52 protein-coding genes and 2 tRNA genes (1 of these 54 running past the window's edge) are annotated in these 57,671 nt (G+C 38.2%); 23 read left to right on the top strand and 31 right to left on the bottom strand.

Annotated features, from left to right (window positions below):
* Positions 1-321 precede the first annotated feature (321 nt).
* From HMPREF1321_RS01725 to HMPREF1321_RS01780, 12 genes are all read left to right on the top strand, one after another.
* Positions 322-2,736 (top strand): efflux RND transporter permease subunit, encoded by a 2,415-nt coding sequence (locus HMPREF1321_RS01725; protein WP_009421129.1) that lies wholly within the window; start codon positions 322-324, stop codon positions 2,734-2,736.
* Positions 2,737-2,796: 60 nt separating this feature from the next.
* Positions 2,797-4,071 carry an NAD(P)/FAD-dependent oxidoreductase gene (locus HMPREF1321_RS01730; RefSeq protein WP_009421134.1) on the top strand — a complete coding sequence of 425 codons (1,275 nt, stop codon included), beginning with the start codon at positions 2,797-2,799 and terminating at the stop codon, positions 4,069-4,071.
* Positions 4,072-4,223: 152 nt separating this feature from the next.
* Positions 4,224-5,324: a methylmalonyl-CoA mutase family protein gene (locus HMPREF1321_RS01735; RefSeq protein WP_009421119.1), complete on the top strand. Its 1,101-nt coding sequence runs from the start codon at positions 4,224-4,226 to the stop codon at positions 5,322-5,324.
* A complete protein-coding gene (locus HMPREF1321_RS01740; RefSeq protein WP_009421138.1) occupies positions 5,308-5,889 on the top strand; it encodes a hypothetical protein in 582 nt (193 codons plus the stop codon). Before HMPREF1321_RS01735 ends, HMPREF1321_RS01740 begins: the two co-directional genes overlap by 17 nt.
* Before the next feature lie 487 nt (positions 5,890-6,376).
* Positions 6,377-7,237: a glycoside hydrolase family 25 protein gene (locus tag HMPREF1321_RS01745; protein ID WP_015782843.1), complete on the top strand. Its 861-nt coding sequence runs from the start codon at positions 6,377-6,379 to the stop codon at positions 7,235-7,237.
* Between the two features lies 1 nt (position 7,238).
* Positions 7,239-7,826, top strand: coding sequence for a 5-formyltetrahydrofolate cyclo-ligase (locus HMPREF1321_RS01750; RefSeq protein WP_009421095.1), 588 nt, complete (start codon positions 7,239-7,241; stop codon positions 7,824-7,826).
* A 122-nt stretch (positions 7,827-7,948) separates the two neighbouring features.
* A complete protein-coding gene (locus HMPREF1321_RS01755; protein ID WP_009421114.1) occupies positions 7,949-9,148 on the top strand; it encodes an HmuY family protein in 1,200 nt (399 codons plus the stop codon).
* Positions 9,149-9,156: 8 nt separating this feature from the next.
* Positions 9,157-9,786 (top strand): HmuY family protein, encoded by a 630-nt coding sequence (locus HMPREF1321_RS01760; RefSeq protein WP_009421107.1) that lies wholly within the window; start codon positions 9,157-9,159, stop codon positions 9,784-9,786.
* A gap of 70 nt (positions 9,787-9,856) precedes the next feature.
* Positions 9,857-11,800, top strand: coding sequence for a TonB-dependent receptor plug domain-containing protein (locus HMPREF1321_RS01765; RefSeq protein ID WP_009421090.1), 1,944 nt, complete (start codon positions 9,857-9,859; stop codon positions 11,798-11,800).
* 484 nt (positions 11,801-12,284) lie between these two features.
* On the top strand, positions 12,285-12,593 hold the full coding sequence (locus HMPREF1321_RS01770) for a DUF4834 family protein (RefSeq protein WP_034556230.1): 309 nt from the start codon (positions 12,285-12,287) through the stop codon (positions 12,591-12,593).
* A gap of 34 nt (positions 12,594-12,627) precedes the next feature.
* A complete protein-coding gene (locus tag HMPREF1321_RS01775; protein WP_009421126.1) occupies positions 12,628-15,015 on the top strand; it encodes a YfhO family protein in 2,388 nt (795 codons plus the stop codon).
* On the top strand, positions 15,012-15,770 hold the full coding sequence (locus tag HMPREF1321_RS01780; protein WP_009421115.1) for a hypothetical protein: 759 nt from the start codon (positions 15,012-15,014) through the stop codon (positions 15,768-15,770). The genes HMPREF1321_RS01775 and HMPREF1321_RS01780 overlap by 4 nt, the downstream gene beginning before the upstream one ends.
* A 139-nt stretch (positions 15,771-15,909) precedes the next feature.
* On the opposite strand, the gene HMPREF1321_RS01785 is transcribed toward HMPREF1321_RS01780, so the two are convergent.
* The 3 genes from HMPREF1321_RS01785 to HMPREF1321_RS01795 form a co-directional block, all read right to left on the bottom strand.
* Positions 15,910-15,989, bottom strand: a tRNA-Leu gene (locus HMPREF1321_RS01785).
* Positions 15,990-16,077: 88 nt separating this feature from the next.
* Positions 16,078-16,986 (bottom strand): bifunctional metallophosphatase/5'-nucleotidase, encoded by a 909-nt coding sequence (locus HMPREF1321_RS01790; protein WP_009421113.1) that lies wholly within the window; start codon positions 16,984-16,986, stop codon positions 16,078-16,080.
* 7 nt (positions 16,987-16,993) lie between these two features.
* On the bottom strand, positions 16,994-17,779 hold the full coding sequence (locus tag HMPREF1321_RS01795; protein ID WP_009421106.1) for a 5'-nucleotidase C-terminal domain-containing protein: 786 nt from the start codon (positions 17,777-17,779) through the stop codon (positions 16,994-16,996).
* A gap of 64 nt (positions 17,780-17,843) precedes the next feature.
* On the opposite strand from HMPREF1321_RS01795, the gene HMPREF1321_RS01800 reads away from it, so the two are divergent.
* The gene (locus HMPREF1321_RS01800) at positions 17,844-18,362 is read left to right on the top strand and encodes a DUF6913 domain-containing protein (RefSeq protein WP_002675764.1); all 519 of its coding nucleotides are present in this window, start codon (positions 17,844-17,846) and stop codon (positions 18,360-18,362) included.
* Between the two features lie 7 nt (positions 18,363-18,369).
* The gene (dapA, locus tag HMPREF1321_RS01805) at positions 18,370-19,242 is read left to right on the top strand and encodes a 4-hydroxy-tetrahydrodipicolinate synthase (protein WP_009421139.1); all 873 of its coding nucleotides are present in this window, start codon (positions 18,370-18,372) and stop codon (positions 19,240-19,242) included.
* A 43-nt stretch (positions 19,243-19,285) separates the two neighbouring features.
* On the opposite strand, the gene HMPREF1321_RS01810 is transcribed toward dapA, so the two are convergent.
* A complete protein-coding gene (locus tag HMPREF1321_RS01810) occupies positions 19,286-21,001 on the bottom strand; it encodes a murein L,D-transpeptidase (protein ID WP_009421093.1) in 1,716 nt (571 codons plus the stop codon).
* A gap of 629 nt (positions 21,002-21,630) precedes the next feature.
* Here HMPREF1321_RS01810 and ffh point away from each other — a divergent pair.
* From ffh to HMPREF1321_RS01835, 5 genes are read left to right on the top strand one after another with little or no spacing between them, the layout of a single operon-like run.
* Complete coding sequence (gene ffh, locus HMPREF1321_RS01815; protein WP_009411396.1) at positions 21,631-22,962, top strand: signal recognition particle protein; 1,332 nt, start codon at positions 21,631-21,633, stop codon at positions 22,960-22,962.
* Between the two features lie 29 nt (positions 22,963-22,991).
* Complete coding sequence (locus tag HMPREF1321_RS01820; protein WP_009421105.1) at positions 22,992-23,447, top strand: DUF2750 domain-containing protein; 456 nt, start codon at positions 22,992-22,994, stop codon at positions 23,445-23,447.
* Between the two features lie 21 nt (positions 23,448-23,468).
* On the top strand, positions 23,469-24,344 hold the full coding sequence (gene folD, locus HMPREF1321_RS01825; protein ID WP_009421102.1) for a bifunctional methylenetetrahydrofolate dehydrogenase/methenyltetrahydrofolate cyclohydrolase FolD: 876 nt from the start codon (positions 23,469-23,471) through the stop codon (positions 24,342-24,344).
* Positions 24,341-25,480: an AAA family ATPase gene (locus HMPREF1321_RS01830; RefSeq protein WP_009421096.1), complete on the top strand. Its 1,140-nt coding sequence runs from the start codon at positions 24,341-24,343 to the stop codon at positions 25,478-25,480. Before folD ends, HMPREF1321_RS01830 begins: the two co-directional genes overlap by 4 nt.
* Positions 25,481-26,569, top strand: coding sequence for a CapA family protein (locus HMPREF1321_RS01835; RefSeq protein ID WP_009421117.1), 1,089 nt, complete (start codon positions 25,481-25,483; stop codon positions 26,567-26,569). It abuts the gene before it with no gap.
* Positions 26,570-26,670: 101 nt separating this feature from the next.
* Here HMPREF1321_RS01835 and prmC read toward each other — a convergent pair whose 3' ends face one another.
* The 7 genes from prmC to rho form a co-directional block, all read right to left on the bottom strand.
* Positions 26,671-27,516: a peptide chain release factor N(5)-glutamine methyltransferase gene (gene prmC, locus HMPREF1321_RS01840; RefSeq protein WP_009421094.1), complete on the bottom strand. Its 846-nt coding sequence runs from the start codon at positions 27,514-27,516 to the stop codon at positions 26,671-26,673.
* Positions 27,516-28,550 (bottom strand): glucosaminidase domain-containing protein, encoded by a 1,035-nt coding sequence (locus tag HMPREF1321_RS01845; RefSeq protein WP_034575485.1) that lies wholly within the window; start codon positions 28,548-28,550, stop codon positions 27,516-27,518. Before HMPREF1321_RS01845 ends, prmC begins: the two co-directional genes overlap by 1 nt.
* Positions 28,534-29,472: a 1-aminocyclopropane-1-carboxylate deaminase/D-cysteine desulfhydrase gene (locus HMPREF1321_RS01850; RefSeq protein ID WP_009421091.1), complete on the bottom strand. Its 939-nt coding sequence runs from the start codon at positions 29,470-29,472 to the stop codon at positions 28,534-28,536. Before HMPREF1321_RS01850 ends, HMPREF1321_RS01845 begins: the two co-directional genes overlap by 17 nt.
* Before the next feature lie 2 nt (positions 29,473-29,474).
* Complete coding sequence (locus HMPREF1321_RS01855) at positions 29,475-30,716, bottom strand: ABC transporter permease (RefSeq protein WP_009421130.1); 1,242 nt, start codon at positions 30,714-30,716, stop codon at positions 29,475-29,477.
* Between the two features lie 3 nt (positions 30,717-30,719).
* Complete coding sequence (gene lipA / locus HMPREF1321_RS01860) at positions 30,720-31,619, bottom strand: lipoyl synthase (RefSeq protein WP_002671622.1); 900 nt, start codon at positions 31,617-31,619, stop codon at positions 30,720-30,722.
* A 253-nt stretch (positions 31,620-31,872) separates the two neighbouring features.
* Positions 31,873-31,960 (bottom strand) — tRNA-Ser (locus HMPREF1321_RS01865).
* A gap of 157 nt (positions 31,961-32,117) precedes the next feature.
* On the bottom strand, positions 32,118-33,767 hold the full coding sequence (gene rho / locus HMPREF1321_RS01870; RefSeq protein WP_009421103.1) for a transcription termination factor Rho: 1,650 nt from the start codon (positions 33,765-33,767) through the stop codon (positions 32,118-32,120).
* Between the two features lie 673 nt (positions 33,768-34,440).
* Between rho and HMPREF1321_RS01875 the strand changes: the two genes are divergently transcribed.
* A complete protein-coding gene (locus HMPREF1321_RS01875) occupies positions 34,441-35,397 on the top strand; it encodes an acyltransferase family protein (protein ID WP_034575487.1) in 957 nt (318 codons plus the stop codon).
* Between the two features lie 23 nt (positions 35,398-35,420).
* On the opposite strand, the gene HMPREF1321_RS01880 is transcribed toward HMPREF1321_RS01875, so the two are convergent.
* The 9 genes from HMPREF1321_RS01880 to HMPREF1321_RS11810 all read right to left on the bottom strand — a co-directional run bounded on the left by HMPREF1321_RS01880 (position 35,421) and on the right by HMPREF1321_RS11810 (position 42,656).
* On the bottom strand, positions 35,421-36,149 hold the full coding sequence (locus tag HMPREF1321_RS01880; RefSeq protein ID WP_009419351.1) for a DUF4369 domain-containing protein: 729 nt from the start codon (positions 36,147-36,149) through the stop codon (positions 35,421-35,423).
* Between the two features lie 48 nt (positions 36,150-36,197).
* The gene (locus HMPREF1321_RS01885; RefSeq protein WP_009421120.1) at positions 36,198-37,265 is read right to left on the bottom strand and encodes an isochorismate synthase; all 1,068 of its coding nucleotides are present in this window, start codon (positions 37,263-37,265) and stop codon (positions 36,198-36,200) included.
* A gap of 20 nt (positions 37,266-37,285) precedes the next feature.
* On the bottom strand, positions 37,286-39,031 hold the full coding sequence (locus HMPREF1321_RS01890) for an ABC transporter ATP-binding protein (RefSeq protein WP_083832708.1): 1,746 nt from the start codon (positions 39,029-39,031) through the stop codon (positions 37,286-37,288).
* A gap of 68 nt (positions 39,032-39,099) precedes the next feature.
* Positions 39,100-39,729, bottom strand: coding sequence for a trimeric intracellular cation channel family protein (locus HMPREF1321_RS01895; protein WP_002675733.1), 630 nt, complete (start codon positions 39,727-39,729; stop codon positions 39,100-39,102).
* Between the two features lie 47 nt (positions 39,730-39,776).
* On the bottom strand, positions 39,777-40,430 hold the full coding sequence (locus HMPREF1321_RS01900) for a hypothetical protein (protein ID WP_009421101.1): 654 nt from the start codon (positions 40,428-40,430) through the stop codon (positions 39,777-39,779).
* 53 nt (positions 40,431-40,483) lie between these two features.
* Positions 40,484-41,791 carry a tRNA (N(6)-L-threonylcarbamoyladenosine(37)-C(2))-methylthiotransferase MtaB gene (gene mtaB, locus HMPREF1321_RS01905; protein ID WP_009421121.1) on the bottom strand — a complete coding sequence of 436 codons (1,308 nt, stop codon included), beginning with the start codon at positions 41,789-41,791 and terminating at the stop codon, positions 40,484-40,486.
* Positions 41,792-41,821: 30 nt separating this feature from the next.
* Positions 41,822-42,181, bottom strand: coding sequence for a hypothetical protein (locus HMPREF1321_RS01910; protein WP_009421122.1), 360 nt, complete (start codon positions 42,179-42,181; stop codon positions 41,822-41,824).
* An 88-nt stretch (positions 42,182-42,269) separates the two neighbouring features.
* On the bottom strand, positions 42,270-42,404 hold the full coding sequence (locus HMPREF1321_RS12310; RefSeq protein WP_255346875.1) for a hypothetical protein: 135 nt from the start codon (positions 42,402-42,404) through the stop codon (positions 42,270-42,272).
* 84 nt (positions 42,405-42,488) lie between these two features.
* Positions 42,489-42,656, bottom strand: a complete 168-nt coding sequence (locus HMPREF1321_RS11810; protein ID WP_157461762.1) for a hypothetical protein — start codon at positions 42,654-42,656, stop codon at positions 42,489-42,491.
* A 60-nt stretch (positions 42,657-42,716) separates the two neighbouring features.
* On the opposite strand from HMPREF1321_RS11810, the gene HMPREF1321_RS01915 reads away from it, so the two are divergent.
* Together HMPREF1321_RS01915 and HMPREF1321_RS01920 are read left to right on the top strand one after the other, a co-directional pair.
* Positions 42,717-44,852, top strand: coding sequence for a S46 family peptidase (locus tag HMPREF1321_RS01915; protein WP_034575489.1), 2,136 nt, complete (start codon positions 42,717-42,719; stop codon positions 44,850-44,852).
* A gap of 52 nt (positions 44,853-44,904) precedes the next feature.
* On the top strand, positions 44,905-46,293 hold the full coding sequence (locus tag HMPREF1321_RS01920) for an MATE family efflux transporter (RefSeq protein WP_009421108.1): 1,389 nt from the start codon (positions 44,905-44,907) through the stop codon (positions 46,291-46,293).
* 89 nt (positions 46,294-46,382) lie between these two features.
* Here the strand turns inward: HMPREF1321_RS01920 and HMPREF1321_RS01925 are convergent, their stop codons facing one another.
* The 5 genes from HMPREF1321_RS01925 to HMPREF1321_RS01945 form a co-directional block, all read right to left on the bottom strand.
* A complete protein-coding gene (locus HMPREF1321_RS01925) occupies positions 46,383-46,991 on the bottom strand; it encodes a hypothetical protein (protein WP_009421116.1) in 609 nt (202 codons plus the stop codon).
* A gap of 140 nt (positions 46,992-47,131) precedes the next feature.
* The gene (locus tag HMPREF1321_RS01930; protein ID WP_009421112.1) at positions 47,132-47,500 is read right to left on the bottom strand and encodes a 3-hydroxyacyl-ACP dehydratase; all 369 of its coding nucleotides are present in this window, start codon (positions 47,498-47,500) and stop codon (positions 47,132-47,134) included.
* Between the two features lie 16 nt (positions 47,501-47,516).
* Positions 47,517-48,128 (bottom strand): hypothetical protein, encoded by a 612-nt coding sequence (locus HMPREF1321_RS01935; protein WP_009421127.1) that lies wholly within the window; start codon positions 48,126-48,128, stop codon positions 47,517-47,519.
* Positions 48,106-48,720: a LolA family protein gene (locus HMPREF1321_RS01940; protein ID WP_009421097.1), complete on the bottom strand. Its 615-nt coding sequence runs from the start codon at positions 48,718-48,720 to the stop codon at positions 48,106-48,108. Before HMPREF1321_RS01940 ends, HMPREF1321_RS01935 begins: the two co-directional genes overlap by 23 nt.
* The gene (locus tag HMPREF1321_RS01945; RefSeq protein WP_034575490.1) at positions 48,717-49,448 is read right to left on the bottom strand and encodes a polysaccharide deacetylase family protein; all 732 of its coding nucleotides are present in this window, start codon (positions 49,446-49,448) and stop codon (positions 48,717-48,719) included. Before HMPREF1321_RS01945 ends, HMPREF1321_RS01940 begins: the two co-directional genes overlap by 4 nt.
* A 665-nt stretch (positions 49,449-50,113) precedes the next feature.
* On the opposite strand from HMPREF1321_RS01945, the gene HMPREF1321_RS01950 reads away from it, so the two are divergent.
* Complete coding sequence (locus HMPREF1321_RS01950; RefSeq protein ID WP_034575492.1) at positions 50,114-51,076, top strand: leucine-rich repeat domain-containing protein; 963 nt, start codon at positions 50,114-50,116, stop codon at positions 51,074-51,076.
* Between the two features lie 64 nt (positions 51,077-51,140).
* Here the strand turns inward: HMPREF1321_RS01950 and HMPREF1321_RS01955 are convergent, their stop codons facing one another.
* The 6 genes from HMPREF1321_RS01955 to HMPREF1321_RS01980 form a co-directional block, all read right to left on the bottom strand.
* On the bottom strand, positions 51,141-52,103 hold the full coding sequence (locus tag HMPREF1321_RS01955; protein ID WP_009421099.1) for a beta-ketoacyl synthase chain length factor: 963 nt from the start codon (positions 52,101-52,103) through the stop codon (positions 51,141-51,143).
* A 54-nt stretch (positions 52,104-52,157) separates the two neighbouring features.
* Positions 52,158-54,902 carry a cytochrome c biogenesis protein CcsA gene (ccsA, locus tag HMPREF1321_RS01960; protein WP_009421092.1) on the bottom strand — a complete coding sequence of 915 codons (2,745 nt, stop codon included), beginning with the start codon at positions 54,900-54,902 and terminating at the stop codon, positions 52,158-52,160.
* 337 nt (positions 54,903-55,239) lie between these two features.
* A complete protein-coding gene (locus HMPREF1321_RS01965; protein WP_009421124.1) occupies positions 55,240-56,157 on the bottom strand; it encodes a UDP-3-O-(3-hydroxymyristoyl)glucosamine N-acyltransferase in 918 nt (305 codons plus the stop codon).
* A gap of 2 nt (positions 56,158-56,159) precedes the next feature.
* Positions 56,160-56,726 carry an elongation factor P gene (gene efp, locus HMPREF1321_RS01970; protein WP_002671577.1) on the bottom strand — a complete coding sequence of 189 codons (567 nt, stop codon included), beginning with the start codon at positions 56,724-56,726 and terminating at the stop codon, positions 56,160-56,162.
* A gap of 39 nt (positions 56,727-56,765) precedes the next feature.
* The gene (lpxA, locus tag HMPREF1321_RS01975; RefSeq protein ID WP_002671575.1) at positions 56,766-57,560 is read right to left on the bottom strand and encodes an acyl-ACP--UDP-N-acetylglucosamine O-acyltransferase; all 795 of its coding nucleotides are present in this window, start codon (positions 57,558-57,560) and stop codon (positions 56,766-56,768) included.
* 6 nt (positions 57,561-57,566) lie between these two features.
* A protein-coding gene (locus tag HMPREF1321_RS01980; RefSeq protein ID WP_009421141.1) for a bifunctional UDP-3-O-[3-hydroxymyristoyl] N-acetylglucosamine deacetylase/3-hydroxyacyl-ACP dehydratase crosses the window boundary here: on the bottom strand, positions 57,567-57,671 show its 3' portion. The gene runs 1,284 nt beyond the window's last position; 105 of the gene's 1,389 nt are visible here — the last part of the coding sequence; its start codon lies off the right edge, out of view; its stop codon occupies positions 57,567-57,569.

Raw genomic sequence — 57,671 nt, forward strand, 5'->3', positions numbered from 1 at the left:
ATAAGCTCTCTATAAGCTAACCCCACCCTCCTAATAACCTTTTTTCGCTAAAATCCCTCTCAGTCCACTTCTGATATTTTTCGTTTTTCTCCGAAGTCCAAGCCCCTCCCGATATTCTCCAACTAATTCCCACATTTTCTCATTTCCTCATTTCCTCATTTGCTAATTAAGTTACGCTATCTATCTCTTACGTCAAACTCCCTATCAATTCATAAAATCATTATTAATCATTAACCACTAACCATTAATCATTGATATTTATTTTTGTAATTGTATATTATTTTGTACTTTTGCGCCCTCAGAAAATAAAGAGATATCAAGATGTTTAGATGGATAAAAGCCAGCTTCTGGGGTACCATTGCGGGCTTAATATTGCGCAACCGAATTGCTTTTTTACTACTCATAGCTGCTATCACTGGGGGCTTAGCTACACAGTGGAAGAACGTGCGCTTTACTTTTACCGAAGCAAATATGCTCCCCGATGATCACCCTGTGAATATGGAGTACAAGCACTTCCTCGATAAGTTCGGCGAAGAAGGTAACTTGATATTAATGGCGTTAGACGACAAAAAAATCTATACACCTGAGGTACTCAACAAATGGATTGCCCTTAGTAACGAACTAAAAAAGTTCAAACAGATAGACGCTGTTATCTCTATCGACAATTTGCCTATCTTAGTGAAAGACACTGCACAGCAACGCTTTGTTACCCATAAGTTTATCGAAGGAAAAGTAAAAAACCAAACTGAAGCTGATAGTCTCAAGAAAGTACTTTCCGAGAAACTACCTTTCTACGAAGGTCTCATCTACAACAAGAAAACAAATACCTTGCAAACAGCCGTGTATATGAACAAAAAGATTGTCAATACACAAGCCCGCAAGGATTTTATCCTCAACGATTTTATTCCCATAGTCGAGAAGTTCGAAGCGCAAACCGGACTCAAAGTGCACACTTCGGGTATGCCTTATATTCGTACCCTCAGCGCTCAAAATATAATGGACGAGATAGGGTTATTCATCTTGGCTGCCCTACTCTCTACTTCAGCCATCTTCTTTTTCTTTTTCCGTTCATTCAGAGCGATGTTTATCTCTATGGGTGTAGTATCGATTGCAGTAATGTGGGTATTTGGTTTTCTAGGGCTTTTCGGCTACGAAATCACCATTCTCACAGGACTTATTCCGCCTTTGGTCATTGTAATTGGTATCCCGAACTGTGTATTCCTCATCAATAAATACCAACAAGAAATTAGTAAGCACGGCAATCAAGCTAAGTCGCTTATTAGGGTAATCCGCAATGTAGGCAATGTAACCCTGCTCACCAACCTCACTACGGCTATCGGTTTTGCTACCTTTATTTTTACCGAAAGTTCTTTGCTCAAACAGTTTGGGGTCATTGCTTCTATCAATGTAGTATCTATCTTCTTCATTTCTCTATTGCTAATCCCTATTATTTACAGTTATATGCACATACCTCAGGAAAAACACCTAAGGCATTTGCATCGCAACTGGATAGGTGGACTTATCAAGTTCATTGAGAATACAGTAAAGCATCACCGTATTGCAGTATTCACTACGGCTATCGCTCTGCTTATCCTCAGTATTATTGGTATTTACAAAATAAAGATTTCGGGTAGTCTCATCGAAGATATGCCTAAGTCAGCTGATTTTTTTGACGATATCACTTTCTTCGAGAAGAATTATGGCGGAATTATGCCTTTGGAAATCACTATTAATACGAAGCAGAAGAACGGTGTTACTCGGTTAGTGAATCTCAAACGCATTGACGAACTCTGCACTCATATCGAGGAAATCCCCGAAATATCCAAACCGCTTTCGTTGGTAAACTTAGTGAAATATGCCAAACAAGCCTATTACAATGGCAACCCTAAATATTATAGCCTGCCCACTACCCAAGAGCAAAACTTTATCCTTTCATACGTCAAAAACTCTAAAGGTAATGCTAATATGCTCTCCGCTTATGTAGATTCATTGGGGCAAACGGCACGCATCACTACTTTTATGAAGGATATTGGTACTGAGAAGATGCAACAAATCGAGGACAATATTTACACCAAAGCACAAAAGCTTTTCCCAAGTAATAGGTATGAAGTGAAGATTACCGGTAAAGCCTATTTGTTTACCAAAGGTACTAATTATTTAGCTACCAACCTCATTTGGTCATTAGCCTTAGCTATTTTGCTCATTGCGCTCATTATGGCGTATATGTTCCGTTCGTTCAAGATGATAGTTGTCTCACTCATTCCTAACCTCTTACCGCTACTCATCACCGCAGGACTGATGGGCTATTTTGGCATTCCGCTCAAGCCTTCCACTATACTTGTGTTCAGTATTGCCTTTGGTATTTCGGTAGACGATACCATTCACTTCTTGGCTAAATATCGCTTAGAGTTAGTAGCGCGTAATTGGAAGATAAGCAAATCGGTATATGCAGCTTTACGCGAAACAGGAGTAAGTATGTTCTATACTTCTATCGTACTACTCTGTGGTTTCTCAGTGTTCTTGCTCTCCAGTTTCGGAGGTACCAAAGCACTCGGCGGACTCATATCAGCTACTTTGCTTTTCGCAATGATGACGAACTTACTGCTCTTGCCAAGTCTATTGCTTTTCTTAGAACGCAGTCTGTCCAACAAAGAAACTATCAAAGAACCTAAGATTGAGATATTCCCTAAGGACGAAGAAGAAGAAAACACTGAAAAAGAAAATAAAACACTATAATTACACTCTATTATCAGCTGATTGACAAATTTGTTAATTGGCTAATTAAAAATAATCATTATGGAAAACAAAAAGCATATCGTAATTGTGGGCGGTGGCTTTGCTGGCTTAGAGCTAGTAAAAGTGTTGAACCGCTCTGGTAAATATAAAATTACCTTGGTGGATATGAATAACTACAATTTCTTTCCACCTCTGCTATATCAGTTGGCTGCGGGCTTTATGGAGCCTTCATCTATCTCCTACCCTTTCCGCCGTCTATTTCGCAAGTATAAAAATGCACGTTTCAGAATGGCTACCTTGCGAGAAGTCGTTCCATCGGAAAACAAACTCATCTTAAGCAATGGAGAACTGCATTATGATGTATTGGTAATGGCTACGGGAGCTGAATCAAACTTCTTTGGTAACAAAGATGTAGAAGAAAAAGCAATGCCTATGAAAACCGTAGGCGACGCCCTTATGCTTCGCAACTTAGTATACACCCGTTTGGAGCGCGCTACCCGTACTGAGGACAAAGAATTGCGCCGTAAGTTACTCTCTTTTGCTATTGCAGGAGCAGGTCCTACTGGGGTAGAGCTATCAGGTATCTTTGCTGAAATGAAACAGAACATTATGCGCAAGGATTACCCTGAGCTTACTTATGACGATTTAGGTGATATTTATCTCATCGACGGACAAAACACCGTACTTGCTCCTATGAGTAAAAAAGCCCAAGCATATACCGAAAAAATCTTGCTTAAAAAAGGTGTAAAACTCAAATTAGGAGTACAGGTAACCGATTTTCTGAATGACGAAGTATACCTTTCGGACGGTACGATACTTGATGCTCGTAACCTAATATGGGCAGCGGGGATTTCGGCTAAAACCTTCAAAGGTATTGACGACAAGCAACACTTGGGTCGTGGACGACGTATGAAAACCGATGCTTATAACAAAATGGAAGGCTTCGAGAACATCTATGCAATCGGCGATTCGTCTATTATGACCGCCGACCCTCACTTCCCTCAAGGGCACCCTCAGCTCGCACAAGTAGCCATACAACAAGCCAATAACTTAGGAAAAAACTTCAATAAAGATTTCGTAAACCCTACTCCTTTCAGTTATGTCGATAAAGGCTCTATGGCAATCATTGGTCGTAACCAAGCCGTCGCCGATTTGCCTAAACACATTTTCCTTAAAGGCTTCGTAGCGTGGGCTATTTGGGCATTTATACACATAATGTCACTGGTAAACTTCCGCAACAAACTAAAAGCTTTGTACAACTGGATAGGTTATTATATCAGCAAAGACCAGTCGTATCGTATGGTGTTGCGCCCTACCGAAAAAGCTAAAGGATAAAATCTGGTTATCCTATATACTTTGCCAATGTTTGAAACATTGGCAAAGTTAAACCTACATAATTACAAAAACATTATTTTGTTTTAATTTTTAAAGAATTTTTATTCAATTTCTCTCCCGTAACGGAGACTTCTTTCACTAAAAAGCGAAGAATGGAGAACACTGCTAAACAATGGAAGCAACAACTGCAATACCTGCTGAAAGGAAGAGACTACGAGTCGCTTATATACACTTCAGCAGAGGACGTTCCTATCTTACCTTTTTACACTTCCGAGAACGTAAAAAGCCCTTATGCAGTTGATATCCAAACACAAGTAGCTGTTCCTCTTTTTGTATCCGATAAAGAACAGACCCTCAAACGCATTGCTTTTTGGCAAAGCCAATCAGTTCACTTTTTTTTGCTCAACCTGCACACTGAGCTTATTCAAGACGAAGTACAACAATGGTTACCTACTGATTTACACTACTTGTTCACCAATGCCCTCACTGTAGATACCTCAACCTACCAAAACACAGGAGCTTCAATGGTGCAACAAATCGCTTTCGGAGTAGCCCAAATGCAGGAAATACTGACTACTTCAAAAGTAACCACTGCTTTTGTGAAAATAGCGGTTGGAGGTAGCTTTCTGTTAGAAATTGCAAAACTGCGTGCTTTTCGTCGCTTATTTAGCGAGCTCTACCCTACCCTACCCTTCCATTTGATAGCCGAAGTATCTCATAGAGGTTTATCTCTTCTGAAATCGTCGCATAACCAAAACTATGTACAGTTAGCTTACGAGGCTGCTGTATTAGGAGGTGCTGATTATTTATTGCCTAAAAATTCCCTTTTCTTTAAGAAGAACAGCGTAAATACTGAAAAAGCAAATGTAGCTACCATTCAGCAACTCACTGCTACCCGCAACGCAACACGGCTCAACGGAATGTATGCAATTGAGGCTATCAGCTACGAAATGTACAAGAAAGCTCTTGTGCTATACCAGCAAGTTCATAAACAAGGAGGATTGTCGGGTATGCTAAAAAGCCACAGCCTGCAAAAACAAATAAGAGTGAAGGCATCGCAAGAACAACAGTTTTTTAATACACAGTGCTCTACTTTCTTTCCTGAAAATAATACCGTTGAAGTTTATCCACGTAAAGAATGGGATTTCTATCCTTTTACCAGAAATCACACCGCTGACTCATTAACACCCAGACGCCTCTGGGAACCCTTTGAAAAAAGAATAAAACAAGAAATGTATGAGCAAAAACAATGAAACTATGGCTGGTTTGCCGCCTTATGAACGCGGGTATCGCGCAATGGGGTATTTAGAAGGAATGCCCTCTTTGCGCATCGTGGCTATGGAAGAAGAAAGCATTCCGCCTAACGAACCCACTGAAATACTTTATCAGAACATCGAGAATTTTACACAAAGCAAAGCATCTTGCAAATCATTGGTGATAACTGCTATTGATACTTTGCCCCAAGCCTTATCGGTAAAAGAAGCTCAATACCTCTATATACCTGCATCTCTTCTTTTAGAAAACACCATTAAGGAAACTTTTATCCACATTCTTACTCCTAACGACAAACTACGTATTTTAGTAGATAGTGCTCACAATGGTTTTGAAATCATTGCAATGCTCCGTAGCTTGCGCGCTCTTGCCCAACTGCCTATCACCTGCTTAGTCCATTCTATCACCGATTATCTATACGCCCTCATCGCCCAATCCGACGATTTGATATGTGATATTAAAAACAAAGAATTGGCTTCACCTGAAAACCAATTCCTAATAGAAAATAGTTTAGTTACCAAAACTATCGACCCATTCTTCCCCTAAGCCTCACTTTTATTAGGCAAAACGTTCAAAATAGTATTTCATTAGCTCCACTTTACCTTCACTTTGAGAGCACTATTTCTTCGTTCATTGTTCGTCTTTTGTTCGTCTTTTGTTCGTCTTTCGTTCGTTGTAGACCCACTGTAGACCCACTGTAGACCCACTCATTGTTCGTTTATCTTATAAGCTTCCTATAAGTTCTGCATAAGCCCCACCTAATTAACCATTAATCATTAATCATTAACCATTAATCATTAACCATTAATCATTAACCATTAATCATTAACCATTAATCATTAACCATTAATCATTAACCATTAATCATTAACCATTAATCATTAAACAAGGCTTTCTCCCTCCGACCAATCAAATAACTATTTTAATCCCTCCCTTTCATTTGCTAATCCTCACATCTGCTAATCGGCCAATTCGCTAATTAATATTTTTAAAGATTTATACGTAATTCAGATTTTTAATGTATATTTGCAAAATGAAAAAGAAAAAGCTACAAAGAAGTAAGTCTCGTATATCTGCAAAAAAGAAATCTCTATTTGGGAACTTTTTTACTGTAAGCCTCCTATGCATTTTGTTGTTGGGAGTAGGTAGCGTTTTCTATATCAGAACCTATTATCCTGCCATTTACCAAAAAATACTAAACAAAATTACAGCCCGTAAAATAAACTCTACCTACGAAAGCAATCGTATTGAACATATCGTAAGCCTCTACTACGATAAAGTCTTCGGCATCGACCTTTCGCACTATCAAGAACGCGAAGAAATAGAATGGGATAGCCTCTACATCCGAAATAAAACGGCAAAATACCCTATCCAATTTGCCATTTTTAGAGCAACAATGGGGAACGATGGAACCGATAAGAACTTTGCACACTTTTTTTCAGAAGCTAAAAAACACCAACTTATCAGAGGAGCTTACCATTACTATCGCCCAGACGAAGACCCTAAGCTACAAGCAAACTCCTACCTGAAGAATGCTCGGTTGGAAAAAGGAGATTTCTTACCTATTTTAGATATAGAACAATTGCCTAAAAAGAAATCCAAAGAACAGTTTATTAAAGATGTACAAACGTGGTTAGATATTGTTGAAAAACACTATAAACGCAAACCTATTATCTATACTTACATCAGTTTTTACGAAGATTATTTGTATCCCACATTCAAGCAATACCCATTATGGATAGCCAATTATAATAATGTGTCAGTTCCCACCTCTGTTTTTTCTTGGCAGTTATGGCAATTCACTGAAAATGGTATTACTGCGGGAGCAAAAGTCAAAATAGATTTTAATATTTTCAATGGTGATAGTAGCGAACTGAACAAACTCTTATTGTAGTATGACAAAAAAAGAACTCAGGACACTCTATAAGCAAAAACGCAATGCCCTATCAGCTGAGGAGCGAGACCTCCTCAGCCGACAAATAGCTGAAAGGTTACTTCTTTTTCCTAATTCTTTATGGGAGCATCACACTTACCATATATTCCTCCCCATAGAACGATTAGCCGAAATAAACACAAATTATATATTGAACATACTACGCGATAAGAATAAGCAAATAGTAGTCCCTAAAATGGATAGCAATACTCGCACGCTGTCCTCTATTCTTCTCACCAAAGATACTCAGCTCATTAATAACGCTTGGGGTATTCCCGAACCTAAACAAGGTGTTATTATAACTCCCAAAACCATAGATGTAGTATTCGTTCCTCTTCTTGCCTATGACAAATATGGCAATCGGATAGGCTATGGTGGTGGCTATTACGACCGTTTTTTGAGTGAATGCAAAGATGAAACACTCAAAATAGGACTCTCCTACTTCCCTCCTGAAAATAACTTTTATGCTTTGAGAAATGCTACTGATGTTTTTTTAGATTATGCTATCACTCCTTCTGCAAATTACACACTTACAAAAAGAAAATATTGATAAGTTTTTATTGAGGAAAACTTTGCTTATATTGAATTTTTCAAAATAAAATACCATATTGTTTTGTATAATTCTAAATAAGTAGTATCTTTGCGCCGTCAAATCAAAATACAAACAATATTATGAGATTAAAATTTTTAGCTCCTGCGCTTATCGCAGGAATGATGGTGCTTACTACTTCTTGTAGTAAAGACGACAATCCGACCCCTATACCTTCTACTGCTAAAGAAGTTAAAGAATTAAATGTTTCTTCACAAACAGAGTGGGTGTATTTTTCTTTTTCAGAAGGGAAACAAGTAGAGGTAACCAATCCTCGCACAAGTGATAATTGGGATATCGCTTTCAATCGTTATAACGTAAAAACTAATGGTGGTACTTCAGGTATTGGAGGCGTGGAAGTAGCCAATACAGGAAGTAAAGATTTTGCTACTGTTACTCAATACCCTGGCATAGGATATGAGAAAGACATATTAGTAACTTCTTATGGGCGTCCACAACCAGGACAAACAACTCCTACTACTACAACTATCTCAGTTAATCCTGCCATTACAGGTACAGTACAAAGCCCTGACCCTAAAGGTTTCTATAACTATAATCCTCCTACACCAGGAAGCAATACTCCTCATATTACACTTACCAAATATGTATATGTAGTAAAAACAGTAAAAGGAAAGTATGTAAAATTACAAATTACTGAGTATACTAACGCTAAGGGTGAATTAGGTTATCTTACTTTTAAATATGATACTCTTACCTCACAAGCTCCAGTAGAAAAAGTAAGCCTTACTTTTACCAAAGCAGTTGCAGAAGTACAATTAGATGCTACTGGCGATTGGCAATACTTTTCATTGGCAACAGGAGCTGTAGTAAGCACCACTACCCCTGAAAATGACACTAATTGGGATATAGCTTTCAAAGGTTATTATGTAAAGCTCAATGGTGGTGTGAATGGTAAAGGAAAAGGAGAAGCTCTTAAAACAGAATCAAAAGATTTTGATGCTGTAAAAGAAACTGTAGTAGTAGGTTTTGAAAAAGACAAAGAAGTAACTTTTACTGGTAGAAACAGCTCTACTAAAGTAAACGTTTCACCAGTACTTACAGGAGGCTTTGGTTCTACAACAGGTACTATAAACATCAGTCCTAGCAATATAAAGAAATGGGGAGATGTTTACGCTCCTAATGAATGGGTATACATTATCAAAACAGCTGATGGTAAATACGCTAAAGTGCAAGTAACTGATTTTTATAAGGAAGTAAACGGCAAAAAAGCACCTAATTACCCGAAACTAAAATATCAATTGAGTGATAATCAAAGCAAATAATAAAGATTATGAAAGTTAGATTATTAGTATCAGTTTTAGCTATAGCTCTTACTTTTGCTTCTTGCAGTAAGGACAATGATAGCAAAGAAGAGAAAAAAATCTCAAAAGGAACACAAGTGAAGAACTTGTACACTTTCAACAAAGATAATTGGGTATACTTTTCTTTTAAAAAAGGAGTTATAACTATTCAAGATCCTGAAAATAGCTTAGATTGGGATATAGCTTTTTTTGCTCATTATCTCAAAACTAATGGTGGTGTATCAGGTAAAGGAGAAGGAGGAGCTATAAAAACTGACTCTAACGACTTTGACGCTGTTACTTCTGCTCCTACTGAAGGTTATACACAAGATGTAAAAGGTACAATGTCTTATGGATCTTATCCTAATCTAACAGAAAAAAAAGGTACTTTTTCTCCAATTGTATCTGGAGATTTTGAAACAAAAACAGGTTATGTTTCTCTTTCACCCAACAATATAGGAAAATGGCCAAGTGTGTATGCTCCTACAAAGTATGTTTACATAATTAAAACTGCAAAAGGAGAATATGCTAAATTTCAAGTTACCGATTTTTATAACGATGGGGCTAAACCTAACTACGTTACTTTTAGCTATCTAATTAGCAAAGATGGTAAGTTTTAAGCCTAAACAATAATCACACTGAGGCTGTCTTGATATAGGCAGCCTCTTTTGTCTAAATTAAATTATCAATATGCGAAAGATTTTTATCACTGCTTTTATTTCATTATTCTACTCGCTATCTACTCTTGCTCAAAACGACAAGAAGGAAGATGAACCTATAAAACTCAATGAGATAATTGTAACGGCTACACGCGCTCAAAAGAACTTAAAAAACGTACCTATCACCGTACAAGTAGTTACCGCGGAAGATATTCGCAAATCGCAAGCTACCGACTTTCAATCGTTTTTAGAAACGGAATTTGCAGGTATCAACTTTACTTACGATGGAGGTATGCCTAACATTAATATGATGGGATTTGGAGGTAAATATGTGCTCTTTTTAATGGACGGCGAGCGTATGGCAGGAGAAACTTTTGACAATATTGACTATAATCGCATTGACTTGGATAATATTGAACGTATTGAAATCATCAAAGGGGCTTCTTCTTCTCTTTATGGCTCGAATGCGCTAGGAGGGGTGATTAATATTATTACCAAAAATGCTAAGAAATCTTTTGAAGGTAGCGCGAGTTATCAGTACGAGAGCATCAAAAGTCATAAAGCGAATGTAGGCGTGGGGAGCAAGCAAAAATGGGGTAGTATCCGCCTGACATCTTTTTACAATTTCCGCGAACCTTATGTTTTGGAAGACAGCGAACCATTAACAGTTTATAAGAATGGTACAGCTGTTACCTCTGAAAAAGGAGAACTCAATATTGCGGGGTTTACTACTTATGGGGTTACCCCTAAACTTACTTTCAACTTATCACCTAAAATAGACCTTGCCCTTACACCTAACTACTACTTCAGCGAACGCAATCAAGGGACAGAATCTTCAAGGAAACTACGTGATAGATATTATAACTACACTTTATCGGCTAAATCTAACATTGCACTCACTGAGAGCAAAAAAATAAGCCTATCGGGGGCTTTTGACCGTTACGACAAGTTTAACTACTTCCCGTTATTAAAAGAAAAAGAAAAGAACTATGAAAACACCATATGGCGTGCAGGAATGCAATACAACCAATCGCTATGGGAAAAACATTCGTTAGTAGCAGGAGCAGAAATATTTTCAGATGAACTACTCAGTTTCCGTTTTGATAATACAGGTACTGAAGCCAAAGAAAACGCACAAAACTACACCGCTTTCACCCAACAAGAATGGGCACTCTCACCTGCTTTCACCTTGGTAACTGGGGCACGTATAGATTATCATTCACTCTTTAAAGAACACTTTACCTATCGCTTGTCAGGAATGTTTAAGGTAGAGCAGTTTACTTTTAGAGGAGGTTTTTCCACAGGTTTCCGGTCGCCTACCTTGAAAGAACTCTACACTAATTGGTTTCACCCTTGGGGGGGTGGCTTCCAAATAATGGGTAACAAAGACCTTAAACCCGAAACCAGTAATAACCTTAACCTTTCAGTAGATTTCGACAGCAAGAAGCTGAATATTACCGCGATGACGCAACTCTCGTCGGTAAGAGATAAAATAGCCTTCCGCTGGACGGCTGCCAGCGATACTATTCGTTATGTAAATTTTAATGGCAATACTGAAATTGTAAGCTCTGAGATATCGGCGACTTATCACCCTACAAAAGCTTTCCGCTTTAAAGGTTCGTATGCTTACTACTACATTAGCAATAGTACAGGTGAAAACCGCCCGCATACCTTCACTGTAAAAGCTGAATACATTCCTAAACGTGATGCCCTCTATATTCCTAACGTTGTGTTGAGTGGCAAATACGTAAGTGCTACCCGCATTCACGATACCGATAGTAATAACAATGAGCTCTATACCTATTATGAACCTTATAGTATATGGCATTTGCAACTATTCTCTAAACTTCCCTACCACCTCACCTTCACAGCAGGTATTGACAATCTTTTCAATTATGTAACTAAAACCACGAGTTTCTACTCCAGCATTTCTCCGGGGAGAACTTATCTGATAGGATTGAAGTGGACCTATTGATTTTCAAAAATAAGTTAGGTTAGAGGTAAGAATTTATATAAATTTTCATTGTGCTTTGTTTTTTCACTCAAAATAACTCCATCTTTTTTTCGAAATATATCAGAAGGATTCGGAAGGAGAAAATTAGGTGAAGAGTATAAGATAAGAGGTAAATTGGGTATGGTTAGCTTATAGGAAGCTTATAGGAAGCTTATACGAATCTTGGACGATTGGTATAGAAAGGGTATATAAGTAGTTGATTCATACTATAATACAACAATGCCAAAAATGTTAAAAACAGGGTTACGAGGCGAAAGTAAGAGAAAGATAAAATCCTCTTAACACGCACTTACTCGGTAGTTGTTGAGAAACTCTCCTAAGGAGAGGGAGCTTAGCAATGCAAAGGTAAAGACAAAAATAAGGTAAAAGTGGAGTAGATTAGTAAATTTTACAAATTTGTTAGTTCATAATTATTTTATACCTTTGCACCAAAACTAAAAATAAAATGATGTCAGAAGCTTCTTTTTCAGGATTTATACAGACTATCCTTATTATTATATTAGTGTTTTGGGGGCTGAGAATCCTCCTGAGAATATTGGCTCCTTATATGATGCGTTTTTTCATAAACAAGGTAAGTGAAAGAATGCAAAAAGAATTCGAGCGTACCCAAAATCAGTACCAACAAAATGCTTATGGGCGAAATCGCTCAGAAGAGAAGGAAGGCAAACAAACTATTATAAATAAGAATTCTCATTCTAAAAACCCTGAAGCTACTAAGCAAGTGGGTGAATACATAGATTATGAGGAAGTTTGATTTAAGTAAGAGATAAAAGGTAAAAAATAACCAAATGAAAAAAATAGTCCCTCACGTTGTAGTAATAGCGCTATTTGCTGTAATAGCACTTGCTTTCTTTTATCCTGTATTACAGGGAAAAGGTATCTTCCAAAGCGATATTGTTCAGTATACCGGTATGGCGAAGGAGCGGAATGATTACCGTCAAACAGAAAACAAAGAGACATATTGGACAAACAGCGCTTTTGGTGGTATGCCTACCTATCAGTTAGGGGCACAATATCCTAATGATTTTGTAAAGCAGCTAGACAGAACGTTGCGCTTTTTACCTCGTCCTGCCGATTATCTCTTCTTGTACTTTATAGGCTTTTACGTCCTACTTTTGGTGTTAAAAGTGGATTACAAGAATGCTTTCTTGGGGGCTATTGCCTTTGGTCTTTCTACTTACTTAATTATTATTTTAGGGGCAGGGCATAATGCCAAAGCACACGCCATTGCTTATTTTGCTCCTTTATTAGCGGGTATCTTATTGGTATTTCAGCGGAAATACCTTTGGGGAGGATTACTCACAGCAGTAGCGTTGGCGTTAGAAATCTGCGCTAATCACTTCCAAATGACGTATTACCTGCTTTTATTGGTATTGCTCTTAGGCGTAGGCTTCCTTTATAAAGCTATCAAAGAGAAACAACTCAAAGATTTTGCAAAAGCTATGGCGGTACTACTTGGGGCTGTAGTAGTGAGTGTACTGGCAAATGCTACTTTACTGCTCACGACTCGCGAATACGCCGATTGGAGCACCCGTAGTAAATCGACACTTACTATTACTCCTGATGGAACTCCGAAAGAGCAGAACAGCGGTCTACCAAAAGAATATATCACCGAATATAGTTATGGCATCAGTGAATCACTAAACCTTATCGTGCCTCGTCTTTTTGGAGGTTCTAACCACGAAAACTTAGGAGAAAACTCTAAGACGTATCAGTATTTGGTACAATTGGGGGTACCCCCTATGCAGGCATTACAAGAAACACAACGTTTACCCACTTACTGGGGCGACCAGCCTATCGTGGCTGCCCCTGCCTATATAGGAGCTGTGGTGTTCTTCCTATTTGTCTTAGCACTTTTTGTAGTAAAAGGAAGAATTAAATGGTGGCTTTTAACGGGCTCAGTAATGGCACTCGTACTTTCGTGGGGCAAGAACTTCGGACTGCTCACTGATTTTATGATAGACTACTTTCCGTTATACAATAAGTTTAGAGCGGTATCGTCTATACAAGTAATTTTAGAACTCTGCGTGCCTATATTGGCGATAGTAGGGTTACAACAGTTCTTAAAAACACCTGAAGAGGAGCGCAAAAAATACTTGCTTTACAGTCTTTATATTTGTTTGGGGATAATGTTATTGCTTTTCTTAGGAAAAGGATTCTTTGATTTCCAAAGTGCAAACGATGTGTATTACGGCAACAGAGAGATTGTGCAAATGATAGTGGAAGACCGCAAAAGTATTTACACTGCTGATTTGCTGAGAAGCACCGTACTTATACTGCTCACAGCTTTGGCTTTGGTGCTTTATCAGTACAACAAAATTCCTCTTAGGGGAATGCAAATAGCACTCTTAGCATTGCTTTTCTTTGATTTGGGAGGAGTAGCCAAACGCTATGTAAACAAAGACAATTTTGTAGATAAATACCTAATAGAAAATCCTTTTGAGGCAACTCCTGCTGATATGGCGATTCTTCAAGACAAGAGCTATTATCGCGTATACGAACCTCAAGTGGGTATCAACGGTGCACGTACTTCGTTTTTTCACCATTCGATTGGAGGCTATCACGCAGCGAAACCCAAGCGCTTGCAAGAGCTCTTCGATTACCAAATAGCCAAAGGAAATATGGAAGTGCTCAATATGCTGAATGTGAAATATATACTTTTGCGCAACCAAGAGGGAGAAATACAACCAATGCACAACGAAGATGCCTTAGGTAATGCGTGGTTTGTAAAGCAACTTAGCTTAAAAAACAGTGATGATGAGGTGATGAAAGCTTTAAAAGAGTTTCACCCTTCCGAAGAGGCTTTAGCAACGCTCAAAGATTTGAAAACAAACCTTCCACCACAATACATTGTGGATAGCACGGCTACGATTGCACTAAAACATATGCGCCCTGATGAATTAACTTACGAAAGTAACAATTCTCACGAGGGCTTTGCGGTTTTCTCGGAGATGTACTACCCTCACGGCTGGAAAGCGACTATCGATGGCAAAGAGACGCCTATCTACCGTGTAGATTACACTTTACGAGGAATGTCTGTACCCGCAGGAAAACACGAGATACGCTTTGCTTTTGAACCCGAAGTAGTGAAAACAGGTAGTAGGTTAAGTCTTGTAGGGTGTATTTTATTGCTTTTATGGCTTGCAGGAGGTATTTTTGTACAATTTAAAAAATGAAAACACTTTTTACTACTATTGGACTACTGCTAATCAGTGTTATTCACGCTCAAGATTTTATAGGCAAAGAATGGCGCATTGATAATTTTTTAGGGGAGTTCCCTGACGTGACCGATGTCTATTTCCTAAAAACGCCTGAGAGTAAATATACTTTTGGCGACCGTATTCTCTTCAATTCAGATGGTACTTTCTCCTCCTGGTTAGTAACCGAATGTGGTAATACCTGCTCTTCTCCTACCATAGGGACTTATCAAGCGGTAGGTAAGTATTTATCTATTCAGGTAGAGAAAATGGAAAAACGAGGGGTGGAATGTGATAGTATTCCTATAGAGCTCAATCTTAATCTCGGTAGTTATTATCTCCACAAAATCTCCAACGATGAATACTACCTCATTAAAAGTACTGGTAATTTTGCTGCCGACAAACAGAAACTAAATGACGTAGCCACTTTACTGCGCTTTATTAAAATTTATGATATACGGGGCAAATCGCCTAATCCTTCTTTCCAACTGAAAAGTGATATTCCTAAAGACGAGCGCATTGGCAAATTCGTACGCAAACTCTTTCATCTCACTACTTATGAAATCCTCAAAGGCTTCCCTGATAACCATAGTACTCATTACCTTGTAAAAGACCTTAAAACTAACACCTATTACTACCTACGAGAGGAATATTTTAGCAATAAAGTTACTGTTTACTACTTTACTGAAAAAGACTTAAAACAACGTGCTAAAGAATTGAAAAAACAACGGTAAATAGGGAAGGAGAAAAGACAAAAGAGGTACCTAACAGAAGAAGCGAGAACCGAAGTAAAACCTAAAAAATAAATAGTTCTCAAAACTACTTTATATAAAAAAACAAAAAGGAGCCACAATAATGTAGCTCCTTTTATTGTACCTGAGGAGGGAATCGAACCCTCACTCCGAAGAACACGAGTTTGAGTCGTGCGCGTCTACCAATTCCGCCACTCAGGCTCCTTTTTAATTCGGTTGCAAAAGTACATAAGTTTTTTAAATATACAAAAAAAAACGAGTACTTTTTTACAAAATAATTTATAACAACCTATACTTCAATAGTCACTGCTTTGTTTTTTACAAGACTATCTTCTTCAAAAAAGAAGTCTACTCTTCCCAAATTAATACCATAACAACCTACTTGATTTACCAAAGTAGTATTTCCTCTTTTATTTGTAACCAAAGTAGGGCGAGGTAAAAAAGTATGTGTATGACCTCCTATAATTAAATCGATATAATAGGTTTGAGCAGCTACTTTTAAATCGGAGACCTTAGGGCTATTTTTGTAATCATATCCTAAGTGAGACAGACAGAGTATTAAGTCACAATGTTCTTCATTATAAAGTTTGCGTTCCATATCTTGTGCTATCTCTATAGGGTTCAGATAAACTGTTTCGCCGTATTGTTTTTTATTTACCAAACCTTCCAATTCAACGCCCAGACCAAAAACTCCTATTTTAATACCATCTACCATATAAATTTTATAGGGTTTTGTATACCCATTGAGAAGCGTTTTACTTACATCGTAATTAGAAATGATAAAATCAAACTTGGCGTGAGGAAGCTGTGCAAAAAGCCCCTCTACTCCATTGTCAAAATCGTGATTCCCTAAGGTAGCAGCATCGTATTTAAGCATTGACATTAGCTTAAACTCTAACTCACCTCCATAGAAATTAAAATAAGGAGTGCCTTGAAAAATATCCCCTGCATCGAAAAGCAAGGTATGAGGATTTTCTTTACGTACTTGGTCGATGAGATATGCCCTACGTGCTATTCCTCCTTTATTAGGGTTATGAGGGTCAGTAATAGGGAAAGGGTCGATGTGACTGTGTACGTCGTTCGTATGCAAAATAGTAATTTGTTTTGCATTGCTTGGCTTCATTGATAGCGATAGACCTCCTACCCCCATTAGCAAAGATGAAGCTCCTATGTTTTTAATAAAAGTACGTCTTTTCATAATCGTATTATAGTTTATATTCAAATCGGTTATCTTTTTTAGCGTCTAATACGTCTATTTTTTTGAAATAGTCAATCAGTACATTGCGAAGTTTATAATCTGTTTCATCTACTTTTAAAGAATTTTCAAAGAAGTACATCGCATCTCCTCCATTCATTAAATAATCGGAAGTAGCGACTATATAAGTAGCTTTAGAATCGAAAGGTTTCCCTTTGATATTGAAATGAACCACCTTACCATCTTTGGTGATTTGCAAATCTATTTGCTTTGACAGAGGGTGAGGTTTTCGCTCTTTAATCAAATAGTTAAGAAGTTCTTGTACTTTCTCTCCTGACATTGTAAGTACTACTACTTTATTCTCAAAAGGCATTATATCATAAACTGAACCTACTGTAACATCACCTTTGGGCAAATCGGAGCGAATACCTCCCCAGTTGAGCATTACAAAGTCGATATCCTTACCTGTACGTTTTTTGTAAAGAGGATTTACAATTTCGAAGGTAGCATCAGCCATAAAATTACCAATAGCGGTATTTAATGCTTTTTCGTTTCTATCTTTCACCAAATCGGCTGGGTTTTGAGCTAAGACGGTAGACATCTCAGTGGATATATGTTCGCGATATGGTGTGATAAAGTTTTCTATTTCAGCTTTTTGTGAAATAGTATCGGTAATAGGAATGTTTATAGCTTTTACTCTTGTAAGCTGCGTTTTAGACGAAGAGCAAGAGGCTAAAAATCCTATTGTTACAAGCAATACAAAAAAATAATGCTTCATTACATCAAACTTTTTCATAAATATATTTCTATTTTAAAAATTATTTTTACCTTTGCAATCACACGCAAAATTACAATATATTTTGGACATCGTAAAAAATTATAACATAAAAAATAAAATTCGGAAGAATTTTAAAGCCTTAGAAAGTTATAACAAAAGGTTAGACAACAACTTAGCCAAAGTTGGTTGTATTGTGGATATGGACGTAGTGAAGAATGTAGACCCCTTATTGGAGCTTATAAAATACTATTCCATTCGCCCTGAGAACTATATTGTCTTAGGATATAAGCGTGAATCAGAAGAAACTCACGCTAATGGAACTCCTTTTCTGATTGATAAGGAAATTAATTGGCAAGGAAAGATTAGGAATTACCACGCCGATAGATTAGCTGAACAAGAGTATGACTTGCTCATTAATTATTTTAGTGAGCCTAAGTTGCCATTGTTGCTATTATCTTCGTCTATCAAGGCTAAATTAAGAGCTGGTTTTGAAGGAATAGGACTACAGTACAACGATATTGTGATAGCTTGTTCTCCTGCTGATGAAAAGGTTTTTGCTAATGAATTAAAAAAAATATTAGAAACCATTATTCGCAAATAAAAAAATTATGACAAAACAACTAAGAGGAACTGGTGTGGCTCTTATCACACCCTTCACAGCTGAGAAGCGGGTGGATACTAAGGCTCTTACCCGTATAGTAGAATATGTAACTGATGGTGGAGTAGATTTCATTGTAGTTTTGGGAACTACCAGCGAAGCTCCTACTCTCAGTAAGGAAGAAAAGGCTCTTGTACGAGAGACTATTATCAAGGCTAATAAAAAGCATTTACCCTTAGTATTAGGTATTGGGGGCAATAATACCCAAAGTGTTATTGAGGAAATCAAGAGTACGGATTTAACCCCTTTTGATGCGATTCTATCTGTAACGCCTTATTACAATAAACCTTCGCAAAATGGTTTATATGCACACTTTGCAGCAATAGCCAAAGAGAGTCCTTTACCTATTATTTTATATAATGTACCTGGGCGCACAGGGGTATGTATGACCGCTGAAACCATATTGCGATTGGCTAATGACTTTAAGAATATTATAGCTGTAAAAGAAGCTTCGGGTAATTTAGTGTTAGATATGAATATCTTAAAAGATATGCCTAAACATTTCACTTTCTTATCAGGAGATGATACTACAACCCTTCCTTCAGTATATATGGGTGGTAGTGGAGCAATTTCGGTGATTGGGATTGCTTTCCCTAAGGAATTTTCTGAGATGGTACGATTAGGGTTAAACGGGAATACTTCTAAAGCCAATGCTTTGCAATACGAATTGTTACCTATGATGGCTTTAGCTTTTAAAGAAGGGAACCCCACGGGAATTAAAGCTATTTTAGCTGCTCAAGGCTTATGTGAGCCCTATGTGCGTTTGCCTTTGGTAGAGGCTTCGGATAGTTTAAAAGAAGAAATAAGAAAAGCTTTAAAATAAAGGGCATTAAAATAAGTGACAAATAAAAAAAGCGGTTTGAAAGTTAGCTTTCAAACCGCTTTATGTCTTTCAACTGTTCGTTATCAAGATCGTAGATATCATTCTTTATAGTTGCTTCGCCTTTCTTATCTACCGATATGGTGTAGTACAGAATATTAATCATATATTTTGTATTGAGTTTTACACGATACTGATTGCGCTTATTATTGTTCATAAAGTCTTTGACTTTCTCTTCTGTCCAAGACTTTCCATCACCTTCATTCTTCAGTAGATAATAGGCTAATTGCGAAGGATTTTGCACGCGTACACAGCCGTGACTGAGTGCACGTTGCTCACGTTCGAACAAATACTTCGATGGTGTATCGTGCAAATATATACTCATATTATTATTGAGCAGGAACTTCACTAAGCCCAATGAGTTGCGCTCGGAGGGAGCTTCTACAAAATAAAAAGCACGTTTATGTACTAATGGATTCGTCCAATCTACCTCTAAGGGGTCTATCACCTTGCCATTTTCATACATAGTATAACCTCTATTTTTGTATCTTTCGGGGTCTTCTTGCAATAGCATTTGAGGAATCATTTCTTTTCTGATAATACTCTGAGGCACAGACCACGTAGGGCGAAATTCTATTGAACGAATAGAATCGGTGAAAATGGGAGTTGAGCTTTGAGCTCGCCCTACCACTACTTTGGTTTGATATATTAATGAGTCCTTATGATATAAAAAAAGTTTATAATCAGGAATATTCACTATTATATAATCATCACCTAAATCATTATTGAAAACACGCATACGCTCCATATTGAGCCTAAGTAAATCGCGCTGGCGTGCTTTATTCATATTCAGACGATTGAGTGTTTGGATACCTAAGGAACCATCGGGAATAAGCCCATTACTGCGCTGAAATCTTTTCAATGCCCATATAAGGGTACTATCTACTTCCTGAGGGTCGATTTTGGGAACTGACCCAAAGCCTTTTTTAGCTAAGGCATTGCGCAAGCTCTCAACCTCAGGATCGGTATACCCGTAAACAAAGTTTTTAGGGTCTGAAAATTTAATGACACGGATAGTGTCAAGAGGCTGATTTTTGAGTTGTATATACTTATATTTCATTCGTCTATACTGTTCTCCTTTGGGATAAAGACTTGCTAATTTTGCTTCTAAATCATCGTTATCTCCCAAATGTAAGAGCATATCAATATTCCGATATTTATATTTTGGTTTTATCCACGTATGTTTTCCATAGGCTCTTTTAGAAAAGCGACCAGAGGTAAGGTGCTTGGCAAAAAGCAAAAAAGAGGCGGTAATTTGTTTATCTAAATAAGCCTTATAATCATTAGGGAGTTTATATTTATAGGCACTATCTACCACTTTTTTCAAAGCAGAACGCCTATAAGTTTCGGGGTTTAGACCATCTTCTTCAATACATTTTAAAGCTTCTATATATTGCGAAAAGATGCGAGAAGGGATATCTTCGAAGAGCCAACGAGTTTTTCCTCCATTTTCTGTATAATAACTATGGGTTTCGGACTGTATTCCTTTTCTATAAGTAGCATCAAGAACTGTAAGATTTTCAAATGAAGTTACAGAGGTATCTACTGCAATAGTAAGAGCCTCAGTATAAACCTCTTTACCAGCCTCATTTAATGAAGAATTGGGGTGAGAAGTAGTGGGAGTAGTTTTTCTACAGCTTTGTAAGGTGATAAAAATAGCTATTAAAACTGCAATTTTTATCTTTAAATCAATATGAATCATATTAAAAACATATTTTGGGTGCAAAGATAAGGATAATTAGGGAATTAGCAAATGTGAAAATTAGGAAATTAGGGAATTAGCAAATGTGAAAATTAGCAGATTAGCAAATGTGGAAATTAGCAAATGATGGGGAGAGATTAAAAATAGTTATTTAATTGGTCGGAGGAAGGTGGAAATTTCGGAAGGAAACGAAAAATATCAGAAGTACACTGAGAGTAATTTTGAAGAGAAAAGGCTATTAGGAGGGTATGCTTAGCTTATAGGAAGCTTATACGAATCTTGGACGATTGGTATAGAAAGGGTATGTAAGTGATTGATTAATAATATGATACACCAACGCAAAAAATGTTAAAAATGAGGTTACGAGGCGAAAGAAAAGGTAAGGTGAGATATTGAAGAAATATGGAGGAACTCTAAAAAACTCGGAGGCAAAATATGCTTAGCTTATAGAAATCTTATACGGAATCTTGTACGATTATTATAGAACAGCCTTTTAAACTTCTATAAAATAAGGAGTTATATTATAGAAAAACAGCTTATTAACCGTATCAATACACTTTTTTAGCTGTTTAGTTTTTAGTTTCCACTTTTTTTCAGTACCTTTGCACAACTTTTTAAAATAGACAAAAATGTTTGATAATTTAAGTGATAAATTAGAGAAAGCCCTACATAACTTAAAGGGACACGGTAAGATTACCGAAATAAACGTAGCTGAAACACTGAAAGAAGTGCGTCGCGCTTTGCTTGATGCCGACGTGAATTATAAGATAGCCAAAGATTTTACCAATAACGTAAAAGAAAAAGCCTTAGGACAACAAGTGCTCACTACCCTACAACCAGGGCAGTTAATGGTGAAGATTGTAAAAGATGAGCTCACCCAGCTGATGGGAGGTGATGCTGCTGGAGTGAACCTATCGGGGAATCCTACTGTTATATTGATGTCGGGCTTACAAGGTTCTGGTAAGACTACTTTCTCAGGGAAATTGGCTAACTACCTCAAAAATAAAAGAAATAAAAAACCTTTGCTCGTAGCGTGCGACGTGTATCGTCCTGCTGCGATAGACCAATTACATATTGTAGGAGAACAGGTGGGGGTACCTGTTTTTTCGGATAAAGGGAACAATAACCCTGTGGATATTGCCAAAAAAGGGGTGCAATACGCCAAAGAAAACCACTTGAACGTGGTGATTGTGGATACCGCAGGTCGGTTGGCAGTAGACGAGCAAATGATGACCGAAATATCGAATATCCACAAAGCACTGAACCCACAAGAAACCCTTTTTGTAGTAGATGCGATGACGGGGCAAGATGCTGTAAACACGGCTAAAGCCTTCAACGATGTGCTGAACTTCGATGGGGTTATCCTTACCAAACTCGATGGGGACACCCGTGGTGGGGCAGCTATCACTATTAAATCGGTAGTGAATAAACCTATCAAATTCGTAGGTACCGGCGAGAAAATGGACGCTATTGATGTGTTCTATCCCGACCGTATGGCTGACCGTATTCTCGGTATGGGCGACGTGGTATCATTAGTAGAACGCGCTCAAGAGCAGTTTGACGAAGAGCAAGCGCGCAAGTTGCAAAAGAAAATTGCAAAAAACCAATTTGGGTTTGACGACTTCCTTGAACAAATACAGCAAATTAAGCGTATGGGTAGTATGAAAGACCTCCTTGGTATGCTCCCCGGTGTAGGGAAAGCAGTGAAAGACCTCGATATCAAAGACGACGCTTTCAAGCACATCGAAGCAATTATCCATTCGATGACTCCAAAAGAGCGCAATACGCCTGCTATCATAGATTTAAACCGCAAAAAACGAATTGCCAAGGGTAGCGGTCGCGATATTCAAGAGGTAAACCAACTAATGAAACAGTTCGAGCAAATGAGCAAGATGATGAAAATGATGCAAGGTGGCGGTGGCAGAAAGATGATGCAGATGATGCAGGGAATGAGAGGTTAGATAAAAGGTAAAAGGCAAAAAATACAAATATGTTACAAGAATTCATTGAAACTGTAGTAAAGAACAAAGAAGTGTTTTACTTAGAGGTAAACGAATCGTTTGCTATGTGTGGTTCGCAAGCCTTCTACATTGAGGAAACCAAAGAAGCTATTCCTGTAGCCCTCTTTTGGGAAGACGAAGAGAAAGCAGTAGCTTGTAAAGCCGACGAATGGGCTAAAGGAATTGTAAAATCGGCTACCTTAGAAGAGTTTATTGAGATATGCTTTGGAATGCAAGTAGAAACAATGGCAGTGGGTATTGGGTTCAACGCTGATTTATCAGGAGGAGAAGAACTTGTACCTGTTGATTTGATAAAAGCATTAATAAAAGAAATTGACAGAACGAAAACTGCGGTTACTTTTAGTGACTCGTTCGAATCATTAGCCCAAGTAAAACAACTTTTGAACCAAATAGAGCTTGACATCACCGATGAAGAAGCCCTTTAACCACTAAAAACACAATCAGTAATGACTATCTTAGACGGAAAAAAGACTTCAGAAGCCCTTAAACAAGAAATTGCTGAGGAAGTAAAGCAACTAAAAGCTGAGGAAAAGAAAGTACCACATTTGGCTGCTGTATTGGTAGGCGACGATGGGGCAAGTCTTACCTACGTGGGGAGTAAGGTGAAAGCTTGCGAACAAGTAGGCTTTGAGTCTACTTTAATAAAACTCCCTACTAACATCAGTGAAGAGGCGTTACTGCGAGAAATTGAAAAGTTAAACGCTAATCCTGAAATTGACGGCTATATAGTACAATTACCCCTACCTAAACACATCGACGAGCAGAAAATACTTTTAGCCATAGACCCTACAAAAGATGTAGACGGCTTTCACCCTGCTAACTTCGGTAGAATGGCACTGGATATGGAGGCTTTTATTCCTGCTACACCTTTCGGTATTATGGAGTTGCTGAAACGCTACGAAGTGCCTACCAAAGGCAAACACGTGGTAGTAGTAGGACGCTCACACATCGTAGGTCGCCCCATCAGCATATTACTCAGCCAAAAGGGAGCACAAGGCAACGCTACTGTTACACTTACTCACAGTCATACTCCTAACCTCGCTGAGCTTACACGTCAGGCAGATATTGTGGTAATGGCATTAGGTATTCCAGAATTTCTAAAAGGCGATATGGTAAAAGAAGGCGTAACCGTGATAGACGTAGGAATTACACGTCTAAAAGACGATAGCACCCATAAAGGTTATCGCATAGTAGGCGATGTAGCTTTCGATGAAGTAAAAGAAAAAGCGAGTTACATTACTCCTGTACCAGGGGGCGTAGGTCCTATGACCATAGCAATGCTCTTGAAAAATACGTTATTAGCTTATAAATGGTATCGATGAAAATAAAAGAATCTAAATATTATCACCCTATAAACCTCTTGCAGATAGACTCCGATGACCACGTAGAGGTGTACGATAAATACAAACTTCTGACTTTCAGCAACCCGTACCGTTGTTTGTTAGACGACTTGATGGCAAGAATTTATATAGGAGGAGAGGATTTGGTTATCCAACGAGACAAACTGAAACACTTTGTGAAATGTACTGACTATTACACCATAGAATACGCCTCCAAACAAAATGAGCTATACGAATCGGAAGAGTGCTATTTTCACCCAGAGCTCGAAATCTTTTTGGTAATAGACAAAAATCTCTCCAACGAGTACGATAACCAGATTTTTGAAGACGGATTGTACAAAGTAAATTCAGTATACTACCAAAACGACAATCCAAAGGCTAAGGAACACCTCAACACCTTGTTTTCAGAATATATAGAAAAGTATATCTCTAAAGAATCTAAGGTTTCCATACTACTAAAAACGCAAATAGGATTAGAAATCAAAACCCATAGCATCAAGCCTTACCGCATAGATTTTGAAACGATGTACAACAATGATTTTTTTGAAGTACATACTCGAGTGAAAAATGCGTTAACGAATGACAACAAGGGCGTGGTACTATTTCACGGGATTGCTGGTTCGGGGAAGACAAACTACATCAAATGGCTTACGAGTCAAATTCCGAATAAAAAATTTATCTTTGTACCTACTACAATGATAGGGTCGCTCACCGATCCTGCTTTTATTAGTTTGCTCATAGGCAATAAGAACTCTGTATTGGTACTCGAAGATTGTGAGAACTATATAGCTGAACGCACCGCCTTCAACAGCAATACCGATGTAGTATCGTCTATCCTCAATATAGCTGACGGTATGCTTTCTGATGTATTAGAATGCCAACTGATATGCACGTTTAACTCCGATATTTCTAAGATAGACTCGGCATTATTGCGCAAAGGCAGATTGATAGCCGAGTATAAGTTTAAAGAGCTAACTGTTGAGAAGTGCAATAAGTATTTGCAATCTACCGATAGAGATTTTAGAGTAGATAAGCCTTACTCATTAGCAGAACTGACCAATATAGACATAAAGGAACTCAAAGAACAAGACAAGCAAACTAAAATAGGGTTCAAATAAATGATACGTATATTTCTGACTTTTCTCTTCTTCTCGATAACTTTTGCCCAAGAAACAGGTAACCGAATGTCTTTGCTTTTTATGGGGGATATAATGGGGCACGTGCCACAAATAGAAGGAGCTTACGATATTGAAACGAAGCAATACAATTATATGCCTGTATTTGACAAAATCAAGCATAAGTTTGCGCAGGTAGATTTTGCTATTGCTAATTTGGAAGTAACTTTGGCAGGGGAACCTTATACAGGTTACCCTCAGTTTTCGTCGCCCGATGCTTTAGCAGTTGCTTGTAGAGATAGCGGAATAGATGTATTGGTAACTGCCAATAATCACACTTGCGATAAAGGCAAAAAAGGAATTATTCGTACTTTAGACGTACTCGACTCTCTGAAAATAGCTCATACAGGAACCTTTCGCAACAAAGCAGACTTTGAGAAACATAATTTATTGGTGCTTTCCAAAAATGGGATTTCAGTGGGAATACTCAACTATACTTATGGTACTAATGGTTTACCCGTTCCTGAACCTACCATCGTAAATAAAATAAATCTCAACCTAATGAAGCAGGATATTGAGAAAGCTAAAAAAGTAAATCTCGATAAACTGATAGTAGTGATACACTGGGGGATAGAATACCAGCAAAAGCAAAACAAAAAACAGGAAGAAGTAGCACAATTTCTTTTTGACAACGGAGTAGACATTATTATAGGAAGTCACCCACACGTCTTACAACCTATGTATTACTATCCGCAAACGGGACTTCATAAGGAACAGATGGTAGTTTATTCACTGGGTAATTTTGTATCTAACCAACGCAAAAGCTCAACAGACGGAGGTGCGATGGTAGAGCTGACCCTCTTCAAAGATGCTTATGGCACTCGTATCCTTGATAAAGGATATTATTTAGTTTGGGTAAATCGGACTCCAAAAACTAATAAGAAATATCTTTTTGAAATATTACCTTGCAAAGAATACGAAACTACTCACTACAAAGACCTTACTGAGAGCGTTAAGGATAGTATGAATATCTTCATAAACAACTCCCGAAAGTTATTCAAATCTAATATTTTAGTTAAAGAGAAACTATAGCTTATTACAACATTTCTTTTATGTATCAGCTTTAGAAAATAAATAAAGACTTTCTAATGATCATTATTTAGATAGCCTTTTCTTCTATATTACTTTTATAGCTACTTAGCTTTTATCATACGATCATTTCCAAAAAGGTCTTGACGTAAAATTATCTCAGTAAAATGCTTTTGTTCTAATAATGTTTGCATTTCTTGCCCTAAATACTGATTAATTTCAAAGAAAAGACTCCCATTAGGGTTTAAACTCCGCTGGGCAAGAGTAGCTATTTTATCGTAAAATAATAACGGATTATTATTAGGAACAAAGAGTGCTAAATGAGGCTCATATTCTAAAACATTATGGCGTATCTCTTTTTTTTCTAACTCACGTACGTAAGGCGGATTAGAGATAATAATATCATACTTATTAGGAAGAGTTTCTATTCGCAAGATATCTTGTTGTAAAAAATAAGTAACTACACTGTTTAATTTAGCATTACGCTTAGCTACTTTCAAAGCTCCTTCTGAGACATCTATAGCTGTTACTACGGCATTAGGAAGAGCTTTAGCAAGTGAAATAGCAATACAGCCACTGCCTGTCCCTACATCTAATATTTTGATTTTCTCGCTTTTGTCAGGATAATCTTGAAGTACCCAATCCACTAACTCTTCTGTTTCTGGTCGAGGTATCAATACATTTTCATTTACGAAAAAACGATTAGAGAAGAACTCTGTTTCACCCAAAATATACTGTATGGGTTTAGCTGTCTGTAATTCTCTAATCGCTTGCAAAATAGGTTGTGCTATATCTTCGGTAAGTAAAGTATCAGATTTTGCTAATATTGTAGCTTTACTGTACTTTCCATAATGCTCCAAAAGAATAAAGTAAAATGCATTTATTTCACTCTTAGGATAAAGTATTTCTAATTTATGATGTATATACTCTCTTAGCTCACTAAAAGTCATTAGTTCACACGAATTTGTTGTCCTACTTTTAGGTTACTACTAGTCACATCATCAAAATTATTAAGCTTCATCAATTGTTGTACAGGTACTTGTTGCTCCCGTGCTATTTTATAAAGAGTATCACCTGTTTGTACTTGATAATAGACTTCAGCAATAGCCTCTTTTTCAATGGTCGTGGTATCAATAGTATTAGTAGGTTTAACGATTGTTTTTGTTACAGTGGGATTAGACACCGATTTAATAGTTGTAGCTGGCTTAGATACTTCTTTTTTAGGAGTTAAAACAGTTGCTACTTGGGTATTAGAAGAAGTTATATCTCCTCCCCTAGCTACTATTACTTGATTGTCATACTGATGTAATTCAAACTTTTTGATAAGAGCTATCAATTTCTTTGCATAAGTAGGGTCAGTGGCATAGCCTGCTTTTCTGAGCCCGTGTGCCCAACCTTCATAATCTGTAGGACTAAGGTCAAACAGTGCTTTATAACGATTGCGATTTACAAGAAATTGTGAATGGTCTTCAAACGATTCGTATGCATATCTATATTTGCGAAAACATTCGCTCTTCTCATCGTCGTCGTGGGTAATAGTCTTACCGTCCCAAGTAGCGTGACATTTAATTCCAAAGTGGTTATTACCATAACGTGCCAAGCGTCCTTGCCCCGAGCCACTTTCTAAAATGCCTTGTGCCAAAGTAATACTCGCAGGAATATTGTAACGTTGCATCTCTACCATTGCAATATCCTTATAATCCTGAATATACTTTTGAGTAACGGCTGTCGTAACTTGTACCGCAGGAGTTATCTCGTGAAAGCTGTCTTCTGAGACATCTCTACGATTGTGTTTTGAATCAGCTAAAGCCTTATTTCTTTGGTCTATCTCCGAATGTGTAGGCTTTTTCATCTCCACTCTCGGTGTCGGCTTTTGTCCTCGATAGATTACCGAATGAGAATTTCTCCCTTTCCTGTAAGGCTGATCAGAGCACGATGATATTATAAAGAGAATTAGCAATAGCAAACTAAATCTTTTCATCATAATTCAATATACTTTTATGTTTTTTAATTCGTTCGTTGTTAAAACCTTTAATCCCTTGCAAACCACCAGTATGAATGGCTAATATACGGGTATTGGGTGCAAAATATCCTTGCTTTGTGAGGGCAAAGATAGCAAAAATCATCTTACCTACATATATCGGGTCTAATAAAATTTTCGTCTGACTGTTAAAATCATTTAAAAAATCTACTAATTCATCAGTTACTTTAGCATAACCACCAAAGTGATAATCGTGCACTAACTCCCAATTATTTTTGGTTGTATATTGTTTAATTACCTCACTTAAAAACGCTCCTCTCAAAGCTGGAAAACCAATGACTTTCTGATGATTAGCACTTGCATTAATAAGCCCTGAAATCGTCCCACCTGTTCCTACGGCACTACATATCACATCAAAAGCATTGTCCTCAGGAGTAAGGATTTCTTCACACCCCTTCACTGCCAGCTCGTTAGTACCTCCTTCAGGGGCTATATAGATGTTTTGTCCATAGCGTTTCCTAAGATTTTCCAGGAACTCTGGCGTGTGTTTTCGTCGGTAAGCCTCTCTTGTAACAAAATAAAAATCCATACCACAAGATTTAGCAAACTTTAACGTAGGATTAACATCTATTTTAGAACTTAACTCATCGCCACGAATCACACCTATGGTTTTCAAACCTACTATTTGTCCCGCAGCCGCTGTCGCAGCAATATGATTGGAATAAGCTCCTCCAAAAGTGAGAATTGTATCCTTGCCTTCCTGTTGAGCTTGTGCTATGTTGTACTTGAGCTTTCTGAGCTTATTCCCTGATACAAAAGGGTGATTTTTGTCCTCTCGCTTTATTGTAAGAGTAACCCCATCAGGCAACGGGATATTCACAGGTTCGTTTTCTATATGTAAGTTATTGAATAATAAAGACTGCATAATTATTCATATCTCAACGCTTCTACAGGATCTAATTTCGAGGCTTTTACTGCCGGATACAATCCTGATATTACCGCTACTACAAGAGCTATACATATAGCAATAATAATAACACCCCACGGAATGGTAAAATCAAACTTAACGGCTTTAGATATCAAATATCCTAAACTGATACCTAATACAATACCCGTAAGTGCTCCCAATTGAGCTATTATTAGGGTCTCGGTAAAAAACTGTAAGGTAATAGATTTGCGTTTAGCTCCCAACGCTTTGCGAATGCCTATCTCCTTAGTGCGCTCGGTTACCGAAACGAGCATAATGTTCAATAGGGCGATTGAAGACCCCAATATGGTAATAAGCCCAATCACAAAACCAGCAACAGAAAGGGTACCCGTAATACTGCCTATGCGTTGCAATAGGTCGTCACTGCGTTCTATCCCAAAATTATTTTCTTGTAAAGGTGCTAAGCCTCTCAGGTTACGCATCACTATGGTAGCATCATCTATAAGTCCGTCCAACTGGTCTTTGCTCTGAGCACTTATTTTGAGTTGAAAATTAGGATTATCTATGGAAAAAATACTGCGTGCAATACCTAAAGGAATCAACACTTGAAAGTTTTCGTAATTGCCAAAGGAGGAACTTTGTTCTTTAAGTATACCTATGACTTTGAACTTATAACCACGTACCGAAATAGTCTTTCCTAATGGATTTACATCTTTGAGTAGTGTTTTCTTAAAATCCGGACCTATCACGCACACATAGCTATTGTTCTGTATATCAAAATCGCTAAAATTGCGTCCCTCTTCCACTTCTAACCCCGAATTGCCAATGTAGTATTCATCTACGCCTATCACTACGGCTAATGGGTCAGTTTTTTTGTTCTCGTACTTCACCTCAGCTGAGGAGGCAACATTCATAGAAATACTCGTTTTTGCAAACGGATTATCTAACTGTTGTTTAAACGCTACTGCTTCTTGATAAGTAATTAAAGGGTGTGGCTTTTGGGTGGTACCACTCCCCTCAGCTCGCTGACTGTATTGATACCTTGTAATCGAAAAAGTATTAGCTCCCATACTCGAGAAATTGCCTTCAAGCGTATTGCGCAAAGCAGTAATCACACTCAGGATTCCTACCAATGCCGTAATGCCAATAGCGATGATGAGCACGGTGAGAATTGTGCGCAATAGTTGCCCTCTAATACTGTCAAGAGCTATTTTTATATTTTCACGAATTACAATCCACACGGTTTATAACAAATGCTTATGAGCGCGGTAAGATGAACGTACTAACGCTCCACTTTCCACGTGACGAAAACCTAATGATAAGCCTATTTCTTTATACTTAGCAAACTGCTCAGGAGTGACAAAATTCTTTACAGGAAGGTGCTGTTTCGAAGGTTGCAAATACTGACCGATAGTTACAATATCCACTTTTGCCTCTTTAAGGTCGTGCAAGGTTTCTATCACCTCTTCCTCAGTTTCTCCAAGTCCTAACATAATCCCCGATTTAGTACGGTTCGCACCGTTTTCCTTCAAGTAACGTAACACACCCAAACTTCGGTCGTATTTAGCTTGTATACGCACTTCACGAGTCAATCGGCGTACCGTCTCCATATTGTGCGAAATGATTTCAGGTGCAGCTTTCAGTATACGGTTTAAGTTGCGTTCTACTCCCTGAAAATCAGGAATCAAGGTCTCCATTGTGGTATTAGGGTTCATTCGGCGCACGGCTCTCACCGTCTCAGCCCATATAATGCTTCCCATATCCTTTAAATCATCTCGGTCTACCGAGGTTAGTACTGCGTGCCTAATGTTCATCAGTTTGATAGAACGTGCCACCTTTTCAGGTTCTTCCCAATCCAAACTTTCAGGTCGCCCTGTTTTTACGCCACAAAAGCCACACGAGCGCGTACAGATATTCCCCAATATCATAAAAGTAGCAGTGCCTTCTCCCCAACATTCTCCCATATTGGGGCAACTACCCGAAGTACAAATTGTGTGAAGGTTATATCTGTCCACCACACTCCTCAGTTCAGTATACTTTTTACCAGTGGGTAATTTTACCCTTATCCACTCTGGTTTATTGCTCTTTAAGGTAGTAGTGGTAGTGGTTTCTATTTCATCTACAGCAAGTGTTTCTGCATTCATTATTTTTTAATGTTCTATATAATTTTTTACAAAGATACTACAAAATTGATGATTACAAAAGTTTTTAGACCGAAAAAATATCTATCCCCTATCGGAAGTACTGATTATAAGTGAAGCACAAAAAGCTATTTCTTATATCTAACCCAAGTTTTACTAAGGTAAAAGCCTATTTTTTTCTTATATGAGAAAAGGCTAAAACAGAAACAAACGTTCTATTTTAGCCTTAAAAATAATTTTATCAACATTCTGACTTTGGCGGAGAGAGAGGGATTCGAACCCCCGGAGGTGTTACCCTCAACGGTTTTCAAGACCGCCGCATTCAACCGCTCTGCCATCTCTCCAAGTGCACAATCACAATTGTTTTCTCAATTATGCGGGTGCAAAGGTACAACTATTTTTATTATCTGCAAATTTTAAAGGCAAAAAATTAGATATTTTTTCTCTTCCATTTATAATTTATTGTTTTACAGATATGAACTATATTGCCTTTGTAAAAAACTAATTGTTCATCGTTGCCAAAAACTCTTCATTATTGCGCGTTAGCTTAATTTGCTTTTCCATAAATTCCATCGCCTCTATCGGGTTCATTTCTGCCAAATACTTGCGCAATACCCAAGTGCGATTAAGCGTGTTTTCATCAAGCAACAAGTCATCTCTACGAGTAGACGAAGCTATTAGGTCAATAGCTGGGAAAATACGGCGATTCGAAATACGTCTATCCAATTGTAACTCCATATTACCCGTTCCTTTAAATTCCTCAAAAATTACCTCGTCCATCTTTGAACCTGTCTCGGTAAGAGCCGTAGCGATGATAGAAAGAGAGCCTCCGTTTTCAATATTACGTGCTGCTCCGAAAAAGCGTTTAGGTTTGTGTAAAGCGTTAGCATCTACCCCACCGGTAAGCACTTTCCCCGAAGCTGGTTGCACTGTGTTATAAGCGCGAGCCAAACGGGTGATAGAGTCCAACAATATAACCACATCGTGACCACATTCTACCAATCGTTTTGCTTTTTCAAGTACGATATTAGCTATTTTCACGTGTTCGGAAGCTTCCTTATCAAAAGTCGAAGAGATAATCTCTCCTCGCACACTGCGTTGCATATCAGTTACCTCCTCAGGGCGCTCATCAATCAAGAGTACCATTAGGTACACTTCGGGGTGATTTTTGCTAATGGCATTCGCAATATCTTTTAAAAGCATTGTTTTACCCGTTTTAGGTTGTGCCACTATCATACCGCGTTGTCCTTTCCCAATAGGAGCAAAAAGGTCTATCAAGCGAGTAGAAACAGTAGAGCCTTTGCCTGCCAACTCAAATTTTACATCAGGAAAAAGAGGCGTAAGGTGTTCAAATAGTACTCGGTCGCGTACCACTTGGGGGTCAAGTCCGTTTATCTTTATAACTTTTAGTAGCGGATAATACTTTTCGCCATCTTTAGGCGGGCGCACCTCTCCATATACAGTATCTCCTGTTTGCAAGCCAAAAAGTCGGATTTGTGAAGAAGATACGTAAATATCATCAGGTGAAGCCAAATAGTTATAGTCCGAAGAACGCAAGAAACCATAACCGTCAGAAGTGATTTCTAAAACCCCCTCACAGTCTACCACGCTGTCAAATTCAAAATCGGGGGCGCGATAACGGTTTTTCTTTTCTTTATCAAAATTCTCATTATTAACAATAGTATTACCATTGTTCACATTTTGATTGTAATTACCATTATTGCCATTGCCATTTTGTACAGGGGAACTGTAGTTTTTTGTTGGAGTAGCATTATTCTGATGATTGTTAGAAACCACAGAAGTAGTGTTTTTCTTCTGATACGTTTTAGATTCATCTGCCGAAGAAGCCTTTTTAACGGTTGGTGTTTTTGAAGTCTTTTCTTGTTTAGAACTGCCTACTTTTTGAGGTACTTCTATTTTCTTTTTACGACTGTTTTTTTTGGGTTCAGTTGTGTTCTCAGTTGTAATAATAGGAGAATTGTCTTTTTGAACTTCTTCTTTTTTGTTGGGGAGTTCTTTTTTTTGATTTTTTAGAATTAGGTCTATGAGTTCAGGCTTATTTACATACCGAAATTTAGGTATATCCAAATGTTTTGCTATTTCCTGTAACTCAGTTAGCTTTTTAGATTTTAACTCTACAATGTTAAGCATTTTAAATAGTTATTATTAAAGTAAGTGATTTTTTTCAGTAGTCAAGATAAGTGAAATTCCTCTTTTTATATAGTTAAGATGGGATATTATTGAAAGTGTATTTTAATCAGAGGTACTGAAATCGGGTGCAAAGATATAAAACATTTAGCAATTAGCAAATTATTTTCTTTTTTTTATTGTCCCGCCAATTCTTTTATCAAGTGCAATTTTTTTTATTAGCTTTTGATAGAATAAACCTTTTAGTTTTTCAAAATCTAATACTTTTCTTGCTCTATACAAGTTCCCATCGCTACATTACCTTTGTCATTCGTCACCCGTCATTCGTCATTCCTTCCTTTTTCTTTCGTTTTAACATTTTCTACCACACACTCTTAATCATTCATTCCCAACTACTTAAATACCTTTTCTATACCAATCTTCCAAGATTCCTATAAGCTTCCTATAAGCTTTCTATAAGCTAATCCCATCTTAAAAGCACTTTCACACCTGCTACGATACCCTTCGTTTCCTTCCGAAAAGCCCCAATATGCCACTTTTGTAGTACACACTTTGTTAAAGTTTTTATTGCCTCAGGTATTTCTAGCTTTATTGGCATTATTGACATTTCTGGTATGAATCAATTATTTTGTAGTATCAAAAAAAGAATGTATTTTTGCCTCATAAAGAAGTAACTATGAAAGAACGCAACCCTCTTATCGATGTGCTCAAAGGTTTTGCTATCATCTTGGTAGTGATAGGGCACGCTTCGCAATGGTTTTCGGGTGATGACCGCACCAACCCCTTGTATGTAACCATTTACGCTTTCCATATGCCCCTTTTTATGTTTCTTTCAGGCTATGTAAACTTCAATATTCGTGGCGAACTGAACCTCAGCAAACGCTTTCAGGTATTGGTGATTCCTTTCTTCGTTTGGTTTTTAATTTCCGCCACTTATCACGGTTATATCCTCGATATAGAAAAAGTATGGGAACATCTTTGCGTGCTCATTTATAAACCCACACAAGGAATGTGGTTCTTGTGGTTGCTATTTTGGGAGTGTGTCTTGCTCTATCTGGCTTTGAAGATTAATAAACATCGTGAAATATGGGTGATGATAGGTCTATGGAGCATTCTCATCTTCTTGCACCGAGTTACAGGAGCACAACCTATCTTTTATGGATTGCCCGAATTGTGTTGGTATTTCATCTATTTTTCATTGGGTTATGCCACACACAAGTACAAACCTCAAGCACTGAAAGTTCTGCGCCCTATGGGTTGGGTGAGCCTTATTGCCTTTCCGCTCCTATTGCTCTTCCCTGTCGATAAAGCTCATTACATACTCCACTCTCTCCGTTTGTACGCTTTGGCACTTACGGGTATCGCTGCTTCTTATGTTTTATGGGAATGGTGCTGCCGTTCAGAAAATAAGGCAACACAATGTTTGAAGTATTTAGGAGGCATTTCTTTAGAAATATATGTCACCCACTATTATATGCGCTTCTTAGTAGTTTACATCAAAGAATATATAAGCGATAATTTCTATTTGAACGTAGCTATATTCTCCGTTTTAGCCATCATCGTTTGCGATATAATACAACGATTGGTACAGCGCATAAAATGGCTAAGAAGAATACTCTACGGCAGATTTTAAATAGGTGAAAAACTCTTAACTTTTCACTTCTCCATTTCTTTTTCTGCCTTGCGAGCTTCTTCTATATAGTTTTTGAACTCTTTGCCGTATTTAGAATTGGCAACCTCTTTATTGAGTTTTCCATAAATAGAATCTAAGTATTTTACGCGAGTATTGGGGGCATCAACCAATACCACATAAGGGGTGATATACGAATCGGGGTGCGTGAGAGCATAGTTCAGCACAAAGAGGTGACGACGGAAGTTATTTTTCTCCGATGCTGCATTCAGCGAGTCGGCTAAGGTAGTATTCCCCGCCTTAAAAGCGTTCACTTGCTGTTCGAGGAGTTCAGCATTGCGCATTCCGAACTGTCGCATAGTGTGGGCATACTCTCCATAATCCTTTTGCGATTGCGAACCACTGATATTAGCTTTCACTTCAAACATATCATAAGAACTGTTGATAGTAATCAGCTTAGGTTCACCAAAGAACATTAGGCGGTCACCGAGGTCGGTACCTGCTTGTTTTTTTAAATCGAGGTAAATAAAAAACACTTCAGGACTCTCTAAATGTCGCTTGAAGGTAAACTTACCATTGCCATTGGCTACTACCGAATCGATATTGGTGAGCTTATCGTTTACGAATTGTTGTAGGTAGATAGTACCTACTTTCAATCCGTCGATATTTCCTTCCACAATCATTGTGTTTTTGTCGTCCTTCTTGCAAGCTACTATCATTAATAGTGCTGAGACTGCCATTAATATTCTTTTCATTATTGTTTAGTTTTTAGTTATTAAAAAGAAAGACAATTTTGCCAAAGTTTATATGATTGTCATCATTGTCATTGCTTTATTTTGTGTTTCTTCGTATTCTTTTTCAGGAATAGAGTCTTTGGTAATACCTCCTCCCACATACAAATAGGCTTCGTTATCAGTGATTTGCATACAACGCAAATTCACATAGAATGCTTGGTTATTGTTGGACACCCAGCCACAATAGCCTGTGTAATATTGCCTTTTATAAAGTTCGTTTTCTATAATAAAGGTGCGAGCTTCCTCAGTAGGATAACCACAGACGGCTGGTGTAGGGTGCAGACGTTTTATTAACTCATATACTTTATCAGGAGCTATCTTCCCTTTTATTTTAGTACATAAATGCATCAGACTACCTGCTTGCACAGTTTGAGCTGCTGAAACTTCAAGTTCATTAACATACTCTTGTAACTGCTGCACGATGGTATCAGTAACTATTTGCTGTTCTTCTTTTTCCTTAGTATGCCAATGTATCTCACCTTCTTTAAAAGGTTGTGTCCCTGCCAATGCCATTGTGCAAAAATCTTCGCCATTACTGCGGAAGAGCGTTTCGGGCGTAGCAGCCAGCCAAGTTCCTACTTTAGGGTGATAAAACAAATAGCAAAATGCCGAAGGGTATAGTGTTACCATATTGGCAAAGCTCTTAAACGGATTTACCACTTCTTTGATAGTTATCTTGCGCGAAAGAACCACTTTCTCAAAATGACCTCTGTGTATCTCATCAATAGCTTTGGTTACTAAACCTATGTGCTTTTGTTTTTCGGCTTCGGTATCTTCTAAAATATCAATATTAGTATTTTCTACAATCGATTGTGTAGGCAAATGGCTTACGGTAACTTTGTTAGCAGTGATGATAACAGCAGGTTCATTAGCATCGAAAGGAGCGAAAACAAATCCCTCTTGTTCCTCTTTATCAGTGTTGAAAAAATGAAGTGTATCATCTTCTTGTCCCAACAATATTACTGAAGTGTGATGTGGAGGTTTGTAGCACACAAAAGGTAAGTGTTCAGCATATTTGTGCTGTACTTGTTTTAAAAGTTCTTCAAATGAAATATAATCTTCAGTTTCTATTCTCATAAGTTAAATTGCACAATAGCTTATATGGTTTGGGTATCGTAAAAGGCTTTGAAGACGCCATTTTGAGCTAAAAGTTCGTCTTTGGTACCTTGTTCTACTAATTTTCCTTTGTCGAGCATCAGTATTTTATCGACGTATTTAGTGATAGACACACGATGACTCACTATAATTACGGTTTTGCCTTTTAAGGTATCGCGCAAATTAGTTAAAATTTTCTCTTCGGTATCGGTATCTACGGCTGATAAACAATCGTCTAACAAATAAATTTCGGCTTCTTTGAGCAAGGCTCTTGCGATGGCTACTCGTTGGCGTTGCCCGCCACTGAGTGATACCCCGCGCTCTCCAAGCACCGAGTCGTATTGATGGGTGAACTCTGTAATATTGTTGTGTACCACTGCTTTTTGGCAGGCTTGTATTATCTGTTCTTCGGTAGCATTTTTATTGCCAAAGCGCAAATTGTTGCGAATAGTGTCCGAAAACAAAAAGTTCTCCTGTGGCACTACCGAAATAGCTCTGCGCAAGCTGTGTAGATTCAATTCTCTTACGGGTTTGCCTCCTATCAGTACTTCACCCTGATTTGCATCGTACATACGTGCAATGAGGTCTAATAGTGTAGTCTTACCACTACCGGTTTTGCCTATAACGGCTACTGTTTGTCCTGCTTCTATATGGAAAGATACGTCTTTGAGAGCTTCTATTCCCGTATCTTCATAACGAAAAGATACTTTATCAAATGTAATATCTCCTTTAATAGGCGTAAGCTCTCCTACCTGATTGCGTATCTGAGGTACTTCGGAAAGAAACTCGTTGATGCGCTTTTGCGAGGCTTCCGCTTGTTGTACAATAGAACTTACCCAGCCCACTGTAGCCACAGGCCAAGTGAGCATCATCACGTAAATACTGAACTCTACAATTACTCCAATAGATTGTATTTCACCGGTGTAATAGAGCTTTCCCCCAATAAAGATTACAAAGATAAGGCTCAATCCTATCATCAGTATCATTGTAGGAATAAAAAAAGCCTGTATCTTAGCGAGCTTGATGTTTTTCTGACGACCGTCTTCGGCGAGTACTGCTAATTGCGCATCGGTAGCCGCCTCGTTATTATACGATTTTATCACCCCGATACCCGAGAAAGTTTCTTGTGAAAAAGTAGAAAGGTCGGATAGGTAGGCTTGTACCTTCATCGTTTCAATATTAATCTTTTTGCTCATTTTGTAGATAAGCAAAGAGAGAATAGGCAATGGGATAAGGGTGTAGATAGTAAGTTTGGGAGAGATGATAAACATTAGCGGAATTACGCAAGCAAAAAGTGTAATAGTTTGCACACTATACATAATAGCAGGACCTGCGTACATACGTACTTTCGATACGTCCTCGCTGATACGGTTCATCAAGTCACCTACTCGGTTGCGTTTGTAGAAACTAAGCGATAACTGTTCATATTTCTTAAATATCTCGTTTTTCATATCGTATTCGATGTAACGAGATACATTGATGATAAGCTGACGCATAAAAAACATCAGCACCGCCGATATGATAGTCGTACCGATGATAATAAGCGCGTATTCTATAAGTAAGGAAGTCATTTGTGAGGCATCTTTGTTAGCCGATTTAGCAAAGTCCTCAATGGCTGCGATAGAGTTTTTTACATATCGCGGCATAAAGAGTGAAAACACTCGCGACACTATAGTAATGAGTATCCCAAGTAGTAAGTGGTATTTATATTTATAAAAATATTTACGTATATGTCTCAGATGTGCCATTGGCTTAAATTCTCAATCAGAGTGCAAAAGTAATAAATAATGAGCAAATAACAATAGAAACTCAACTATTAAAACTTCGGCAACTCCCAATGGTATTTTACCGATAGCAATCGCACAGCTATAACTACCATTATGGTAATGAATACTACTAAGTTGTGATTTACAAAGTTATCAATAAGGAAATAAACAGTACCTCCTGCTATGCAAGCCGTTGCGTAAATCTCTTTGTGGAAAACAGCAGGTAGTTTGTTGGCTAATATATCCCGAATAACTCCTCCGAAGCTACCTGTCATCGTACCTAAGATAATAGCAATAGTGGGCGACAAGCCAAAACGCAATGCTTTTTCTATCCCGATGATAGTGAACACCCCTAGCCCAATAGTATCAAACACCATCAGCGATTTGCTCCAATGCTCAGAGAATTGCTTTTTGAAAACAACGGTAATCACTACACTAATGACTATCATCAATATATACGTAAGATTGTTCATCCAGAATACCGGTACACTGCCTATCATAATATCGCGAAGCGTCCCCCCTCCTACCCCTGTTACAAAGGCTAAAATGAGCATTCCAAATATGTCCATACGTCGTTCTAATCCCACTAACACGCCCGAAATACCAAATACAGCCGTTCCTATTAAGTCCCAGAGATAAATCTGGTCTATCTGTGATAGTACATTGATAAAATCTTCCATTCTAAGTTTTATTTTAATTTCTGTGACTTGCCACACTTCTCTTAGCATTAATGCCAAATCTCCAAAAGTCGCCAAGTGTCCCCTACTGGTACAAACACAAACGCAATAGCTTTTTCCGTATTTTTACAACATACCCGATCGGGATAATAACTAAAAGTATAGGTTTGCAGGGCATTGATATCATCGGTGAGTAACTCTTCTTCGGTAAGAAGTACACTGCCGTCTTTCTGTACCAACAAGCGCATTAAAGGCTCTGCCAAATGCTGTTGCCTAAACGCCATATCAGTAGTGAATTGCTTGAAGAAAGCGGGAAACTGCTTTTGCTGGTCTACCAGCTGTTTAGTTTGCTTTTCCATTTCGGCATAAGGTAATAAGCTACCGTCCTTTCGCTGTAAGAATACCTGTTTGCAATCATCTTTAGCTACACAAAAAGTGTACAAATGTATATCGGCATAAGGCAATTGGCTCAGCAACTGATAGCGGTAATACGCTTTACTATCTTGTTGCAAGCTATCTTGCACCCAATAGGTGCGATTACTACCCGCAAGACTTTCTATCTGTTGTATTTTTGCTTTTACTTCTGCTAATTCAGCAACTGTTTGCTTAGCGGTCTCAGTATTACAGCTCTTTTTTAAGCTAATAATAGAGTTATCGCAAGCTAAAACCAGTAGTGAAAGGAGTATTGTTAAAAGAAATTTCATTTATAGTTTTTTATCTTCCGCAGATTATTGTCACATCCTTTTTACTTTTTATCTTAAACAAATTCAAATCTTACCATTCCGTCTGCATCTATCTTAGTGAGCTTTACTTTGTGCAATGTATTCACTAAGGAAGGATCCCACGGGGCTTTTACCTTTACGTAGTTCTCTGTAAATCCGTGAATGTAACCCTGTTTGTTGTCGCTCTCAAAAAGCACTGTCTTCTCTTTTCCCAGCTGACTTGTATAAAAGGCATTGCGTTTCTTTGCCGAGAGTCCACGTAACATCTTACTGCGTTTAGCGCGTACGGCATCGGGCACTACCCCGTCCATTAGCACCGCCTCAGTATTGTCGCGCTCGGAATAAGTAAATACGTGCAGATACGAGATATCCAAATCATTTAGGAAGTAATACGTTTCCAAGAAGCGCTCATCGGTCTCCCCCGGAAAGCCTACAATCACATCTACCCCTATGCAAGCATCGGGCATCACTTCGCGTATTTTGGCTACTCTACTCACATAAAGCTCACGCAGGTAGCGGCGTTTCATCTTTTTGAGAATTTCATTACTTCCACTTTGTAACGGAATGTGAAAGTGAGGCACAAAGCTCTTAGATTGCGCTATAAAGTCGATTGTTTCGTCCTTAATGAGATTCGGCTCAATCGATGAGATGCGCAGGCGTTCTATGCCTTCAACCTTATCAAGGGCTTGCACAAGTTCCAAAAAGGTATGCTCGTGCTTTTTGTTGCCAAATTCTCCCTTGCCGTAATCGCCTATGTTCACGCCCGTAAGCACAATTTCTTTGATACCTTTATCCGAGATTTTCTTAGCATTAGCAATGATATTTTCAATAGTATCACTGCGCGAAATACCACGTGCCATCGGTATGGTACAGTAAGTGCATTTGTAGTCGCAACCGTCCTGCACTTTTAGGAAAGCCCTCGTACGGTCTCCAATAGAGTAGCTCCCCACATAGAAATCAGTTTCCGAAATCTCGCAGGAGTGTACTACACCCTCATTATTTTTGGTAAGGTCGTCGATATATTGGGTAATGTTGAACTTTTCTTTTGCTCCCAACACCAAATCTACCCCATCTACCGAGGCGAGTTCTTCGGGTTTCAGCTGGGCATAACAACCCACTGCCGCCAAGAATGCCTTAGGGTTTGTTTTCAGTGCTTTACGTACGATTTGTTTGAATTGCTTGTCAGCATTTTCAGTTACCGAACAAGTATTGATTACATATATATCAGCAGGTTCGTCAAAATCTACGCGCTGGTAGCCTTCTTCTTCAAAGCTTCGCGCAATGGTTGAAGTCTCCGAGAAGTTCAGTTTGCAACCCAAAGTATAAAATGCTACTTTTTTCATTTAGTCATTAGTTTTTTTACCTCTTACCTTTTACCTATCAAAAAATTCTCTCTCTAAAAAATACTGTACAATGGCTTTTTTCATCAGTATGGTTTGTTCACCAGGCTTTAGGTCAGGGAGGTTTTGCACCAAACGGTAATGAGGCCAGCCATCAGGGTCTGTAAATTCGTATTGGTAATAGCCAAAGGGTTCTAAGAGCTTACAAATGCCAATGTGCATCAAGTCTACTTTCTCATCTTTGACGTAAGTGCGTCCCAATTGTCCCAATTCTTGTACCCCGATGAGGTAGATAATCCCATCTACCCCCAATGTCTCTCCTTCGGTAAAAGTATCGGAAAGGCGTTGTACCACCTCTTCCCAACGGGCTTTTAGTAGCTCGTGTTCGGTCATAATAAATTCATTTAGGGTGCAAAAGTACAAAAAAAAATCATATTGCAAATTTGTGCTACATCTGCCTTACCTTCATCTTATCCCCTCTTTAGTTCCACCTTATCGTCATTCTTGGTTTGTCTTTTCTTCGTCTTTTGTTCGTCTTTTGTTTATCTGCCCGTGCGGCTCGCACCGTCTTTTGTTCGTCTTTTGTTCGTCTTTTGTTCGTCTTTTGTTCGTTCATTGTTCGTTCATTGTTCGTTCATTGTTCGTTCATTGTTCGTTCATTGTTCGTTCATTGTTCGTTCATTGTTCGTTCATTGTTCGTTCATTGTTCGTCTTTTCTTCGTCTTTTGTTCGTCTTTTCTTCGTCTTTTGTTCGTCTTTTCTTCGTCTTTTGTTCGTCTTTTCTTCGTCTTTTGTTCGTCTCTTTATTATCTGCCTGTCGTGCTACGACTGCCCGTGCGGCTCGCACCTGCCTATGCGACTCGCACATTTGCTAATTTGCCAATTATTCCCTATCTTTGCACCCTAATAAATCATTATATCATTTTTTATGAAGAAAATCAGTATTATATTGTTGGCTTTTTTATTGCTCACTCCCATAGCAAAAGCCGACGAAGGAATGTGGTTTTTGATGTTCATCGAACGTCTCAACCAAAGAGATATGCAGAAGTTAGGCTTACAACTCACTGCTCAAGAAATTTATAGCATCAATAATAACAGTCTCAAAGATGCTATCGTACAATTTAATGGAGGTTGTACTGCGAGTATCATCTCCAAAGATGGCTTAGTGCTCACTAACCACCATTGTGGCTATGGCAATATCGCTCAGCTCTCCACACCTGAAAACAACCATCTAAAAAACGGATTCTGGGCACGCTCTCGCGCCGAAGAACTTTCACCTAAGCAGTCATTCGTGCGTTTCTTCGTGCGTATGGACAATGTAACCGACCGTATGCTATCAGTGGTAAAACCTTCAATGAACGAAAAAGAACGCGAAGCTGCTCTCAACCAAGAAATGGCTAAAATACAAAAAGAAAACAGTGAAGGGGGTAAATATGTAGTTTCAGTACGTCCATTCTTCCAAGGTAATGAATATTATTACTTCGTATACCAAGATTTTAAAGATGTACGACTTGTAGGTACGCCTCCTGAAAGCATTGGAAAATTCGGTGGCGATACCGATAATTGGGAATGGCCTCGCCAAACAGGCGACTTCTCGCTTTTCCGCGTATACACTGATAAAGACGGTAATGCCGCCGACTATTCACCTAATAACGTACCTCTTAAAGCAAAACGCTATCTTAAAGTGAGTCTCAAAGGCGTGCAAGATAAAGATTTTGCAATGATTATGGGATACCCAGGGCGTACCAACCGCTGGGAAAGCTCTTATTGGGTAGACCAAAACGTAAAATATGCCTATCCTGCGTGGGTAGAAGCCTCTAAAACAGCTATGGACGCAATGAAGCGCTTTATGGATAAAGACGATGCCGTACGCTTGCAATACGCTTCACAATATTCAAGCATTGCCAATTATTGGAAAAACCGCCAAGGTATGATTGATGCACTTACGGCTCATAAAACAGCAGCTACTAAGCGCAAAACCGAAGCTATTTTCGCCAAATGGGCTAATAAAGCTGAAAATAAGGCTGAATATGGCGACGTACTGAACACTTTATCTAATTTCTTTGAAAAAACCAATGCTAAATCAGCCGATGAGAATTATTTGGGTATGCTATGGCGTGCTTCTTTCTTTATAAAGATGCCTGTACGCTACATCAGTATTGTAGATGGAGCTAAACGCGGAGGTATGCCCGCTGAAGAATTACAAAAAAGAGTTGATGACTTGTTAGCCGATTATGACAAAGTGAATTTAGAGGTCGAAAAGGCTATCCTTGCCGATATGTTACAGCTCTATGCTAACAAAGGTAATGAAGTTCCTTCTCAGTTGAAAGATATCAAAACAAAATATAATGGTAACTTCCATAAATATGTAGAGGAACTTTTGGCTAATAGCATTTACCGAAGCAAAGAAACAGCGAAAACAGGTACTCAACAAGATATCATACAATTAGCACAAGACCCTATTTTGCAACTCTCCGAAGTGCTTTTCAACAGTTACCGCAACCCTTCTCAAGAACTTATAAACTTAGAAGACAGCTATGCCAAAGCCTTCCGCAAGTTCGTAAAAGGTATGCGCGATTCTAAAATCAGTACTATCTTGTATCCCGATGCCAATTCTACTCTGCGCCTTACCTATGGTACGGTCATTCCATTGGCTACCGATAAACGCAACCCCGATGTGAAAAAGAACTACTATACTACCTTTAATACCCTAATGGCAAAGTACAAAAAAGGCGATGCCGAATTTGATATGCCACAGCGTATGCTCGACCTTTATAAGAAGAAAGAATTTGGAAGGTATATAGACAAAGACGGTTCTATGCACGTAAACTTCCTTACTAATAACGATATCACAGGTGGTAACTCAGGTTCGCCTGTAATGAATGGTAAAGGAGAACTCATAGGGCTTGCTTTCGACGGCAATATCGAAGCAATGGCAGGCGATGTAATCTTCGACAAACAACTACAACGCACTATCAACGTAGATATCCGCTACGTCCTCTGGGTAATCGATATTTATGCCGGAGCCAAGAACATTATAAATGAAATAGAAACAGTACAGTAGATAAAAGAGTTAGGAGTTAGCATATAAGCTAATTCCTAACTCCTAAAATAGAATGAGCCTATCAAGTTATACAAAAGAATTCAAATACAACTTTAAAATTGCTTACCCCATCATATTAGGAATGCTCGGGCACACCCTTGTTGGGTTCGTAGATAATGTAATGGTAGGTAAAGTAGGTATTACCGAACTCGGAGCTGCTGCTCTGGGTAATACCGCTATATTCATTGCAATGTCGTTTGCCATTGGTTTTTCTGTTGCTAGTACTTCCTTAGTAGCAATGGCTGATGAAGCAGGTGATAAACCAACTGCTCAGTCTATTCTCAATCACGGAATGGTACTCAATGTAATATTAGGAGTAGTTCTTTTCCTTTTATTGTTTTTTGTAGAACCTGTGATGCGCTATACAGGACAAAGCGAGAAAGTAATAGAGTTGGCAGTACCCTACACCCATTTGGTAGCTTTTTCGCTTATTCCGTTGGGTGTCTTCACTACCTTCAAACAGTTTGCCGATGGCTTATCAATGACCAAATATGCTATGTATGTTACTATCTTAGCAAACTTGCTAAACGTTTTTCTAAACTATCTTTTTATTTATGGTAATTGGGGTTGCCCGAAATTAGGAGTGTTAGGTGCTGGTATTGGTACCTTAGTATCACGAATTGTAATGCCTATAATGCTTTTCTTTATGCTGAAAAACTTAGAGAAGTCGCGTGAATACGTTATGAGTATCAGTTTTAAGAATATGCAACAAGCAATGTACAAAAAGATAACTGCTCTCGGACTCCCCACCGCTATGCAAATGATTTTTGAAACAGGTATCTTTACGGCAGCTATTTGGATAAGCGGTATGCTGGGAGAAAATCATTTATCAGCAAACCAAATTGCGCTCAACTTATCGAGTATGACTTTTATGGTCGCTAATGGCTTAGGAATTACTGCTATGATACGTGTAGGGAATCAATTAGGAGCGAGAAACTATGCTAATTTGCGTAGAGTAGCTATTTCGGTATTTCTGTTAGTACTCTGCACACAAGTATTTTTTGCCCTTCTTTTAGCGGTATTTCGCACTTGGTTACCGTCATTGTACTTAGAGATGGATAACATAGAAAAATTAGCTAATAATACTCTAGTAATAGGCGAAGCTGCCAATCTCTTGCTCATTGCAGCTATTTTCCAAATATCCGATGGAATGCAAGTAACAGCTCTTGGTGCCTTGCGTGGAGTACAAGATGCCAAAGTGCCTATGTACATCACCTTTGTTGCCTATTGGCTGATTGCATTCCCTATTCTTTATGTGTTAGGCATTCATACCAATTTAGGCACTATGGGCATCTGGATTGGCTTGCTTACCGGTCTCACCGTCGCTGCTGTCTGGCTCTTGTATAGGTTCAACCGTATCAGCTTACAACTGATAGCTAACAGACACCAATATACTTCTTAAAGTTTTTTGTAATTCATAAATAACAAAGGGCTGTTCAATGTACATTGAACAACCCTTATATTTTTATTATAATAATTTATAAACTAATTTTAATCTTCCTCTTCTCCATCCCAGTATTCCAGAAACTCCTTTATGAGCTTGGCCGGATTGGCTTTCTTTGTCCAAGAAATAGGTGTATCTTCAAAATCTCGCTGGTGAATAATGATAGGAATATTACGCCCAAATACCTTTTCTACCTCCCCGTCGTCCAACAATCGTTTGGCGAGAACTATCACCTCTTTGATAAAGTCTTTACCAAACTTATCACCTTTTTTGAGGAGCTTATCGTAAAGGTCTTCGTCTTCTTCTATGGCGCGATCGTTTTCCTCATCAGAATAGAAATAAGGAGTTTTAGCAAACCACTGTTTCAGCAATTTGTCTTTTTTACCTCCTACGGTTTCCACTTCTGTTTGTAACCAATAATCAAAATTCCACTTGGCATCTTCTTTCGAAGTGGCGTTGTAACTCTCTTCTTTTACATTTGAAAGGGTATTATAGCCCAGTGTAATTTTAGGAAATCGCAAGTCATCATCGTCACACGTACAACAAAAAGACAGTACGTAGACTTCTTTTTTATCCTCTTCATTTGCAATTTCTTGAATTGCATTTTTCAACTTCTCGTAACTCTTCTCTGTAAAGTTTTTTAGTTCCTTTTCCACTATAAAATATTGATGTTTTAGTTCTATTTGTTTTTAATGATTTTTTCAAAATGTCTGCAAAAGTAACTATTTAATTTTACATAGCGTAATTTTTGAGCTATTTTTTTTCATTTCAGATAATGAATAAAAAAACGAACTTTTTAAGATACTATTTTATACAAATTCGTAAGTTTTAGTGCTACCGTCTCATCAAAGGAAGTGGTATTTTTCACTTGTATATCGGCATCTTTATGCTGAATGGCGAGTGTAAGTTGCAAAATAGGGTGAGTAATGGGGTTGATAAGTGCCATAAACTTCACATTGGTAGTTTTGGTTAAAAAGAGTTTATGCCCTGTAATTTCCTCGGTAAGATTCTTGATTATTTGCATCATACACACCCCTGGTGTAATAGGATTACCAGGAAAATGCCCTTTGAAGATAGCGTGTTGAGGGTTGAGGGTAAGAGTGCAGAGATAGTTTTCTGCGTCTTGCTTTTTTAAGCTATTGAGGGTATAAAATTCTTTTAACATCTTTGAGAATAAGCAATTAATGATTTATAATTAAGGGTTCTAAAACTATTTTAATAGTAAAAGAGTGATGTTCTATGGTTATGTTGTTGGTATTATAGGTAAAAGTAGTGTATAACTTCTTACCTTGCATATTGAGCTGTTTGAAGAGGTTGGTTCCTGAAGTAAACAAATAAACAGCATCATTCCCATCTTTGCTCTGTTGCACTTCGATAGTGCCATTGGCGTATTTTTGAGTAACCTGCCAATGGGTTTTAAGAAGGTGCTTAAAGTCGGTGGTGAGGGTGCGGATGATTATTTTCTTATTGAGGTCGGGGGTTATATAGTTGGTCTTTACCTTTCCATTTTGGTTTTCAAAATCAAAAAGCGTGTTGCCAAAGTCGGTAGTGAGGGCTACTCGCCACGTATTATCTACGGTAATTTTAGCTGCTAAGAGTCCGCTAAAAGTGTGACCATAAGCAGTAATAGTAGCTCGATAGAGATACTCCTTCCCTACTCTTACGTGAGGATTGACCATCGTTGTTGGCGTTGTAGCCACTGATTGGTATTCGGTAGGGAGCTTATAAGAAGGTGAGCAACTGCTAAAGCTAAGCAATATAGCAAACAAACTACATTTTAAAATTTGCTTCATCAATTTTTGTATTTAGTTTTTTATTGCTGAATAAGATTTCAGTGTAGTCTTTAGAAGGTTCAATGAGTTTTACACGTTCCACGACACTATCAACATCAAAATACAGATGTATTTCACTCACATATTTCAAAAGTGTCTTATCCTTGGGCAATAGTTTTACCAATGTACTTTTGTCTGATTTGGCAAAGGTCATAGCAAACTCTTTCTCGTTGAACATATCACCACTGATAGAACTCACAATGAGGTTATTTATTTTTTTGAAGACTTTATTATCAGCTTTCATCTGTGAGACATTACCTGCATCATTCACTGTGATCTTATCTTTCTGAAAAATAATGCGATACTGATAAGGCTTCGTGTATTGCCAATTCAGTTTATCGGGTTTAGCGAATGCCATTTTTCCAAAAGTCTCAATATCTTTACTCATAAAATCCAAGTGTTTTTTCTGAGTAAAATCGGCTTGCATTGTTTGGATTGACTTGTTTTTAGCAATGGTTTGAGTTTTGAAGTCGCGTATTTGGACTTCGGTAAGGGCTTGGGCACTGATTGTTAAAGGTGCAACACAAATAAGGGATATTAAGAGTTTTTTCATCCTAAATTGTTTGTAATTGTATAGTTATTTTCTTTGAGATACTGCAATAAGCGTTCCAAAACGGTGAGGGTATGAGGCAGGCGGTCGTGCATCAGTATGATATTGCCATTGGTAAGTTTGCGCACAATGCGATGAAAAAGCTTGTCTTCATCGTGTATTACGGTGTCTAATGAGCGTACATCCCATCCTATAGCTTTTTTAGCTGTTGCCCGAATTGCTCTAGCAACGGGTGGTGAGGTGATTCCGTATGGAGGTCGGAAATATGGGGTAACGATATCCAAGTGCGCCAATGCTTCATCGGTATGGCGGATTTCGTTGGCAAGGGCTTTTGCGTGCAGAATATTTTTAGGTTGATGGGTGAAGGTATGGTTTGCCACTAAATGACCTTCAGCTTGCATACGTTTGACGACCTCTGGATACTTTTGTATTTGTTCACCTACACAAAAAAAGACTGCTTTGGCGTTGTATTGCTCCAAAAGGTCTAAGAATTGTGGTGTGAGTTCTGAGGGACCATCATCAAAAGTTAGCGCTACTGTTTTTACTGGACGCTCCTTTAAGAAGTATTGTGTTTTAACAAAATAAGAGAGGCGGATATCGAATACGCCCCAAGAGGTAATGCCTAAAAACAACACTATTAATAACACATATACCCACCAAGGAGCATTTTGTATAAATGCTGTTACAAGAGCACTGACAAATATTGCGATTGTAAAAAGGTGTTTGTTCAATGTTTAAATAATAAAATGTTAATACTTTGTCAAGGAAAACCTCACACGGATTCCACAGTTTTTTTCTTTTTAATTATTCATTGATAGATATGATGTGCACAGATTAACAACTTCGTTGCCGGATTTACACAGTCTGTAATACGAATACAATTGTAAAATAAAAAGTATATTTTATATTACTTTGAATTACTTTTAACGTGGCAAAAATAACATACATTTTACTTTCTTACAAATAATTTGAATTACTTTTTTCTTGAAACGTAAGAATACTGCTTTTATTAAGAGAATTATTTTTACTTTTTTTGATGTAAATTTTTTTTCGTTTGAAAATAAATTGTACATTTGTTGCGAATTTAAAATCGTTTAAACGCTACAAAAGAAACAGAAAAAATAATTACATAAAAACATAAATTAGCGTTTCGCTTTACATTTTTCTGTGATAGAGATATGACCTTTTTTCATTGTCATAGGAAAGCGAAGTGGAAATGTCTGCGTTATAAGCGTAGACATTCCTTTTACTTATGACAATAGCCTTTGGTTGGGCTTCTATGGCAAGTAACAAGAAATGTTTTCACGTTTTTTATGCGCTTATGTGAACGATAAAGGCGGAAACCGAAAAGCCTGTAAGAGAGTAGGAATAATAAACTAATTTTTTTTACTAACAAATGAGAAAAGTAATTTTAATGGCAGTAGCTGTGTTGGTTGCACTGACTATTAGCAATTGCGGAAAAGAAACCGAAAAAGTAATTGAACGTGTAGAAGTGCAAAAAGGCAATCAAATTCTTTCAGGGAATGGTATGCCAACGACTTCGTTAGGAAGTGTAGGCGACTATTATCTAAACAAAACTACAATGGAACTCTATGGTCCTAAAACAACTGAAGGATGGGGAAATGCCATAGGTCTAAAAGGAGCTCAAGGGGAAAAGGGAAAAGATGGCTCTAATGGTAATAACGGCAAAGATGGAGCAACTATTCTATCTGGAATTACAGCTCCTACTACTTCACAAGGAAAAGTAGGTGATTGGTACATTGACACTCAAAACAAACATCTTTACGGACCTAAAACAGAAAGTGGTTGGGGCACAGGAATTAGCTTGATAGGCAGTAGCAGTGGTGCTACACAAAAAACTGATTTTTTAGTAAGTGACGATGGCACAACACTCTTGCAATGGAGAAATAAAAATTCTACAAGTATTGATATGACTACTATCCCTGAATTAGCTAATGTTAGCAAAATAGGAAACAGAGCTTTTTATGGTTGTGGAGATTTATCTTCAATTAAACTTACTGAAAAAATAACTATTATTGGACATTCAGCATTTGAAGATTGTAATATAGAAGAAATTCGCTTACCTAAAAATGTTATTTCAATTGGTTATAGTGTTTTTGAAGATACAAATATTAAAAATATTTACATAGAAGCTACTACTCCTCCCACGCTTCATGGAAAATATAACATTAATCCTTATTTGGGAAAGATAAATTTACAGAATGTGTATGTTCCTGCAAGTAGTTTAAACGCTTATAAGAATAATGTCCAGTGGAAATACATTACTGATATAACAGAGTATGACCCTAACACTCATCAGCAAGTAGTAAAAGGTACTAAATTAAAAGCGATACCCTAATTTTTTTTCATCAATAATAAAAACAAAACCGCAACACCTATCTATTGTAAGTGTCTCTTTTTTTTTATTTTTTCAAAAGTACAAAACTAAAATCTTTGCCTCTATATGAATTTACTAATAAAATATATTGTATAGGGGTGGAGAGAGTAAGCTCGCAAATGGCAGGAAGGGTTTGCTTTTGTAGTACTTGGCAAGCAAGCCAAAGTCCGAAAGCTGAAGCTGTGTAATACTCGCTACTCAGGGTTTTGTAGTGCAAGGTAGGGAGTCGCCAAGAACGATTTTCTGCTTCTCCAGTAAGTATCAAATCTATATTAGAGAGGGTAAGATGGTGGCGAGAAAGAAAGTCGTTTAGGGCTGTTTGTTGTTGCTCGGGGGTGAGTTCATTGTACAAAGCCACATCTACAAGTTCTCCATAGGTATTGGGGGTAGCCTCTGATGATAAAGCAAAAAAACTCGCTCCTTCCCCTTTTTGATCAAGTCCTACTAAATCATATAAATACAAAGTGTGCGGACTGTGTTCATCTACACCTCCTACCAAAGCAGTATTGATAGCGTCTTGCTCCATTTGCATTTTAGCATCTAACAAAGCCGATTCAAATGATACAGCCCCATTTACATAGGTAAAGTTTTCTCCTTTGCACTGCAACAAAAGAGCTATCTGCCCTGCAACAGTATTGTGGGTAGATTGTATAAAAGCCGTGGGAGTGAGGTGCTCCTCGTTATCATTGATAAGCGCTGTAAGGAATTTTTCAGAATCTTGCAGGCACCCCATACCCGTACCCACCAAAATAGCATCAGGGGTAGTGATATGTGCTTCTTTAAGAGCTTCAGTAGCAGTAGCTATAGCCATTTTTACGCCTTTAGCCATACGACGACTAGCATTAGGGGCAATATATTCTTTATAAGAAGGTTCTTGAGCGTAACACACTTCCTCTGGAGTAACCTTTATGGCTTCATCAAGGAAATGAGGTGTTAAGAAAGTAGGTTGAGCCGAGATACAGGCTATTCCATTGATATAAGACTTCATTCAATTAACAATTTACAATTAATAATTAACAATTTAGGAGTTAGAAATTAGAGATTAGGAATTAGTATTAGAGTTCGGCAAAACTTGTGATGCTTTTTTCACTCTCAAATACGATACCAGTCCTAACAACAGCACTATACCCACAGCATAATACACAAAAGCAGGGGTGATAATTTTATCGCCTGTGGCATAACTGTGCATACCTGTAAGGTAGAAATTCACGCCAAAATAAGTCATTAGAATACTGCTAAAGGCAACAATGCTCATAAAGTTGAACGCCCATCGTCCACGCCAATGGGGTATCAAGCGCAGGTGTATTACCAAGGCGTAAACCATAATGCTAATCAATGCCCAAGTTTCTTTGGGATCCCAGCCCCAATAACGTCCCCAACTTTCGTTTGCCCACATACCACCCAAAAAGTTGCCTATGGTGAGCATTACGAGTCCTACTGTAAGAGCTAATTCGTTTACAATAGTGAGTTCTTGTTGTATGAAGTTGATTTTATGAGCATTCTTGCGGGTAGTGACTATCATCAGTAGGAGGTTGATAACTCCTAAGAGCATTCCTAAGGCAAAAGGTCCATAACTACCTACAATCACGGCAACGTGTAGCATCAGCCAATAGCTATTGAGCACGGGTTGGAGAGTTCCAATAGCAGGATCCATCCAATTCCAGTGAGCGATCATCAGTATCATAGCGGTTACAAAAGCGGTAGCAGCAACCGTAAGAGGGGAACGTCGCGAAAAGAAAAGTCCTACCCCAATAGCCGACCAACCTACATATATCATACTCTCATAAGCATCACTAAAAGGTGCGTGACCTGAAAGGTACCAACGTACGGCAAGTCCCACAGTATGCAGAATAAAACAGAGCCACAGCAGGAGAATACCTATTTTAGTAAGTTTTCTAAAAATTTGTTTTGGCAGAAATATATGCCATAATATTACTATAAATAGCACTGTGCCAAGATACAAATACGCTTGAAAGAGTTGTTCAAAAATATTAATGCGGTTGTACCACAATTCAGTTTGTACTTTGGCAGGTGAAGGCAATACCTCAGCCGAGTAAAATTCTTGCTGTAGCTTGATATTGTTAAGCACCTTTTCAGCTTTGCTATAATCGTCTGTTTCAGTGGCTTGTTGTAGCAAAATAAGGTAAGCTGGCAGTGCATTTTTTACAAATTGTTTATACAGTGGGTCGGTGATTTGTAGGGTGTCGTTTACGTAATCTAAGTGCGAAATCCACTTATGATTAGGGTCATTAGGCACAGGGAAGACCTTAAAGATATCGCCTTGTAGTGCTCTGTTAAGTAAGCCAATACGTTGGTCTACTTCCTTAAAATCTTTTTGAAATTGGTTAGGAGTATTTGTATTGTAAATATCTTTCAATAAAGGGGCAAGCTTGTACTGCCCATTTGCATCAAAAAAATCTTTAGGGTTTACCCATTTGCTTCCTTCGGGAACTCCTAAAAAACGATGCAAACTGTCATTAGCTTTCTTCACATAGATAATGTCCGACTCATACCACGCTTGTGGACTGAGGAGCATAGAAAGCAAGACTTGATCGGAAGTAAGCCCTTTATAAGTATCGTGTTTACTAAGTTTGCGTAAGAGTTCTGAAGAGAAGGTATTCACGGGCTTAAAACGCCCATCATCTTGAATGAGCATTGCACCAAATTTTTCAGCGTGCGCTTTATCGGGTACTACCATAGGAGTTTGGGCAGTAGCCAAAGAGCCAAAACATAATGCCAAAACTATTGCAACCCTTTTGGCTTGTAGGTCTTTAAGTTGCTGATTGAGTTTCCTAAATCGGGATTTGCCTACAAACATAAACACTAGCAGACTACCGAATAGCAGTATATAACCTATGTAAGTGATGAGGGTACCCCAAAAGTCGTGGTTTACCGAGAGTATAGTACCTTGTTCATCGGGGTGAAAAGAAGATTGGAACAAGCGATAACCTTGATAATTGAGGATATGGTTCATCTCAATATCATAAGAAAAGGTCTCCCCTCCCCCACTCACGGTTACTTTGCTTTTAAAGGAAGCGTAACTATTCTCGGTACCAGGGTATTTTTCGGCTATAAAATCGTTGAGGGTAAGACTGAAAGGCAACTTCTCTTCACGTGCTCCATAGCTTAGATGAAACTGCAAGCCGTTCAAAGTGATTGTGGTAGGAGGGTGCTGTACGCCACGTTTGCCCATTACTGTTACTTCCTTGCGCTGATTACCTGAAACAACTTCCAATACTAAGACATTCATCTCCTTGCCTATGCGTTTAAACGATTTATACGTAATGCTAAAAGGTTTGCCTTTAAAATCGGACGACCACTGATAATGATTAGAGGTATGTGAAGAAAAAAGTACCTCTTTTTGTTTCTTTTTGCGCAAGGGAGCTCCTTGATAAGTGCCGTCTACCATTGCAGTGATATAAGTGCGATCGGAGAGGTAAGTATTTGTAGTTTCTCCTTCGCGTAGAGAAATCATACCTTCATCACCAAAGTAGCGCGTAACCCCAGACCCTACGATGATAAACACCCACGAGAGGTGCAACACCAGCACTGCCCAATTCTCTCTTTTGAGCAATCGATAGCGGGAGATATTCCCTATAAAATTTACCACAAAAAGCCCCATTATCGCCTCAAACCACCAAGTGTTATACACCCAAATGCGAGCGGTATCGGTATCGTAGTCGTTTTCTACGAAAGTACCCACTGCCATAGCTATAGCAAAAGCAATGAAAAGGATTGCCATCAGCTTGGTGGAATAGAGGAAAGAGATGAATCTGCGTACTATCATAATTGGGGGCAAAGGTAGTGAGTAATTAACAAATTAGCAAATTCTTCAATTAACTAATGAAGAGAGCTGAAAATTCGGAAGAAAACAAAAAGGTTCGGAAGATGTTTTTTAGTCCAAAATTAAAAAATAGCTTCTGGAGGAATATAGTTAGCTTATACAAAGCTTATAGGAAGCTTGAACGAATCTTGGACGATTGGTATACAATAGCTATATAAAGAGTTGAGAATTAATAGTTAAGAATTAAGAGAAAAAAGAGTTTTGAGCGAAGGTAAAGTGATAAAAAACGAAAGGAACTACCTAAAAAGGCAGTTCCTTAATTGTATAACTATAAAATTACTTATTTACAATTGATAAGCTGTTTGAGTGCACTCATTTCTTTATATTTCTCACGGGCTTCTCCAGCAGGATAACCAAAGTAAGTTTGTCCGCCCTCCAACGATTTAGAAATACCGCTTTGAGCTAAAATCACCGCTTTTTCACCTATGGTGATACCGCTGGTCATTCCTACTTGTCCCCAAATAGTAACTTCGTTTTCTATCACTACACAACCAGCAATCCCTGTTTGTGAAGCAATGAGACACTTCTCTCCTACTACCGTATCGTGACCTATATGCACTTGATTATCTATCTTTGTTCCTTTTTTGATAGTGGTATCACCTGTTACTCCTCTATCAATGGTACAAAGAGCACCTAAATCAACATTATCTTCAATTACTACACGACCTCCAGACTTGAGTTTATCAAAACCTTCGGGGCGTTTTTTGTAATAAAAAGCATCTGCTCCGAGCACTGTACCGGCGTGAATAGTTACATTATCACCTATCACACAATCGTCGTAGATACTCACATTAGAATGAATACGACAGTTGTTGCCTATTACTACATTGTTACCCAAAAAAGTACCTGGTTGCACTACTGTGTTTTCACCTATACGAGCTGAAGGGGCTATAAGTGCAGTTGCTTTTTGAAAAGGTTTAAAAAAGTCGGTGAGTTTATTAAAATCGCGAAAAGGGTCACCGGATATTAAAAGGGCTTTCCCTTCAGGGCATTCTACTTCTTTGTTGATAAGTACAATAGTAGCCTTAGAATGCAAAGCCTTCTCGTAATACTTAGGATGGTCTACAAAGACTATATCTCCTGCTTGTACCACGTGAATTTCGTTCATTCCAAGTACGGGAAAATCTTCTGCACCTACGTATTTCGCATTGATGATAGTAGCTATTTGCTTAAGGGTATAAGGCTGTGAGAAACGCATAATTAGTCTTTCATTCTTTCGACGTAAGTACCTTTTTCAGTTTCTACCTTAATGCGGTCACCTTCGTTGATAAAAAGAGGTACATTCACAATAGCTCCTGTTTCGACAGTAGCAGGTTTGGTAGCATTAGTAGCTGTATTACCTTTTACTCCTGGTTCTACGTGTGTAACAGTAAGGATAACGTTAGCAGGCATTTCAACTGAAAGAGGAGTCTCGTCTTCGGCATTGAAGATTACCATCACGGTTTCACCTTCTTTAAGTAAATCGGGGTAATCGAGCATATCTTTACGAATATGCACTTGGTTGAAGTCGTCGTTGTTCATAAATACGAACTCATCGCCTTCGGCATACAAATATTGGAAAGAACGAGTTTCGACACGTACATCTTCAATTTTGTGACCAGCAGAGAAAGTGTTGTCAAGAATTTTACCTGTGGTAACACTTTTGAGTTTAGTACGTACAAAAGCAGGCCCTTTACCTGGTTTTACGTGTAGAAATTCAATAATTTTGTAGATATCGTGATTGAAGCGAATGCACAATCCTTTTTTAATGTCTGCGGTTGTTGCCATTTATTCTATTTTAAGTTATTTGTTTTTAGTTTTAAGTTCTTACTCTTTTATTAATTCACCGTGATAGCCTTTCATAATACCGTGCTGTGAGCGACGCACGAATTGCAATATCTCATCGCGTTCTACGGTGGCTTCCATTTCAGCTTCTATATAATCCAAAGCGTGAGAAGTACTAAGCTTCTTTTGGAAAAGTACACGGTAAATATCTTGTATCTCACGTATTTTCTCAGTAGTAAATCCACGACGATGTAACCCTATAGAATTCACTCCTACATAAGAGAGAGGGTTTCGAGCAGCCTTTACATAAGGAGGAACATCTTTGCCTACAAGTGAACCGCCAGTTACAAAAGCATAACTCCCTATAGAGCAAAACTGATAGACAGCCGTCATACCAGCCATCACAGCACAATCACCAACAGTTACGTGCCCTGCAAGAGTAGTACCGTTAGAGAAAATACAGTTGTCCCCCACAATACAATCGTGAGCGATATGAGAGTAAGCCATTATCAAGCAATTGTTGCCTACTACAGTTCTCATACGGTCGACGGTACCTTTATTGATGGTTACACATTCTCTGATAGTAGTATTATTGCCTATGTGAGTAGTGGTTTCTTCACCTTTATACTTGAGATCTTGTGGAATAGCTGAAATTACAGCTCCAGGAAAAATTTTGCAGTTCTTCCCTATACGCGCTCCCTCCATAATGGTTACGTTAGGTCCTATCCAAGTACCCTCACCTATTTCTACATTTTTACTGATAGTAGTAAAAGGCTCTATCACTACATTTTTAGCGATTTTGGCATCGGGGTGGACATAAGCCAAAGGTTGAATCATATACTTTTATTTTACTTTAACAATTTGAGCCATTAGCTCAGCTTCAGTAGCCAACTTTCCGTTCACATAAGCGTAAGCTTGCATATGGCAAATACCACGGCGAATAGGCGT

This window comes from Capnocytophaga sp. oral taxon 412 str. F0487, from assembly GCF_000271925.1.
GTDB classification, from domain to species: Bacteria; Bacteroidota; Bacteroidia; order Flavobacteriales; family Flavobacteriaceae; genus Capnocytophaga; species Capnocytophaga ochracea.

Bases quoted from the DNA above. Each gene is read 5' to 3' on its own strand.
- HMPREF1321_RS01745 (WP_015782843.1), top strand. From the start codon at position 6,377: ATGAAAAAGAAAAAGCTACAAAGAAGTAAGTCTCGTATATCTGCAAAA.
- HMPREF1321_RS01950 (WP_034575492.1), top strand. From the start codon at position 50,114: ATGAGAAAAGTAATTTTAATGGCAGTAGCTGTGTTGGTTGCACTGACT.
- HMPREF1321_RS01890 (WP_083832708.1), bottom strand. From the start codon at position 39,031: ATGGCACATCTGAGACATATACGTAAATATTTTTATAAATATAAATAC.
- lipA (WP_002671622.1), bottom strand. From the start codon at position 31,619: ATGAATGCAGAAACACTTGCTGTAGATGAAATAGAAACCACTACCACT.
- ccsA (WP_009421092.1), bottom strand. From the start codon at position 54,902: ATGATAGTACGCAGATTCATCTCTTTCCTCTATTCCACCAAGCTGATG.
- HMPREF1321_RS01885 (WP_009421120.1), bottom strand. From the start codon at position 37,265: ATGAGAATAGAAACTGAAGATTATATTTCATTTGAAGAACTTTTAAAA.
- HMPREF1321_RS01830 (WP_009421096.1), top strand. From the start codon at position 24,341: ATGAAAATAAAAGAATCTAAATATTATCACCCTATAAACCTCTTGCAG.
- HMPREF1321_RS01770 (WP_034556230.1), top strand. From the start codon at position 12,285: ATGATGTCAGAAGCTTCTTTTTCAGGATTTATACAGACTATCCTTATT.
- HMPREF1321_RS01750 (WP_009421095.1), top strand. From the start codon at position 7,239: ATGACAAAAAAAGAACTCAGGACACTCTATAAGCAAAAACGCAATGCC.
- HMPREF1321_RS01920 (WP_009421108.1), top strand. From the start codon at position 44,905: ATGAGCCTATCAAGTTATACAAAAGAATTCAAATACAACTTTAAAATT.
- HMPREF1321_RS12310 (WP_255346875.1), bottom strand. From the start codon at position 42,404: ATGAACGAACAAAAGACGAACAAAAGACGAACAAAAGACGAACAAAAG.
- HMPREF1321_RS01790 (WP_009421113.1), bottom strand. From the start codon at position 16,986: ATGAAAAGACGTACTTTTATTAAAAACATAGGAGCTTCATCTTTGCTA.
- HMPREF1321_RS01955 (WP_009421099.1), bottom strand. From the start codon at position 52,103: ATGAAGTCTTATATCAATGGAATAGCCTGTATCTCGGCTCAACCTACT.
- ffh (WP_009411396.1), top strand. From the start codon at position 21,631: ATGTTTGATAATTTAAGTGATAAATTAGAGAAAGCCCTACATAACTTA.
- HMPREF1321_RS01730 (WP_009421134.1), top strand. From the start codon at position 2,797: ATGGAAAACAAAAAGCATATCGTAATTGTGGGCGGTGGCTTTGCTGGC.
- HMPREF1321_RS01810 (WP_009421093.1), bottom strand. From the start codon at position 21,001: ATGATTCATATTGATTTAAAGATAAAAATTGCAGTTTTAATAGCTATT.
- HMPREF1321_RS01850 (WP_009421091.1), bottom strand. From the start codon at position 29,472: ATGCAGTCTTTATTATTCAATAACTTACATATAGAAAACGAACCTGTG.
- lpxA (WP_002671575.1), bottom strand. From the start codon at position 57,560: ATGATTCAACCTTTGGCTTATGTCCACCCCGATGCCAAAATCGCTAAA.
- rho (WP_009421103.1), bottom strand. From the start codon at position 33,767: ATGCTTAACATTGTAGAGTTAAAATCTAAAAAGCTAACTGAGTTACAG.
- mtaB (WP_009421121.1), bottom strand. From the start codon at position 41,791: ATGAAAAAAGTAGCATTTTATACTTTGGGTTGCAAACTGAACTTCTCG.
- HMPREF1321_RS01895 (WP_002675733.1), bottom strand. From the start codon at position 39,729: ATGGAAGATTTTATCAATGTACTATCACAGATAGACCAGATTTATCTC.
- HMPREF1321_RS01940 (WP_009421097.1), bottom strand. From the start codon at position 48,720: ATGAAAAAACTCTTAATATCCCTTATTTGTGTTGCACCTTTAACAATC.
- HMPREF1321_RS01820 (WP_009421105.1), top strand. From the start codon at position 22,992: ATGTTACAAGAATTCATTGAAACTGTAGTAAAGAACAAAGAAGTGTTT.
- prmC (WP_009421094.1), bottom strand. From the start codon at position 27,516: ATGACTTTTAGTGAGCTAAGAGAGTATATACATCATAAATTAGAAATA.
- HMPREF1321_RS01965 (WP_009421124.1), bottom strand. From the start codon at position 56,157: ATGCGTTTCTCACAGCCTTATACCCTTAAGCAAATAGCTACTATCATC.
- folD (WP_009421102.1), top strand. From the start codon at position 23,469: ATGACTATCTTAGACGGAAAAAAGACTTCAGAAGCCCTTAAACAAGAA.
- HMPREF1321_RS01765 (WP_009421090.1), top strand. From the start codon at position 9,857: ATGCGAAAGATTTTTATCACTGCTTTTATTTCATTATTCTACTCGCTA.
- HMPREF1321_RS01740 (WP_009421138.1), top strand. From the start codon at position 5,308: ATGAGCAAAAACAATGAAACTATGGCTGGTTTGCCGCCTTATGAACGC.
- HMPREF1321_RS01875 (WP_034575487.1), top strand. From the start codon at position 34,441: ATGAAAGAACGCAACCCTCTTATCGATGTGCTCAAAGGTTTTGCTATC.
- HMPREF1321_RS01835 (WP_009421117.1), top strand. From the start codon at position 25,481: ATGATACGTATATTTCTGACTTTTCTCTTCTTCTCGATAACTTTTGCC.
- HMPREF1321_RS01755 (WP_009421114.1), top strand. From the start codon at position 7,949: ATGAGATTAAAATTTTTAGCTCCTGCGCTTATCGCAGGAATGATGGTG.
- HMPREF1321_RS01760 (WP_009421107.1), top strand. From the start codon at position 9,157: ATGAAAGTTAGATTATTAGTATCAGTTTTAGCTATAGCTCTTACTTTT.
- HMPREF1321_RS01775 (WP_009421126.1), top strand. From the start codon at position 12,628: ATGAAAAAAATAGTCCCTCACGTTGTAGTAATAGCGCTATTTGCTGTA.
- HMPREF1321_RS01935 (WP_009421127.1), bottom strand. From the start codon at position 48,128: ATGAAGCAAATTTTAAAATGTAGTTTGTTTGCTATATTGCTTAGCTTT.
- HMPREF1321_RS01795 (WP_009421106.1), bottom strand. From the start codon at position 17,779: ATGAAAAAGTTTGATGTAATGAAGCATTATTTTTTTGTATTGCTTGTA.
- efp (WP_002671577.1), bottom strand. From the start codon at position 56,726: ATGGCAACAACCGCAGACATTAAAAAAGGATTGTGCATTCGCTTCAAT.
- HMPREF1321_RS01900 (WP_009421101.1), bottom strand. From the start codon at position 40,430: ATGAAATTTCTTTTAACAATACTCCTTTCACTACTGGTTTTAGCTTGC.
- HMPREF1321_RS01915 (WP_034575489.1), top strand. From the start codon at position 42,717: ATGAAGAAAATCAGTATTATATTGTTGGCTTTTTTATTGCTCACTCCC.
- HMPREF1321_RS11810 (WP_157461762.1), bottom strand. From the start codon at position 42,656: ATGTGCGAGTCGCATAGGCAGGTGCGAGCCGCACGGGCAGTCGTAGCA.
- dapA (WP_009421139.1), top strand. From the start codon at position 18,370: ATGACAAAACAACTAAGAGGAACTGGTGTGGCTCTTATCACACCCTTC.
- HMPREF1321_RS01910 (WP_009421122.1), bottom strand. From the start codon at position 42,181: ATGACCGAACACGAGCTACTAAAAGCCCGTTGGGAAGAGGTGGTACAA.
- HMPREF1321_RS01780 (WP_009421115.1), top strand. From the start codon at position 15,012: ATGAAAACACTTTTTACTACTATTGGACTACTGCTAATCAGTGTTATT.
- HMPREF1321_RS01880 (WP_009419351.1), bottom strand. From the start codon at position 36,149: ATGAAAAGAATATTAATGGCAGTCTCAGCACTATTAATGATAGTAGCT.
- HMPREF1321_RS01845 (WP_034575485.1), bottom strand. From the start codon at position 28,550: ATGATGAAAAGATTTAGTTTGCTATTGCTAATTCTCTTTATAATATCA.
- HMPREF1321_RS01725 (WP_009421129.1), top strand. From the start codon at position 322: ATGTTTAGATGGATAAAAGCCAGCTTCTGGGGTACCATTGCGGGCTTA.
- HMPREF1321_RS01735 (WP_009421119.1), top strand. From the start codon at position 4,224: ATGGAGAACACTGCTAAACAATGGAAGCAACAACTGCAATACCTGCTG.
- HMPREF1321_RS01930 (WP_009421112.1), bottom strand. From the start codon at position 47,500: ATGTTAAAAGAATTTTATACCCTCAATAGCTTAAAAAAGCAAGACGCA.